This window comes from Enterococcus sp. AZ080 (genome assembly GCF_051714945.1).
Lineage (GTDB): Bacteria > Bacillota > Bacilli > Lactobacillales > Enterococcaceae > Enterococcus_B > Enterococcus_B pernyi.
In genome coordinates, this window is the sequence record NZ_JBIOSV010000001.1 from 2414357 (window position 1) to 2472027 (window position 57671).

52 protein-coding genes (1 of these 52 cut by a window edge) are annotated in these 57671 nt (G+C 39.0%); 10 read left to right on the plus strand and 42 right to left on the minus strand.

Translation table 11 applies throughout. The features are described 5' to 3' along the window. The 3 genes from IGK01_RS11510 to IGK01_RS11520 all read left to right on the plus strand — a co-directional run. On the plus strand, positions 1 to 199 hold the 3' end of the coding sequence (locus IGK01_RS11510) for a TrkH family potassium uptake protein (RefSeq protein WP_010736633.1). Its footprint begins 1202 nt before the window's first position; the window shows 199 of its 1401 coding nt (coding positions 1203–1401); its start codon lies off the left edge, out of view; its stop codon occupies positions 197 to 199. Positions 200 to 398: 199 nt separating this feature from the next. Continuing rightward, the gene (locus tag IGK01_RS11515) at positions 399 to 1751 is read left to right on the plus strand and encodes a MurT ligase domain-containing protein (protein WP_438840778.1); all 1353 of its coding nucleotides are present in this window, start codon (positions 399 to 401) and stop codon (positions 1749 to 1751) included. Next, a complete protein-coding gene (locus tag IGK01_RS11520; RefSeq protein ID WP_010736635.1) occupies positions 1744 to 2445 on the plus strand; it encodes a type 1 glutamine amidotransferase in 702 nt (233 codons plus the stop codon). Before IGK01_RS11515 ends, IGK01_RS11520 begins: the two co-directional genes overlap by 8 nt. An 87-nt stretch (positions 2446 to 2532) precedes the next feature. Here IGK01_RS11520 and IGK01_RS11525 read toward each other — a convergent pair whose 3' ends face one another. The 24 genes from IGK01_RS11525 to IGK01_RS11640 all read right to left on the minus strand — a co-directional run bounded on the left by IGK01_RS11525 (position 2533) and on the right by IGK01_RS11640 (position 32887). Continuing rightward, a complete protein-coding gene (locus IGK01_RS11525) occupies positions 2533 to 3684 on the minus strand; it encodes a mannitol-1-phosphate 5-dehydrogenase (protein WP_023520280.1) in 1152 nt (383 codons plus the stop codon). Positions 3685 to 3697: 13 nt separating this feature from the next. After that, on the minus strand, positions 3698 to 4135 hold the full coding sequence (locus IGK01_RS11530; protein WP_019723779.1) for a PTS sugar transporter subunit IIA: 438 nt from the start codon (positions 4133 to 4135) through the stop codon (positions 3698 to 3700). A 12-nt stretch (positions 4136 to 4147) separates the two neighbouring features. Next, positions 4148 to 5920, minus strand: a complete 1773-nt coding sequence (locus tag IGK01_RS11535; protein WP_023520281.1) for a PTS mannitol-specific transporter subunit IIBC — start codon at positions 5918 to 5920, stop codon at positions 4148 to 4150. A gap of 256 nt (positions 5921 to 6176) precedes the next feature. Next, positions 6177 to 7193 carry a hypothetical protein gene (locus IGK01_RS11540; protein ID WP_137072815.1) on the minus strand — a complete coding sequence of 339 codons (1017 nt, stop codon included), beginning with the start codon at positions 7191 to 7193 and terminating at the stop codon, positions 6177 to 6179. Between the two features lie 60 nt (positions 7194 to 7253). Next, positions 7254 to 7781 carry a hypothetical protein gene (locus IGK01_RS11545; RefSeq protein WP_010736640.1) on the minus strand — a complete coding sequence of 176 codons (528 nt, stop codon included), beginning with the start codon at positions 7779 to 7781 and terminating at the stop codon, positions 7254 to 7256. Continuing rightward, entirely contained in the window at positions 7778 to 9703 is a 1926-nt protein-coding gene (locus tag IGK01_RS11550) for a peptidoglycan amidohydrolase family protein (RefSeq protein ID WP_153830072.1), read from the minus strand. Before IGK01_RS11550 ends, IGK01_RS11545 begins: the two co-directional genes overlap by 4 nt. After that, complete coding sequence (locus tag IGK01_RS11555) at positions 9700 to 12102, minus strand: VirB4-like conjugal transfer ATPase, CD1110 family (protein ID WP_349520669.1); 2403 nt, start codon at positions 12100 to 12102, stop codon at positions 9700 to 9702. Before IGK01_RS11555 ends, IGK01_RS11550 begins: the two co-directional genes overlap by 4 nt. Then, a complete protein-coding gene (locus IGK01_RS11560) occupies positions 12086 to 12469 on the minus strand; it encodes a PrgI family protein (RefSeq protein WP_023520286.1) in 384 nt (127 codons plus the stop codon). Before IGK01_RS11560 ends, IGK01_RS11555 begins: the two co-directional genes overlap by 17 nt. 21 nt (positions 12470 to 12490) lie before the next feature. Continuing rightward, positions 12491 to 13324: a hypothetical protein gene (locus IGK01_RS11565; RefSeq protein WP_010736644.1), complete on the minus strand. Its 834-nt coding sequence runs from the start codon at positions 13322 to 13324 to the stop codon at positions 12491 to 12493. Positions 13325 to 13337: 13 nt separating this feature from the next. Continuing rightward, the gene (locus tag IGK01_RS11570) at positions 13338 to 13541 is read right to left on the minus strand and encodes a hypothetical protein (RefSeq protein WP_010736645.1); all 204 of its coding nucleotides are present in this window, start codon (positions 13539 to 13541) and stop codon (positions 13338 to 13340) included. A gap of 10 nt (positions 13542 to 13551) precedes the next feature. Then, complete coding sequence (locus tag IGK01_RS11575; protein ID WP_224434241.1) at positions 13552 to 15192, minus strand: immunoglobulin-like domain-containing protein; 1641 nt, start codon at positions 15190 to 15192, stop codon at positions 13552 to 13554. Next, positions 15185 to 18307: a SpaA isopeptide-forming pilin-related protein gene (locus IGK01_RS11580; protein WP_438748650.1), complete on the minus strand. Its 3123-nt coding sequence runs from the start codon at positions 18305 to 18307 to the stop codon at positions 15185 to 15187. The genes IGK01_RS11575 and IGK01_RS11580 overlap by 8 nt, the downstream gene beginning before the upstream one ends. A gap of 156 nt (positions 18308 to 18463) precedes the next feature. Beyond that, positions 18464 to 18907, minus strand: a complete 444-nt coding sequence (locus IGK01_RS11585) for a PTS sugar transporter subunit IIA (protein WP_409173600.1) — start codon at positions 18905 to 18907, stop codon at positions 18464 to 18466. Positions 18908 to 18922: 15 nt separating this feature from the next. Continuing rightward, the gene (locus tag IGK01_RS11590; RefSeq protein ID WP_409173601.1) at positions 18923 to 20953 is read right to left on the minus strand and encodes a BglG family transcription antiterminator; all 2031 of its coding nucleotides are present in this window, start codon (positions 20951 to 20953) and stop codon (positions 18923 to 18925) included. Position 20954: 1 nt separating this feature from the next. Then, on the minus strand, positions 20955 to 22562 hold the full coding sequence (locus IGK01_RS11595; RefSeq protein WP_232508854.1) for a PTS transporter subunit EIIC: 1608 nt from the start codon (positions 22560 to 22562) through the stop codon (positions 20955 to 20957). A 242-nt stretch (positions 22563 to 22804) separates the two neighbouring features. Then, complete coding sequence (gene rbsU, locus IGK01_RS11600; RefSeq protein ID WP_010736651.1) at positions 22805 to 23692, minus strand: ribose/proton symporter RbsU; 888 nt, start codon at positions 23690 to 23692, stop codon at positions 22805 to 22807. A gap of 17 nt (positions 23693 to 23709) precedes the next feature. Continuing rightward, positions 23710 to 24105, minus strand: a complete 396-nt coding sequence (rbsD, locus tag IGK01_RS11605) for a D-ribose pyranase (RefSeq protein ID WP_010736652.1) — start codon at positions 24103 to 24105, stop codon at positions 23710 to 23712. Between the two features lie 22 nt (positions 24106 to 24127). Further along, positions 24128 to 25036, minus strand: a complete 909-nt coding sequence (gene rbsK, locus IGK01_RS11610; protein WP_023520292.1) for a ribokinase — start codon at positions 25034 to 25036, stop codon at positions 24128 to 24130. Between the two features lie 277 nt (positions 25037 to 25313). After that, positions 25314 to 26267, minus strand: a complete 954-nt coding sequence (manA, locus tag IGK01_RS11615) for a mannose-6-phosphate isomerase, class I (protein WP_023520293.1) — start codon at positions 26265 to 26267, stop codon at positions 25314 to 25316. Positions 26268 to 26312: 45 nt separating this feature from the next. Beyond that, on the minus strand, positions 26313 to 27332 hold the full coding sequence (locus IGK01_RS11620) for a serine hydrolase domain-containing protein (protein WP_023520294.1): 1020 nt from the start codon (positions 27330 to 27332) through the stop codon (positions 26313 to 26315). Between the two features lie 194 nt (positions 27333 to 27526). Beyond that, the gene (locus tag IGK01_RS11625; RefSeq protein ID WP_023520295.1) at positions 27527 to 28381 is read right to left on the minus strand and encodes a VOC family protein; all 855 of its coding nucleotides are present in this window, start codon (positions 28379 to 28381) and stop codon (positions 27527 to 27529) included. Positions 28382 to 28625: 244 nt separating this feature from the next. Then, on the minus strand, positions 28626 to 30503 hold the full coding sequence (locus IGK01_RS11630) for an ABC transporter ATP-binding protein (protein WP_010736657.1): 1878 nt from the start codon (positions 30501 to 30503) through the stop codon (positions 28626 to 28628). Next, positions 30500 to 32227 carry an ABC transporter ATP-binding protein gene (locus tag IGK01_RS11635; RefSeq protein ID WP_409173602.1) on the minus strand — a complete coding sequence of 576 codons (1728 nt, stop codon included), beginning with the start codon at positions 32225 to 32227 and terminating at the stop codon, positions 30500 to 30502. Before IGK01_RS11635 ends, IGK01_RS11630 begins: the two co-directional genes overlap by 4 nt. 15 nt (positions 32228 to 32242) lie before the next feature. Beyond that, positions 32243 to 32887, minus strand: coding sequence for a TetR/AcrR family transcriptional regulator (locus IGK01_RS11640; RefSeq protein ID WP_010736659.1), 645 nt, complete (start codon positions 32885 to 32887; stop codon positions 32243 to 32245). Between the two features lie 193 nt (positions 32888 to 33080). Between IGK01_RS11640 and IGK01_RS11645 the strand changes: the two genes are divergently transcribed. Together IGK01_RS11645 and IGK01_RS11650 are read left to right on the plus strand one after the other, a co-directional pair. Next, complete coding sequence (locus IGK01_RS11645) at positions 33081 to 33389, plus strand: rhodanese-like domain-containing protein (protein WP_153830068.1); 309 nt, start codon at positions 33081 to 33083, stop codon at positions 33387 to 33389. Between the two features lie 117 nt (positions 33390 to 33506). Continuing rightward, positions 33507 to 34127: an NAD(P)H-dependent oxidoreductase gene (locus tag IGK01_RS11650; protein ID WP_010736661.1), complete on the plus strand. Its 621-nt coding sequence runs from the start codon at positions 33507 to 33509 to the stop codon at positions 34125 to 34127. Positions 34128 to 34257: 130 nt separating this feature from the next. Here IGK01_RS11650 and IGK01_RS11655 read toward each other — a convergent pair whose 3' ends face one another. From IGK01_RS11655 to IGK01_RS11665, 3 genes are all read right to left on the minus strand, one after another. Next, positions 34258 to 34554 (minus strand): bacteriocin immunity protein, encoded by a 297-nt coding sequence (locus IGK01_RS11655; RefSeq protein ID WP_062806192.1) that lies wholly within the window; start codon positions 34552 to 34554, stop codon positions 34258 to 34260. Positions 34555 to 34929: 375 nt separating this feature from the next. Next, positions 34930 to 35091 carry a hypothetical protein gene (locus tag IGK01_RS11660; RefSeq protein WP_010736663.1) on the minus strand — a complete coding sequence of 54 codons (162 nt, stop codon included), beginning with the start codon at positions 35089 to 35091 and terminating at the stop codon, positions 34930 to 34932. 11 nt (positions 35092 to 35102) lie between these two features. Continuing rightward, positions 35103 to 36122 carry a lactonase family protein gene (locus IGK01_RS11665; protein WP_010736664.1) on the minus strand — a complete coding sequence of 340 codons (1020 nt, stop codon included), beginning with the start codon at positions 36120 to 36122 and terminating at the stop codon, positions 35103 to 35105. A 136-nt stretch (positions 36123 to 36258) separates the two neighbouring features. Here IGK01_RS11665 and IGK01_RS11670 point away from each other — a divergent pair, with 136 nt between their 5' ends. After that, positions 36259 to 36621, plus strand: a complete 363-nt coding sequence (locus IGK01_RS11670; RefSeq protein WP_023520301.1) for a PTS glucitol/sorbitol transporter subunit IIA — start codon at positions 36259 to 36261, stop codon at positions 36619 to 36621. Then, positions 36621 to 37778 carry an AI-2E family transporter gene (locus tag IGK01_RS11675; protein WP_023520302.1) on the plus strand — a complete coding sequence of 386 codons (1158 nt, stop codon included), beginning with the start codon at positions 36621 to 36623 and terminating at the stop codon, positions 37776 to 37778. The genes IGK01_RS11670 and IGK01_RS11675 overlap by 1 nt, the downstream gene beginning before the upstream one ends. Before the next feature lie 59 nt (positions 37779 to 37837). Here the strand turns inward: IGK01_RS11675 and IGK01_RS11680 are convergent, their stop codons facing one another. The 9 genes from IGK01_RS11680 to arfA all read right to left on the minus strand — a co-directional run bounded on the left by IGK01_RS11680 (position 37838) and on the right by arfA (position 48326). Then, a complete protein-coding gene (locus IGK01_RS11680; protein WP_224434244.1) occupies positions 37838 to 38269 on the minus strand; it encodes a hypothetical protein in 432 nt (143 codons plus the stop codon). Between the two features lie 95 nt (positions 38270 to 38364). Next, entirely contained in the window at positions 38365 to 40221 is a 1857-nt protein-coding gene (locus tag IGK01_RS11685; protein ID WP_023520304.1) for an LTA synthase family protein, read from the minus strand. Positions 40222 to 40475: 254 nt separating this feature from the next. Further along, a complete protein-coding gene (locus IGK01_RS11690) occupies positions 40476 to 41441 on the minus strand; it encodes a glycoside hydrolase family 43 protein (protein ID WP_438840779.1) in 966 nt (321 codons plus the stop codon). Continuing rightward, complete coding sequence (locus tag IGK01_RS11695) at positions 41438 to 42970, minus strand: alpha-N-arabinofuranosidase (RefSeq protein WP_438840780.1); 1533 nt, start codon at positions 42968 to 42970, stop codon at positions 41438 to 41440. Before IGK01_RS11695 ends, IGK01_RS11690 begins: the two co-directional genes overlap by 4 nt. Next, positions 42967 to 43542 carry a DUF624 domain-containing protein gene (locus IGK01_RS11700; protein WP_023520307.1) on the minus strand — a complete coding sequence of 192 codons (576 nt, stop codon included), beginning with the start codon at positions 43540 to 43542 and terminating at the stop codon, positions 42967 to 42969. Before IGK01_RS11700 ends, IGK01_RS11695 begins: the two co-directional genes overlap by 4 nt. 4 nt (positions 43543 to 43546) lie before the next feature. Further along, positions 43547 to 44410 carry a carbohydrate ABC transporter permease gene (locus tag IGK01_RS11705; RefSeq protein WP_438840781.1) on the minus strand — a complete coding sequence of 288 codons (864 nt, stop codon included), beginning with the start codon at positions 44408 to 44410 and terminating at the stop codon, positions 43547 to 43549. A gap of 14 nt (positions 44411 to 44424) precedes the next feature. Continuing rightward, the gene (locus IGK01_RS11710) at positions 44425 to 45321 is read right to left on the minus strand and encodes a carbohydrate ABC transporter permease (protein ID WP_010736673.1); all 897 of its coding nucleotides are present in this window, start codon (positions 45319 to 45321) and stop codon (positions 44425 to 44427) included. A gap of 214 nt (positions 45322 to 45535) precedes the next feature. After that, positions 45536 to 46807: an ABC transporter substrate-binding protein gene (locus IGK01_RS11715; RefSeq protein WP_010736674.1), complete on the minus strand. Its 1272-nt coding sequence runs from the start codon at positions 46805 to 46807 to the stop codon at positions 45536 to 45538. 13 nt (positions 46808 to 46820) lie between these two features. Further along, complete coding sequence (gene arfA / locus IGK01_RS11720) at positions 46821 to 48326, minus strand: arabinosylfuranosidase ArfA (protein ID WP_409173604.1); 1506 nt, start codon at positions 48324 to 48326, stop codon at positions 46821 to 46823. A 203-nt stretch (positions 48327 to 48529) separates the two neighbouring features. Here arfA and IGK01_RS11725 point away from each other — a divergent pair, with 203 nt between their 5' ends. Continuing rightward, positions 48530 to 49420 carry an ArsR/SmtB family transcription factor gene (locus IGK01_RS11725; protein WP_019723205.1) on the plus strand — a complete coding sequence of 297 codons (891 nt, stop codon included), beginning with the start codon at positions 48530 to 48532 and terminating at the stop codon, positions 49418 to 49420. A 654-nt stretch (positions 49421 to 50074) separates the two neighbouring features. After that, positions 50075 to 50413, plus strand: coding sequence for a RidA family protein (locus IGK01_RS11730; RefSeq protein ID WP_023520310.1), 339 nt, complete (start codon positions 50075 to 50077; stop codon positions 50411 to 50413). A 266-nt stretch (positions 50414 to 50679) separates the two neighbouring features. On the opposite strand, the gene nadE is transcribed toward IGK01_RS11730, so the two are convergent. The 3 genes from nadE to IGK01_RS11745 form a co-directional block, all read right to left on the minus strand. Continuing rightward, positions 50680 to 51507, minus strand: a complete 828-nt coding sequence (gene nadE, locus IGK01_RS11735) for an ammonia-dependent NAD(+) synthetase (RefSeq protein ID WP_438840782.1) — start codon at positions 51505 to 51507, stop codon at positions 50680 to 50682. Between the two features lie 12 nt (positions 51508 to 51519). Next, positions 51520 to 52992, minus strand: coding sequence for a nicotinate phosphoribosyltransferase (locus IGK01_RS11740; RefSeq protein WP_010736679.1), 1473 nt, complete (start codon positions 52990 to 52992; stop codon positions 51520 to 51522). 467 nt (positions 52993 to 53459) lie between these two features. Next, the gene (locus tag IGK01_RS11745; protein WP_023520312.1) at positions 53460 to 53819 is read right to left on the minus strand and encodes a DUF1827 family protein; all 360 of its coding nucleotides are present in this window, start codon (positions 53817 to 53819) and stop codon (positions 53460 to 53462) included. 191 nt (positions 53820 to 54010) lie between these two features. On the opposite strand from IGK01_RS11745, the gene IGK01_RS11750 reads away from it, so the two are divergent. Next, positions 54011 to 54763 (plus strand): MerR family transcriptional regulator, encoded by a 753-nt coding sequence (locus IGK01_RS11750; RefSeq protein WP_010736681.1) that lies wholly within the window; start codon positions 54011 to 54013, stop codon positions 54761 to 54763. Between the two features lie 43 nt (positions 54764 to 54806). Here the strand turns inward: IGK01_RS11750 and IGK01_RS11755 are convergent, their stop codons facing one another. From IGK01_RS11755 to IGK01_RS11765, 3 genes are all read right to left on the minus strand, one after another. Further along, on the minus strand, positions 54807 to 55730 hold the full coding sequence (locus IGK01_RS11755) for a LacI family DNA-binding transcriptional regulator (protein WP_023520313.1): 924 nt from the start codon (positions 55728 to 55730) through the stop codon (positions 54807 to 54809). Positions 55731 to 55746: 16 nt separating this feature from the next. Next, complete coding sequence (locus IGK01_RS11760) at positions 55747 to 56019, minus strand: hypothetical protein (RefSeq protein WP_010736683.1); 273 nt, start codon at positions 56017 to 56019, stop codon at positions 55747 to 55749. Positions 56020 to 56091: 72 nt separating this feature from the next. Then, complete coding sequence (locus tag IGK01_RS11765; RefSeq protein ID WP_409173605.1) at positions 56092 to 57501, minus strand: PTS sugar transporter subunit IIC; 1410 nt, start codon at positions 57499 to 57501, stop codon at positions 56092 to 56094. Between the last annotated feature and the right edge of the window lie 170 nt (positions 57502 to 57671).

Genomic DNA, 57671 nt, shown 5'->3' on the forward strand with positions numbered 1-57671 from the left:
GGAAGTGACTTCTGCTTTTGGGACAACGGGGTTATCGCTAGGAATTACCGGTGATCTATCAACAGTCGGTAAAATCACGATCGGTGCGTTGATGTTTATTGGACGTATCGGGATGTTGTATACATTAATGTTATTTGTGCCAAAAGAAACACGAGATTTAGGTTATGAATATCCTACTGAGAAAATCATTATCGGGTAAGCTAGTCTATCGTTACCATAAAAAAACGATATGTAAGAAGCAAGGAAGCGATCGTTTTTCGTTTTCTTGCTTCTTTCGTTTTTGTTTTGCGAACAGTATAAACTTTTGTAAAATAAGACAAAGCAATTTAACCTTTTTTTCAACATATGGTATGATTAGTTGAATTTATTTGTAATTATGACGTTTTGGAGGTTACATAATGGGAATACGCAGTCAATTTGCGATTGCAGTTGGTAAAACCGCACAATGGGGACTAAAAACCTTTTTTAAAGGAGGATCAAGTTTACCTGGTAAACTTGCTTTATCGATCGATCCTCATATTTTAGATACATTAGCAAAAGACTATCAAGTCGTCGTCGTAACTGGAACAAATGGAAAAACATTGACGACCGCTTTGACCGTCAATATCTTACGACAACAATTTGATGAAGTCTTGACGAACCCTACTGGCGCCAACATGGTCCAAGGAATCGTTTCGACTTTTTTACAAGCAAAAGCCGGAAAAGGCCAAAAGAAATTTGCGGTGTTAGAAATCGATGAAGCCAGTCTAAGTAGAGTGACTGAATACATCAAACCTGAACTATTTTTGTTTACAAACATTTTCCGTGACCAAATGGACCGTTACGGTGAAATCTACACCACGTATAAAATGATCGTTGACGGTGCCGCAAAATCGCCAGATGCTACGATCATCAGTAATGGCGATTCACCGATCTTCAATTCAGTTGAGACCGTCAACCCTAGAAGATATTATGGATTTGATCACGAAGAAGACCATGAACAGATGGCCCACTACAATACAGATGGCGTGTTGTGTCCGAAATGTCATCACATCTTGCACTACAAAATGATCACTTATGCAAACTTAGGTAAATACTATTGTCCAAATTGTGACTTTAAACGTCCAGAACTGGATTATCGTTTGACAGAAATGAAACGAATGGACAACAAATCAGCTGATTTCGTCATTGATGGCAATGAATATGGCATCGAAGTTGGTGGCATGTACAATGTCTATAATGCTTTAGCAGCTACTGCGGTGGCTGAATATTATGGTGTTGTTTCTGAAAAAATCAGACAAGGCTTAGGGTATGACGAAAAAGTATTTGGTCGTCAAGAAGACATCGAAATCGATGGCAAGTCCTGTACCTTAGTCCTAGTCAAAAATCCTGTAGGGATCAACCAAGTCATCGACATGATGGGACATGCGCCGTATCCATTTTCACTAGTAGCCCTCTTGAATGCGAACTACGCAGATGGAATCGATGTGAGTTGGATCTGGGACGGAGAATTTGAACGCTTTGCAGATATGGAAATCCCTGCTGTGATTGCTGGTGGCGATCGCCACACAGATATGGCACTACGTTTGAAAGTAGCGGGTATCGCTGAAGATAAATTGACACAATCAAAAGAATTGACTGATGTCATTGAGAAAATCAAGCAACTACCGACGGATCATGTCTATATTTTAGCGACCTATACAGCTGTCTTACAATTACGAAAAGAATTAGCGAGTCAAGGCTTTATCAAAGGAGGCATGAATCGTGGCTAACTACGAATTACGCATTGCCCATCTCTATGGGAATCTGATGAATACTTATGGTGACAATGGCAATCTCTTGATGCTCCAATATATCGCCAAAAAAATGGGGGTCACTTCTCATACTGAGATCGTCAGCATCCATGAACCCTTTGAGGCAGATAAATATGACTTAGTTTTCTTTGGAGGTGGTCAAGATTTTGAACAAATGATCATTTCAAAAGATATTCAAGAAAAGAAAGAATCATTGACTAATTACATTGAAAATGATGGTGTCGTACTTGCGATTTGTGGCGGTTACCAACTACTTGGTCATTATTATATGGGCGCAAACGGTGAAAAAATCCAAGGAATCGGTGCGTTGGATCATTACACCTTAAGCCAAGAGAATAATCGCTTCATTGGTGACATCGTGATCCACAACGAAGAGTTCAACGAAACCTATTATGGATTTGAAAATCATAATGGTCGAACATTTCTTGGCGAAGGCGAACGCCCGCTGGGAAAAATCGTCAAAGGTCAAGGGAATAATGGGGAAGATCAATCAGAAGGTGTCATTTACCGCAACGTTTACGGCTCCTATTTCCATGGTCCGATCTTAGCACGTAATGAACATCTAGCGGAGCGTCTCGTTCGCTTAGCATTAGAGAAACGTTATGGAAAAGAGCTTGATCTACCAACAGTTGCCGCAGCTCCAATCAAGTAAACAGCGAAAAACCTCTAAAAATATCTAAGATATTTTTAGAGGTTTTTTTTACAATCCACTTGTTTATTCCATTGATCGTATCAAGAATCAAGCTACTTGTTTCGCATAACGCATCACATTTTGCTTGATGTTACTGATTGTTGTCGGATCATGGATACCTGTGACTTCTTGGATCAACTGATCCATATTTTCTCGCACTTTCATCTCTTGCAGTTCACGACTTTGCTCATCTTCAGGATCATAGTAGTTGAAAATGATCCCCATCGTAGCTGTCAAATGTGGACAAGTCAAATTGTATTCTTGCAATTCACGAACCGGACGAGTAAAGCGTTCTTGATAGCCTAACTTCCGTAAAGGCGTTCGAGCTACCCGAGTGATGGCATCTGAGATATATTTATTTTGGAAACGTTGGATGATTTTCTCAATATAGGCTTCATGTTGTTTATTATCAAAGCCCCATTTTGCTTCCAGTAAACTTCCTGTTTCTTGTAGTACTGATTTTAGTTGGGCAACGACTAACGAATCTTGCATTGCCTCATCGATCGTTGCATATCCCAATAATGCACCGGTGTAAGCTACAGTCGCATGCCCTGTGTTCACACTAAATAGTTTTCGTTCAATATATGGTTCCAAATCTTTGACGTATAGTACGCCATTTAACGAAATCTCTTTATTTTTTCGTTGCGTATCATCAATGACCCATTCTTTAAAAGGTTCCACTTGCACAAACAAAGGATCTTCATGTTGTTGCATCGGCACGATGCGATCCACTGCTGCATTCGGAAATCCGATGGACTGATCTGCAAAGTGGGTATCTGACAGATATTTATAGACTTCCATTTTTAGATGCTCAGAGCCACCAATCATATTTTCACAAGCGATGATGTCTAGCGGTTGCTGATTGCCCTCTTGTTCTCTTTGCTCGATCCCTTTTGCAATCAGTTCAGCAATGAATGGTAAAATATTGGGACCGATCGCTGTGGTCACAAGATCTGCTTGTGCTATTTCTTTGATCACTTGTTCAGGCTGTTTTTGGTTGTTCAATCCGCGAACGCGTTCAACGACAAGTTGTTTTTTCGATTCGTCAGCTAGTTCGATCGTATACCGGCTTTTTTCATTTAATGAATCGATGATCTGTTCGTTGACATCAACAAAAGTGATGTCAAACCCATTCTCAGCTAAAACTTCTCCAATAAATCCTCTGCCGATATTTCCGGCACCAAAGTGTACTGCTCTCATTCGTCTTCTCTCCTTAGGCAATTGCTAGATTGTGTGTGACTTCTTCTTTACTCAGTGCATCTGCTAATTGGACAACATTGTCCATGTCGCTACAATAAAGAGCGATTTGTTGCACTAATTGCAGATGTTCTTCTCCTACGCCAGCGATACCAAACAAGACTGTCGCAATCTTTTCTTCTTGTTCAGTCCCGAAATTGACACCATCTGGCACTTGGATCACACAGATCCCTGATTTTTTTACGAATGCTTTGGCTTCATCTGTTCCATGAGGGATCGCGATAAAATTCCCCATATAAACGGATAACATCGCATCACGTTCCACCATTGCGTCAATGTAGGGTTCTTCGACACAACCGGCTTCCACTAATTTTCTTCCACAGTATCGGATGGCCTCTTCCTTTGTTGCAAAAGCCTTATTCAACTCGATCATATCAAATGCTAATTCAGACATTTTATTTCCTCCTTATGCTACTTTTTTCAAATAGTGAGCAATCGTTTCATATTTTTGTGGACTGACCATCGTCGCCACTGAAAAATGAAGTGAATGCGGTGCCACTGAACGTGCTTCCTCAGACAAGGATTCTCTTGAAACGATCAGTGTATTCGGTTGCTCCGTCAACTCATCAATATTGATTTTTTTCAGAGGGATCTCCAATTGGTTTTTCTTCAAAATATCTTTCAATAAGGACAATCCCATTGTCGCTGATCCTGCACGATCGTCATGAACAAGTAAAATCTCTTTGATATCTTTTAATTCAGATAAATCCAAATCATCTGTTGGAGTAGTAGAGAGTGGTTGGCTTGGCTGTGTTTCTTCCTTACTTCCTAATGCTTGGATGATTTCATCATACTTTGGTGAATTTAAGAAGTTTTCTACTGCAACAAAATGAGCATGTGGCGCTTTTTGTTTTGCTCGTTCCTGCAACTCAACTTGAGTCACGATCAATACGTCTGCTTCATCAGATAATTGACTAACGGCTTGATTCGTCACGAGTTGAGGTAAGTGATGCTCTTGGACTTTTTTTCTTAACAAGGAAGCACCCATCGCACTTGACCCCATTCCAGCATCACAGGCAAAAATGATTTTTTTGATCGCTGATAAAGCTGGTTGTCCCTGACTAGTAGTTCCAGTTCCTTTCGCTTGTTGTTTCGCTTGACGAGTCGCTTCCACTGATTTTTCAAAATCTTCACTTGTTTCTTTCGCATCAGCTTTTAGAATGACTGCAGAGATCCCAAAAGAAACGGCTGTTGCAGCGACGATCCCTAAAATAACTGGTAAGTAAGCACTCAATGGTGCCATTGCTAAAATGGCAATGATCGAACCCGGTGAAGCTGGCGCACGTAAGCCTGCATCCATTAATTGGAAAACGAAACTACCTGTCATCCCACCAAAAATCACTGATAAGAATAATAACGGTTTCATCATTACGTATGGGAAATAGATTTCATGGATTCCACCTAAGAAATGGATGATCATTGCACCCGGTGCAGATGATTTTGCCGCGCCTTTGCCAAATAGTGTGAAAGCTAACAATACACCTAGACCTGGTCCAGGATTAGCTTCCAACAAGAACAGGATCGATTGACCGGCTGTAGCCACTTGTTCTGTTCCTAAAGGAGTCAAAATGCCATGGTTGATCGCATTATTCAAAAACAAGATTTTCGCTGGTTCGATAAAAATACTCGTCAATGGAATCAAATTTGCATTTAAAATTGCTTCAACACCTGTTGCCATCGCTTGCGTCAGTGTATCCACCACTGGACCAATTGCAGAAAAGCCGATCAATGCTAACGCAAAACCGATTAATCCTGCAGAAAAATTGTTGACCAACATCTCAAACCCTGATTTGATATGTTTTTGAAACACTTGATCGAATTTCTTGATGGCAAAGCCACCTAATGGACCCATGATCATGGCACCTAACATCATCGGAATATCTGTCCCAACGATCACACCCATCGTCGCAATTGCTCCGACGACTGAACCACGATCACCACCGATGACTTTCCCTCCGGTGTAGCCGATCAATAAAGGAATTAAATACGTCAACATTGGGCCGACCATCGTAGCAAACGCTTCGTTTGGTAAATAGCCATCTGGAATAAATAATGCTGTCAAAACACCCCAAGCAATCAACGCACCGATATTCGGCATCACCATACTAGATAAGGTACTTCCTAACTTTTGTACTTTTGCTTTGAATGAAATTTTATTTTTTGGTATCGTCTCTTCCACTTCAATCGCTCCTTTATCTCTTTCTTTAACCAAATTGTATCCGCTTACCATTTAGATAAATAGTCGGATTTTGTCACAATCATTTGTGCCAAAACATGGAGTGATCCAAATGAGTGATTTGATGAAAGACTTCTGGTACTAATTAGAGACGCTGATACAATTATTTTCTTCATTTAAGGGAGCATTTTATCTGTAGATACCTACGAAAAGGCACATCCTCGTGATCTTTTGGACTCTTTTTTACAAAGTAAGGTTTTTATTCCATTGACTCTCCTAATCGAGCCAACCGTTCTTCCCAAAGCATTAGATTTTCAGACATATCGGCTGACGCCTCATAGAACGTAATGAAATCTAAAATAATCGTTCCTTGCTCTATGTATGCCGCCATCACCGCTTTTAATTCTTCCGTTTGGATTTGTTCAAATGCTTCTTTCGCTTTGTTCATTTCTTTTTCTTTCAACCAATCAAGACTTTTTTCAAAATAAAACTGATCCAGTGCTAACGTGATCTCCTGATGTTTCAAGTGGCGATTCAACACAACGGCTTCTTGTACTTGTTCCAGCTCCAAATAAGCAATCGCTAACTTGGTTTGGCGCTTTTCCGTCAATTGTTCCACGTGGGTCGCAATCACTTTTTTCCAATCGTTTTGATAAAAAGCCAGATCAAAGGTGGCATTTCCTGTTGGCTTTTGCTCATTCAACTTCTCTACCCAAGAAAATTCCTGTTCTTCCACTAAGTGATCGATCAATTGCTGATACTGAGTGGGATATTCTTCCGCAGCTTCTTCATATGCGCCTGCTTCTACTAATGACTGCCATGAACTTTTCTGATTTTCTTCGGTTGTCGCTTGCTCATTATTCGTTCTTTGTTCAACAAACAAACCGACACCTTGAATCACAACAAAAACGATTACTCCACTAAGAAGTAATCGCTTGATGATTTTTTTCCAATTGATTTGTAACAACTGATTTTTTTTCAGTGTGTTGCTTGAATGAGAGAACTGACTCTTCTCTTTTGTATTGGCTATTTCTTGCTCCCAGTGTTGACTTAAGATCTCTTCAATCTCCTCTGTCAAAGGAAATTGAAGCACTTTTTCTATCATCATTTCTCCCTTACGATCATAAATACGTATGCGACATTGTCCTTGTGTGTTTGCCAGCAAGACTCGTCGATTTTCAGTTTCTAAATCTTCCAAAGCCTGAAACAAATCCAACTGAGTCTCTTCTACTTGTAAGTGATGGATCTGATCGATGATTACAGTTTCTTTCGCCATACGTTGTCACTCCCCTCATTCATTTTTGTTGCGTCCATTTGTAAGGTCTTCCTTACTCAATCATTGTATTTCCATAAAAGAAGACAGCTGTTCGAGATCATCCAAGACATAGCGATGATTTTTAGTGTCATAGAGATAAGTCAGTTTGACACCCTCACGATGGCGAATATCTTTTTTTACAACTCCGCCTTCTTCATTCAATAAAGACGTCGTAAAATCAACCAAACAGAGGACTTCAACCATTTCCTCGTTCGTTTGTTTAAAATAATGCTCGCTTTTGAGCCAGCGACTGAAGCCAAAACGCTGTGGACTATGCGTTTTTTTACCTTGTTCTGTTTTTACTTTATCTTTCATCTTGTTAGAAAGAGCATCAACATATGCAGAGTAATTGTCGCCGACTGTTTCAAACGTATAATAAGCTTGTAAAAATTCTCTGACTTGTGCTTCCGAAAGTTGTCTGGATTTTTTTTCAGAGGCTTGTCTTTTTTCTTGTGAACGAAAGACAAGTGACCTACCAACACTAAAAGTCATGCTACCAAACAGAAAGAAAGCTAGAATGAGACAAAGGAAGCGGGATTTTGCATTCATTTTTTTTCTCCCAACAATCGATAGAAATAAACAGGCGCCAGCTGGAAATCACCTGCATAGCCTTCAAATGGAGTGATGACGATATCGCCTTCTTGACCATACCCTCGTGCAGTAGCAGGTGTGCAATGAAGGATCGTTTTACCACCATCATCTAAAAATAGCCCTGTATGGCCGTAACTACCTAAAGAGTGTCCTTTCTTCCCCCACACAAACAAGTCACCGGCTCTGACATCTTCTCGACTGATTGGCATCAGGAAAGTCCCTTCCAAAGAATACAATGTCTCAGTGCTACCTAGTGGCACAGGCAAGCCAACACTTCTCATCGCCCACAGAACAAAAGAAGAGCAATCATGATAAGGAAAGGTGCCTCGTTCAAAGCCTTGTGAGTACTGAACGTTTTGACGATACAATGTTCTGGCTTGTGTCAACACCTCTTGACCCACTGTGTGATTCGATTGCCAGAGTAAGCTCATCTCTTTACTGCCACCTAGTTGTACAAATAATTCTTTGATCGTCGGTACCCAGTATTGGTTTAATCCCAGGGGATCATTACTTGCACCTACAGGACAATACACACTTCCGAGTTGCTCGACTGTCAGCAGTCTTTGGTTCACGATCAATTGGTTTAGTGTTCGAGCGGTGGCGGCAATCCCTTCTTCAAGTGTGGCGTAGGAAAGCAACTCATTTTCTCGCATCAAGCCACCTGGATTGTTCTTTTCTCGAATTCCTTCGCTCGTCCCCCAAGCAGTTTCGTGGATCATGATGGCTGCTAGAACAATGGGGGAGATATTATTCTTTTTAGCTTCTTGGATAATCGTTTCTGCATGGTCACTAAATGCGTGACAATGCAGTAAAATCACTTCTCGAAATTTCTGTCCATTAAATGTAACGTCCGTTTCAATGGGATCAAGCTGTGTCTCATTGTTATCGACTACATTGGGGAGATAAAAAGCTGGATTGACGATTTCACCTTTTTTCTGGTAAGACAGATGCAGTTCCTCTTGTTTTACTCTCCCGATCTCTGTCCCCACCGATACCATCTGTCCTTCAGTAGCTGTTAGATCTACATCATGATAAGTAATGGTTTGATCGTTCATTGTGATGGTTACGTTCTCTCGGTCTCTTGTAATTTCTCCAGCGATCACAGCGACTATGCTTTCTTTCGGTTCTGTCTGGATGAGCAGTCCTTCAAGTAAGCTTTTTTCTTGATTTGTTACGTAATAACCAAAGCGTTGTTTTATGCGTAAAGAGTCTGTTTCTTTCAATGGATTGCTTAATTCAGTCAAACTTGCATAAAGACCAATTTCTGCTAACAGCTGTCTGCGTTCTTTCCACTCCGGCGTCCAAGTGATCACTTGCGACAATGATCGTGATGTTAATTTGATTTGACCTTCGTTACTGTCTACTTGCCACATCTGTTCATGCAATCCTTGGATCGTTTCTTTGAGAACATCTGGATTTCCTAATTGGTCTTCACCATAAGCCATGTCTAAATAAATCAGCACCTCTTCAATATCAGACCTGATCACGACTTCATTTGCAGCCACTACTCGTTCATTTACTAGAATCAAACTCTTAGTTGAGTTTAATTCTAGTGTCAATTCCACATCCAATTCGGTTAAATATTTCCATACCTTCGTCAATTCAAGCTCATTGATTTTGATCGTGGCAGACGAAACGAAGCCGATCATACTGAAAAAGAGAAAAAATATGAGAATGCTAACACCAACAAGTAGGTAAAGGCTGACTTTGCTACTGATCGAAGTTTTATTTCCAAGTAAAGAGAAATCAACTATTTTTGTCTGATATGCAAGCATGACTCTGCGAGGATCTTTCGTTTTCCTACGCAGAAAATGTCTGTTACTCCTTCGTTTATTTCGTGATTTCACGGTCTCTTCAATGCCTACATCGTTTTTTTTCATGGCGATACATCCTGTCGTAATCTGTGGCGTTCGACAGGATCAGTGGTGATCAACTCATAAAGTTTTGTTGTTGGATCAACAGTGTTGGAAAAAGGGACAATGGCATTGCCTGCCCGTATCAATCCTGCGCCTTTGATTGGATTGAGTAATTGTCTTTGTTGCTGATACGAAAGATTGAATAAGGAAGACAGCTCATCTAAATCACTTTTCGCTTGTTTCAACATAATGATAAATTCCGTATTACTTAACATTCGGCGTGCTTTATCTGATAATAATAAGGTTTCGACATTTTGGGTAATACCAGTGGCAATCGCACCCCATTTACGGATTCGGCTCCATAGTTCAAAAAAATAATTTTCACAGTAAGGATCATTTAACAGGAGTTGCATTTCATCAATATAGATCCAAGTAGTGATGCCTCTGTCTCGATTGCGAACGACCCGATTCCACACTTGTTCCAAAACAACCATCATCCCAAAAGTTTTCAATTGATTCCCTAGTTGTTTCGTATTGTAAATCACAAAACGTTTATTTAAAGAAACATTAGTTGGTTTAGAAAACATCGAAAGTGAACCATCGATATATAACTCTAAGTCTAACGCCAATGTCTGCGCCTCTTTTTCCGGTTGTTCTTTTAAAAGCGGAAACCAATCTTCCGCCAATGTCGGCGCTGATTTTTCTGAGATTTTTTGAAAATTGAAATACGTCAATCGCGTGACACGATCAATGATCGATCGTTGTGCCGAATTTAACCCAGTTGGCCCACCGATCAAGGCTTCACAAGCAGTTAACAGAAAGTCAGATTTCAATTTTACTGGATCTGCCTCTCCTCTCAAGTCTTCTGAAATATCTAGTAAGTTGATGAAGGTATTGGTATTAGGGGCGATATTGATGATTTGAGCATCAAAATCATTGCCGATGATCGTATCTTCATCTTCCGGATCAATCGAAATGACTTCATCTTCGGGATTTTTAAGTAACGTCGTGATTTCTTCATATTTTTTGGCTACACCTTTGCCTGAACCAGAGCTACCTAAAATCATGCCACTCGGCGTGTTTAGTTGCTTACGATCGATCCTTACACTATTTTTGGTCATTTCATTTTTCCCGTAATATTTGCCATCTATATGATTAAGATCTTGCGCTGAAAATGGAATAAAAATCGCTGTACTTTCTGTCGTCAACGTCCGTTGTTGTTCGATCCAATTTTTTCCTAAAGGTAAGACCGAATTGAATCCTTCATCTTGTAGATAGTCTAATGCATTGAAATGACAACGATTTTTACGCCCAACATGTTGGACTTGTTCCGCAATATCAGCAAGTTTTTCTTTGGTCTGAGATCGGAAATAAACGAGGAAGGTAACAAAATATAATTTTTGACCGGTTTTGACTAGATCGTCTAATAAAGCTTCGGCTTCTTTGATACTATTGGTCAATTCATACGGAATATTTGAATAAGGATCATAGCCTTTTTGTGTCGCTTTTCTTTCAGCAGTTGTTTTGTCCCCTTCCATATAAGCTTTTTTAATTTGAACCAACTGATTTGCTTTTTCAGAATCCACTGGTTCAATGTGGATCGATAAACACAACTCTTCGCCAATATCCATTAATTCTAAGATCAATCTATCTGAAAGTTTGGTGGGGTAATCTTTCAAATATAGGACTTGGGCATACTCTGAGCCAATTTCGATATAGTCTTTTGCTTTAAAGCTGAAACTTGCAGGGGTAACAACTGCTTTTGTCGACAAACGGCTATAAACTAAATCTGTATAATTGAACTGGAACCATTCATTAGGTTTGATCAATTCATGGAGCAGTTGCAACCGTTCTTTGCCAGAAAGTGTTTGACTACTTGATTCGATTTCCGAAAGACTATGACTAAGTTGTTGTTCGATACGTGTCAAGGAATGCTTGGCTTGGTCATAATCAGTAGACTGCGTGCTGAAGGTCAATAGATTTTGTTTGCTAAAATTCGTTCCTCCTTCTGTCATGGTTCGCCGCAGCATTTCATTCAATTCTCGACGGTAGATGTCCTGACTCTCCCCTGTTTCTTTATAGAACAATTGCTTTTCCAGTTCCTTTTGTTCCATTCGCTTTTTTTTCAAGGTAATCGTTAGATGCGTTCGTTCATCACAACTATCTAGTAAAGTACAATACCCTTGAAAAATAGCTTGTTGGTCTTCTACAGGTGCAATTTGGTAATTGACATCTGAAAACTGGATACTTTTTGAATAATATCCGGAAGCAAGTTCACAAATTCCACTTTCGTACATTTTTTCATAACGAATCTTCCTTTGTGCATGTTTGGCTGGTGCTGATTTTCGTTCTTTTTTTCCTCTTTTTTTCTTTTGCTTGTGTAATAGTTTGGTTAAGGAAGACTTTTTAATTCCCTTGTTCACTTCGATATTTCTCTGTTTTACTGTTTTTCCTCGTTGAAATCCCTTCATGATCTTCCTCCAAACGAGCATTTTGATATGGATAGTGCTTTGTTGCGATAAGATGGCGCCAACGGATAAGGAGATATTTTTCTAAAGGTAACTGATTTTTTTTGATCCAACCCACCGATAAAATCGGACTAGTAAAAAACATCAATACAATTCCTAGATCATCAATTGAATAGCCCCAAATAAAATGATTAAGTAGGCCGACCGGTAAAATCACGATTAAAGCCAATGCAATAACGATAACCTGTCTTAAAGAGAAGCCAAAAAAGATCTTCTCTTGATACTCTTTGATTTCTTTTCTGATCACGACTTCAATCGCCATTTTTCACACTCCTTTTCCCACTCAGGCCGCAACGATGATCGCTTTCGACCATTTCATGGTGTAAAACAAACACATGGATAGCGCCAAGCAATTACCGACGATCGCACTGATCACTGCAATCATCCCCTGCGTCTCATCAAATGAAAAAATAGTACTCACTAGTAGTGGATAGATATTCAACACGATAAAAAGCAATACACCTTGTAAAGATGCCGCACCAAATAGTTTTAAAAAATTCTTTCCGACATGCCCGATTTCTGTATTCACTAAAGCGACAATCGGTAAAGGTGAGATACTCAAATAAAGATACATTTCCAAAAAGCGTAAAAAGATCAGCACTTGAGCAAGGACGCTAACAATGATCGATAGAATCAAGGGAACGAGTAAGATCATCAACAACACCATTTTTTCAAAAAAACCTAGCTGATCGATCTGCTCCATCACGTTGAAGATATCCATTGTCTGATCCGTCACACCTCGAATCTCCAATTGATTGATTCCTTGACTAACAAAAATACCTACATCCATAATGGCATTGAGGAAAACCATCAAGTGGCGTAAAAGCAGTACGGTCAATCCGATTTTGATAAACAATGGCAAAAAAAGATCCAGTCCACCAAACTCTGACTGCTTGCCATATAGTCGATGTGCGAGTTGTTGAAATTCGATCAACAATAGAAAACCTAATAGGGAATAAGCAATAGGTTTGACGACACTTTCCATGATCGTCACACTGTAACGATAGATTTCCGGCAGATAATGTTCGAGGTTTTGTAAAAGACTATTTTTATGATTCGTCGATAAACTTAATTGTTCTGCAATCGTTTGTAGCAAAAATTCGATCGCACCGTCCATTCTTTTTCGCTCCTCACATTGAAATATTCGTGATCCACGCACCAGCAGCTAAAATCACTGCACCCCCAACGATTTGAAAAATGGCATGTTGCATCCCTGGCCCATTATGCTCTTTGATTGCAACGCCTAATTGGATAATGCCCCAAACGGTCAGTAAGCTTCCTGCAGTAATCACCCCGTTGGAAAATAAAGACATTGCTTGATTGAAATAATCCATTTATTTCTCCTTATTCGCTCAATTTCTCTGGCATTTCTGGATTGTTGTCTTGAATAATGACATGAAAAGATACTGTCGTTTCTGTAAATGTATCTTTGACCGTCAAATAAACAGGATAGCTTCCAGGTGTATCCCAAGCGATTTCTTCTATGATCTCAACATCTTCTATTCCAATACTCTCTTCACGATCCGAAACGGAGATCCCTGCTAATAAATCTGGCTTTTCTTCGCCTACAATGATTCTCTTATCCTCTATCCCAGAAAATACAGGTGGTTCATTGATTACTTGGATGCTCCCAAAGGTTTTGGTGATCTCTCCATGTGTATCTTGGACTTGAAGAGGAAAACGATAGGTATTTAATCGGGAAGTGTCGATTTTCTCCCAAAAAGGCAGATCGATTGCCACATGTAATTGCTCAACCGGATCTTCACGATCTGCAAGAACTAGTTTTGCTAGATAGCTTTCTTTATTCAGTTCACTAAATACAGGAAGAGTCATATGCGTATTTGTAATCGTCGGCGCTTCATTTGTTAAGTGAACACGGATCGTACGCTCTGCCGCTCTTTTGCCATACCGATCAACGACATTCCCAATTCTTACGAAGTAGTTTCCTGGTACATATGGGACAAGATCGGATGCCAAGATATTGTCTGAAGTAAGGTTGATCGCACCATCTTCTTGATCATTTGCGGAGAAATAATCAAATAAAGAGAATGATTGATCAACAGGTAAAACGAGCTGGTTCGGCCCCGCGATTATTGGTGCTTCATTGGTGATCCTCATATTACTTATCAGCTTGGTACTTGCTCCAAATTGATCAGTCACAGAATAAATCACTTCATAACTGCCTTCTTGTTCTGTTTGGAGTGTGGTTTGTACTTGAACTTCTGAGGTCAATTCACCATCTTCTTCATCATGAGCAGAAATGCCCGCTAATAAGTCAATACTTGAACCAATCGTGATGTGGTGACTTTGTCTTACTTGCTGAATGATCGGAGAGTGATTAAACAGAAAGGTGACTGTCGCAACACTCACTTTCCCTTTTGAATCAATTGCTGTGATCTGCATCACTTGGTAGCCAGATTCATTAGGATCGACGGGCGTATAATGGATCACTGGAACGGGATCACTTCCTTGAACAACAGTAAAATAGGTAAAGGGATCAATTGCTGTTCCTCTTGGTAAGATCTGCAATGGAGCATTTGCATGGACGTAAGGACCTTGCCAATGATTATCGCTCTCTGGAATTGCTGAAATATTGGATAGAGTACCTTTTTGTTCGTTTTCTTCGAAGCGATTCGTGAGATTGCTTCTTGATTCTGTATTTTCCCGATTTTGAGAGACTGTTGTGGCTTCAAGGTAAGCGATTCTCAGCTGATTGGTTTCATCCTTGATCATTGCTTCCGTGGGAAGATCCAGTGGTTTTCTAAATTGAGAAGCAAACTCAAACAAATGAGAAGAATTGTTTTCTTTTTTGAAATAGCTCTCCTCTGGTGTCTCCATGCTGATTGCCTGTTTCATTTTGCTTGAAGTAGGGCCAGCTGTTGATGGATCTTCTGTTTGTTGTGTTTTACAGCCGCTGACGAACAAAACAACTGAACAACTGAATATGAACAAGCCAAATCTCATGTATTTTTTCCTTTTAGTCATTCAAACCACCCTTTTTTTGTTGATAGATCAAAAGACCACTCACTCCTAGAAATAAACTACCTAGCCCTACTAGAGAAACAGAAGTACGACTATTTGTTTTAGGTAAATCACGAGTATTTTCCTGCTTTTTCGTTTCTTCTTTTTCCCCTTCTTTTGGTGTATTGAAATGAACAGTCTGTTCTTGATTCGTCAAATCATCTTCACGTGCTACCTCATTTTCTTGCTCAGACTCGTAGTATAAAATGTGAGTGGCAGTCAACTGCTCCTTGTCTTTTAGCGTATTGGCTTTCAGCTCAAGAAAAACTTCAAATTGATCTTCTTTACTCTTTGCTGTGTAGGTTGAGATTGCTTCGTTGATGAGTTCTCCGGTGTCACCTTTTCGGTACTGGGTCACTACGGTATACACATGACCGACTTCAATGGCTGCTCCTTTGATCCAGACTACGTCTTTCAATTGATTGTCTTTGGTTGGATCAAGCTCCTTACTTCCGTCGATTGCTGTGAACAAACTCGTCAATGCTAATTTTTCGCGTTCGTTATAGGCTTCTAATACGATCAACTCACCATCTTTTTCAATAGTTACTGAAAAATCTAAAGGTTCTTCTAAAGGTAAATACCCTTCCAATGGTTTTCCTTCAATAAATTGATAGGTCCCATAGGGCAAATCGCTTACTTCGATTTTTCCCTCATCATCCGTGAGATATTCTTCAATAAATTGAAGGATATCCCCGCCATTTTCTGCTTTTTCTACCTGATATAAACCAAATGGTACTTGCACCAAAGGTTGTTCATTCAAGCGATCTCGTTTGATCAATTCAATGGATTGTCTTGCTAAACGGTTAGGGACTTCTAAGCGAATCAATGCACTATGATTTTCTGCTGTTACACTGAAAATCAATGGTTCTTCTAACGGGAGATAGCCTTCTGGCGCTTTGACTTCATGAAGCTCATAGCGATCCACGCCCCAAGGTAAGCTCTCTGTTGTCACTAATTCCCCTTTTTGATTCGTTTCAAAAATCTCAGTTTTTTCTGTATCATTCGGACGTGTCATTGCTACAAATGCCCCTTGTCCATCATTCGCCCAAGTATCAAAAATCTTGAATTGTGCGCCAGCATAGGGAATTTGTTGTCCTGTTTCTTGATCGATCTTGATGAGATGTACGCGTGATTCGATGATTTCATCTTCTAATAAAAAGAAATGTGTGTAGCCTTCCTCACTGATCGTCACTTCAAATGGTTCAATGATCAAATAGCCATCCGTTCCTTTAGTTTCAGCGATCGTATACGTGTCATAGGGTAAATCGATAAATTTAAAGTAGCCGTTTTTTTCAGTGACTTGGACATATTCTTTTCCTGTGGTATGAGCGGTGGCTGTTAGTTCGATTCCTTCGAGTGGTGGTTTATGATTCGTTTGATTGGATGTTAATGCGTGTAAAATTTCGAAGATAGAAGTGGGGATAAGAGGTTTTGAACCAAATTTATATCCTTCGACATGTCCCTTGATGACGCGATCAGTGACTGTTTTGCTATGAACAGCCACCGTTTCATTTTGTCCTGCGTAAGTCAAATGTATAGGATAGATGGTCGGATCTAAGTTATATCCTTTCGGTGGAATGGTCTCTTGTAAATAATAGGTTCCTAGTTTTAACCCTTTTAGCTCAGCTGATGCACTTCCATTAACCTCTTCCATCGTCAATTCCGCCACTGTTTCTCCGTCTTTGTCCGTTAATTTATAGACAGCTCCGATCAATTGGGCACCTCCTTGAGGCTGATTGCCTGTTTCTGCATCTTCTTTGATGACCTTCAAATTAGCTGTCTGTTCTTGATTAGCTAATGTGATACTCGTCAATTCATTCACTTTGACAGTGACAGTCTGGGGCGTTGGATTTAAAACGTAGCCTTCTGGCGCTTTGATTTCTTGAATCGTAACGACCGTATCAACGAGTAGATCATGCCAAATAGCAACACCATCAGAATCTGTCGTCAATTCTTTTATCTGTCCATCCGCAGTCGTGAAACAAAAAATGGCGCCTACTAATGGTTGTTTTGTTTGTTGATCGACTTTGCGGATACCTGCATGTCCATATTTTTGCACGCGTAACTGAAAGGAGGTTCTTGTCAGCTGTGGCACTCTACCGACTACCATGTTTTGTGTATAAGGATGTTGGTACACGACGATTGCTCCTTGATAACTACTGGGGATATGATAATCAAATGCGATTTCACTTGTCGCCGGTGCTTCTTTCGATGCAGTGACTGTTACTTGATTACCTTGCTTTTCAATGGTTACTCCATTGATTTGTTGAACAGGCGATGAGCTATAATTTGAAAATGCTCCTGTTGTGTCGGTCAATATTTGGCTTTCGCCGGCTTTTATATCCAATATTTGTCCATCAAAACTCGGTTGGGTATAGAACCGTTCCACTTGTTCCATCACTGTTCGTTTGAATGTTTGGTAATCGTTCATTGTCAAAACACCAGTAATACTGGTGGGGGTGATTCCTTGTTGCTCCCAAGCAAGGAGTTGCGTCATCAATTCTTTTTCCATCGTGTAGTTTGTCGCAATCACCCCATAGTATTTAATCAAAGAAATTTTCTTCAATAATTCTGTGTTTTGAATACTTGAAGTATACCCGCTATTTTCTCCAATATTCAGCGCTACTCCTTGTTCCAGACAAAGCGCAATCTCTCCCTTCACTCGCTTGCCGTACCAACCAATTTCTCTGCCACCATTAGATAGATGGATATCGATATGAGGGATATGGATCGCTGGATCAACAACGACACTTTCATTTGCAAATGGATCAGCCAATCTTGGAGAATATTCATGGATCGCCGCTTCAATATAATTCGTCGAACCAATAGTAATCAATTTCCCAGTGGCCCTTTGGACTAATTGATAGTTTTTTTTGAAATTTGTCCAGCTATTATCCTGTGGGATTGATTGTTCAGCTGTACGTAAAGTTTGATTGGGATCAGATGCAGTGATTTGTTGATACATGGGTAGGTCAGGCAATGTTTCTGCCGAGACTGGTCTCACTTTCATTTGAAAAAAAATAGTGATTAAAATAATGATTGGTAGAATCAAAAATAGTGATTCAGAGGATTTCTTCATTCTTTGGCTCCTTTCATTAGTGGAATAGATCAACTGGGAACATGTGCCCTTCTCGTCGTACCTCCTTCACTATATAATTACGATTTTGGCGAGATTCTCCCAAAAAAATAGAAAAAAAAACGACCAATCAATTGATTGGTCGTTGCGTATTTTACGTCAAAACTCCTCAGCTTGTTGTAAGATTTGTTGGATTTCCTCTACTGTTTGAGCATCGCTCAATGCCATCACTTGATCGACATCGGAACAAAAAAAGGCGAGTTCTTGTAAACTTGTTAGTTGTTGGTTTTCTCGCATGATCACTGCAAATAAAATCGTTGCGATTTTCTTTTCTTCGTCGATACCAAAGTCAACGCCATCAGGTACTTGGAACAAAAAAATACCTTCTTCAACAATCTGTTCATCTTTTGCTTTTCCATGAGGAAGTGCCACAAAGTTGCCGATATAGACACTTGCTGCTTCTTGGCGAGCAACCATCGCATCGGTATATTCCTTTTGGATCACTCCTTTTTCAAGAAGTTGTTCCCCAATCTGCTGAATGGCTTCTTTCCAGCTACCAAACTGTTGGTTCAACCAAATATGTTCAGATGGAATCTCAAGCATCAATAGAGCCCCCCTTTATTTTTTTATTTCATCGATCAAAATTTTAGATAACAACTGATAGATGATTGCCTCATTTCCTGATCGAAAAATCTCAGTATTCAAATCATTCATGATCAATGCACCACTTATTTTCCCAAGTAACTTTCCAGTAGCTTCATCAATTGGAGACGGGGCTAACATCACTAACATTCTTGATAAATCAACTTTCGTTTTGTCCATTCCTTCGATTTCCAATACTTGCTTCAATTGAAAAATACAGAAGAAGGGTTCTGTGACCTCAGAACTAGAAGTATGGAAAAGCCCCATGTTGGTATGAGGTAAACCGATCGGTGCTTGTTGATATCTTTTCATTAAACGCTGATAGACTTTTTCTTTATCTTGGACCAACCCTGTAGGTAAATAGTCGAAAATATCCTTCAACGTAGCTTCTACTGTTTCTGGATTGTCTAATTCTTGAATGAAGAAGTGCTGAAGTAATCGATTGATTTTGCTCATCATCAACACCGTTTCTTCATAAGTATCTTCGATAACAGAAGGTTGATCAGCTAACCGGATATGTTCCGTTCGATGGGCTGTCAAACGAGCAAATTCTGCTTTTAATTGTTTGATTTCTTCCTCAAGAAGTAATGGTGAAACTAATAGATATTTCCCCTCATAGCCACTTAAGATCGAAGTAGAAATGACGAGATCATACTCTTCTTCTAAATTGATTTTCTTTAGATCAGCAATTCGATAAAAATGGATATGTTGAACAAATGGGAAGTACCTCTTTAGTTTTAACTCAAGCATACTTGTCGAAGCTAATCCACTAGGGGAAAAACCAGCGATTTTGATCGTGCTGTCCTTTGGTGTTTTTTCTAACGAGTTCGCAAAGTGGAGAACCATATAAGCAATTTCTTCTTCGGATAGTTTCTTTTCTTGAAAAATCTGCTCGATTCCTTGACGGATGGCTTGAGCAATCTCTTGATATTGAACCATGATTTTTTCTAAAATTGGATTAGTCAATTGTTCTTCTTGAAGTACCGCTCGAGAGAATACTCCTGATAAATGGGTCAACAACATTTTGTAGAGTGTTTCATCTTGGTAGAATGGATTATTTGTTGCTTCACTCACTACTTGGATCAACTGTTTCACAAGATAAGCGAGTTGCGTATCAAATGTTTCTTCAAAGAAATCCTGATCGAAGGAATTCGAGAAGTCATTTAATAGACTAGCAAAAAAGACGATCTCATTGACTGGATAAAGTTGTTGCGTTTCCTTAGCGATTTTAGAAAATAAAGCTTTGGCGATACGTAATAACTCTTTGTTCACTAGTCCAGTGTAGGTTTCATTCGTCAGCACGTGATTTTTTTTGACACGGTCGATCGTAATGCTGAGTATCAAAACTAAATGTTCCAGTTTCCGGTCACTTAATTCTTTCTTTTGCTGGATCAATTCTTCTCGTACCACTTGACGCGCCAGTAATAAACTATCTGTCGTGATAAATTGAAAAAAGAAATTCGTTGTCGTATCAAATTCCAGCAAGTGAAATATTTCATACGCATTAATCTCCAACTCTAAGATATTCGCGATCAGCAATCTTCGGTATTTTTCCGGTCCAGTGATTTCATAACCACGGTTACGAGTGATAGATAATGGTAGCTGTTTCATACTGGTTTCGAGTTGCTTGATATCAGCATAAAAAGTCGTATTACTAATCAAATACTTTTCTAAAAAATAACTTAAAGACAATGGTTCTTTCGTGAGTAACAGCTCTAATAAAATTGCATGTTGCCTTTCAGTTGTCGATAATTCCATCTCTTTTTCGTTCAGTAGTTGGCGCAGTTGTGTCATTGTTTCAGGTGTCGCTTCAATCATAAATGATCCGCGGGTTATTTTTTTCAGCGAAGCATTTACTTCCTTGAGCGATCGTTCTAATTGCTCCAACTCGCGGTATACAGTCCGTTTGCTGACACGTAAAACATTGACCATTTTTTGTATAGAAACGGGTGCTGGACTATTGATGAGTTCTGTCAATAATTCTTTTTCCCTTGGTGACAAATACATCTTAGTCCACTTCCTTTACTAATGATAGATAGGCTTTGGTACTGACAAAATGATCAATGATCAACAAATGCTCCACTTGTTGTTCCAGTTGATACGTCTTTGCCATTCTTTCATTCGCAAGATATACCACTTCTTTTTCGGGTACTAGGTCTTCAACGGCTGTTTTTTCTACAGATAGATCGACCTGATATTCCTTGGCTAGCTTCATTAAAATCGTCATCCCCATCGTTTGTGAGCCTCGTCGATTTCCTTGGTATAAAAACACAACTCTGGTTCTAGGTTGTTTAACTTCTTGTTGCTTTTTGATCTGAGGTTCACTGTTTATTTCATGAAGTTGCTGCTTGATCAATGGTAGATACGACTCAACTTCTAAAAAATGTTCGACAGCAATGATCTGACTCTCTTTGGCTTTTTCTTGTGCTAAAGATTGAAAGGCACTTTGTACGATCACCAATTGTTTCTGATGATTCTTCAGACTATAAATAGAGGTATAGCTTATAGGTATATCTATCCCTTGCGCATGCAGTTTTTTCTTCAAAATGGCTGCGCCCATTGCACTAGAACCCATCCCGGCATCGCAAGCAAAGATGATTTGGTTGACCGCTTCATGATTCATCAGTTGGCTCCTTTCTGGGAGGATCGATTCCACAGGTTTCGTTTTTCTCAATAACAGTATGGCACAAATAAACGTAGCAAGCGCACTGAGAATAATACCTAAAATGACACCTGCTAATTGTGAAGGTGGTGTATTCCCTAAAATAATCACCAATGAACCTGGTGAAACCGGAGCATTCAACCCACTAGCAAACAGTTGGAACACAAACGTTCCTGTTGCTCCTCCAATCATAACGGCAAAAAAAAGCGCAGGTTGCATCAAGACAAAAGGAAAATAAATCTCATGGATTCCTCCGACAGCTTGGATCATCAATGCTCCACCTGCTTTGACACTTTTTTCTCGATCAGCAGCAAACAAGAATGCACTTAAAATCCCTATTCCTGGCCCAGGATTGGCTTCCATCAAAAATAAGATCGAATGCCCCGCATGTTGTGTCATCTCCATTCCTAAAGGTGTCAAGATGCCGTGATTGATGACATTATTCAAAAATAAGACCTTTAACGGTTCCAACACTAAACTGACCACTGGTAACAAATGTTGTTCAATGAGCCAATAAACAAAGCGTCCAACATAAGACAAACTACCTTCAACAATTGGTTGGATGACCAGTATGCCTAACAGACAGACAACCCCACCGATTAGACCGATCATCAAGTTATTCAGCAACATCTCATAGCCAGGTTTGATTTTCGGCGCCAACCAACGATCCACCCAGTGAAAAATACCTCCCGTGATCAAACCGATGATCATCGCTCCGAATAGTTGTGGAAGATCAGAAACTACTATCATACCGATGACAGCAATCCCACCTGCTACAGCTGCTTTTTGATCAAAAATCTTTGCTCCAGAGTAACTGATCAAAATAGGCAATAACAGATAAATCAGCCAATCACTGACATGTGCAAGCGTTTGATGCAAATCACCTGATACGATATTTGATACAATCGATAACAAACCCCAAGCAATAAAAATACTTAGATTTGGCATGATCATTTGTTTGAAATAATGTAGTAATTGACGAAACCAGGTTAATTTCGCCACTGCATTAGCAGGAAGCGCATTCAAATTCTCCCCCACGTTGATCACCTGCCCTTTCTACTTCAGCAGACTGCGCTTATGCTTTTTTCAGATAGCTCTATTCTAACAGTTTCCGTTATCTATTTTCCACAAAAAAATTGGGCAAGTAACCGTAGTTACTTCCCAATTTTTTAAAATAACGCTTCTAACAAAATATCTTATATCAAAACAGTCATCGTTGCGGCAGCTAAGATAAGGACCAAGCCAATGATCGTGACAGTCATTTCTTTTTTCGTTTTCTTTTGACCTAAGAACCAGATACCAGTCAAGGTTGCTAGAACAACAGAAGTTTGCGATAGGATGAAGCCCGTTGCCAAACCATTCATATTTGGTTGTGCAGAAATCAAATAGGTCAATGCAGCAAAGGCAAAAAAGAAGCCAGAAAAAATTTGTTTATAAGAAACAACTTCCGTAAATGCTGATTTTTCATGCCCTTTCATACTTAATACAGCGGTGTAGATGATCGCCACTAAGACCATCCCCATTGCTTGTGGCAAGAAAGCGTGCATTCCGTCGATGGTTGTTGCTTGAGGTGCTGCGGAATATGCCCAATACCCAATCTCTCCGACTGCTAATAATAAAACCGCTTTTTTCAGTAGACTGCTATTTTCTTTGGTTTTTTTCTCAGTCCAAACAGTCATCCATGCGCCTAAAATAATCAAGATCAATGCTAATCCACCAAGAATCTTCGCTGTCGTTCCTGGCCAATTGCCTAGCGCAAAAACACCCCATAATGAAGCCCCAAGTAATTGAAAAGCTGTGGTGATAGGCATTGCACGTGACGAGCCAATCAGTGTGAAAGATTGAAAAGTAATGATTTGAGCAGTCGCCCAGCCTACACCGGAAAGAATAGAAAAGACAAGATCCATTCCAGATGGCAGTGCTATGCCATTGATCAGGGCAAAAATAAGTGCGAATATCAAAGTTCCTATTGTTGATCCTAAAATCTGGTTCACAGGACGTCCACCGATCTTCGAAGCAATCGTTGGATAAAGTCCCCAACCTAGTAATGGTCCTAATCCGATCAATAATGCTGTTGCATTCATTTATTACATCTCCTTTTTTAGAATACGACGCCACTTTCTAACAAGATATTCGCATAAGGAGTCATCTCACCTGTGCGAATAAATGCGTGACAATTGTTTAACTCGGTTTTCATTTCACTATGCGGAATAAACGTGATCGGTGTCTCCGGCATTTCTTTTTGGATTTCTAGAAGGATGTCAGGATTCTCTTTTTTGATTTCCTCTGCTAGATAAATACGTTGCACCTCTAATTCTGACAACACATTGCGTAAGACTTCCATAAAGCTAGGAACCCCTTGCGTGACTGCTAAATCGATTTTTTCAGTGGTCATAGGTACAGGCATTCCTGCATCTCCAATACTCAATTTATCAAAATGTCCCATTTGTGCAATCACTCGTGAGATATCAGAATTGATTACTTTCGTTTTTTTCATTATTTGTTCATCCTTTCCTCAATCAGATTAATTCATGTTTATACGGAATAGAAGGCTGTGCACCAAAACGTTGAACAGTCACAGAAGAGGCTTTATTACCATAGCGGATTGCTTCTTCTAGGTTACTGAAGTCTTTGGCTAATACACTGCTCATCGCGCCAATAAAGGTATCCCCAGCAGCCGTTGTATCTACTGCATGGACTTTAAAAGCTGGTACGATCCCACTAGCGCCGTCAGCAATATCATAATAAGCGCCTTTACTTCCGATCGTGATGATCACCGCTTCAATACCTAATCCATGAAAGACTTGTGCCGCCTCTTTTAGACTTTTTTCATCGGTAATAGTAATGCCTGTTAAGATCTCCGTTTCTGTTTCATTTGGAATGATCATATCCGTTACTGCTAATAACTCGTCAGGAACATTTTCTAGCGCCGGTGCCGGATTCAAGATCGTTTTCACGCCAGCTTCTCGAGCGATTTTGAATGCTTCGATCGTCGGTTCTATAGCGCTTTCAAACTGAGCAATAATAAAATCACTTTTTTGGATGATTGTTTTATTTTCTTGTACTTGTGCTACGGTAAACGCATTGTTTGCACCAGCATGGATCATGATACTATTTTCACCTTGGTCATCAACAATGATATACGCTTGTCCAGTCGCTTGATTTTCTAATGTCGCTACACCAGATAAATCAATTTCTTCTTGTTCAAGTAATTCTGTCATCGTTTTTCCTGCTTCGTCTTTACCCACGCCACCAATAAAGTAAGTTTTTGCCTCCGAACGTCTAGCAGCAACCGCTTGGTTGGCTCCCTTTCCTCCACCAGCTGAAAAAGTTTCTTTCGTATGGATCGTTTCTCCAGGTTTTGGCATATAAGTCACACGGATGGTTCGATCTAAATTGATGCTTCCGATAACTGTAACAGTATTCATCGTTTTCCCTCTCCTTTAACAAGAAAATCATTTTAACGTTCTATTAAAACGTTTTAACTCTACGAGAAGAATATAACATATTTTGTAAGTGATTTCAACAAGCAACTTTTCATCGATAAAACTAACTGTAATTGGTACCTTCTTTGTTCTTATATCACTAGATCAGTGATAGCTCATCACTGATCTAAAAAAAAGCGCCAACCAAAAATAGCAAGTCCATTTTCGGTTGGTACGCTTTATTGTTATCGCTGAACCTAGCAACGACAGTTTTATCTTATTATTTTTTTCCTGGCTCAGAAGCGATGATCGAAAGTTCTCCTTGAACTTTCCACTCCGTGATATCGCTTGGTAAGATCGCACTTGTTCCTTTTTCTAGTGAGTAGGTTTGGTTACCTATCACCAATTCTCCCGCACCATCAATAACTGTCATCAATGTATACGGTGCTTGTTTTTTAAAGGATGTGATCCCTTTGATGTCCCACTCGTAGACGTTGAAAAATTCTGTTTCTACGTAAGTGACGATCGAAGAGTTCCCTTGACGGATCTCTTTGATCTGTAATTCAGGAGCTTTTGCTGGTACTGTTGTTACGTCGACTGATTGTTGGATGTGTAATTCCCGAGTGTTTCCTTGGTCGTCTTTGCGATCATAATCATAAACACGATAAGTTGTGTCTGAACTTTGTTGTGTTTCTAAAATCATGATCCCTTTACCAATTGCATGGATCGTTCCACTTGGTACGTAGAAAAAATCACCTTTTTTGACAGGAACTTTTTTCAATAAGTCATCCCAGCGACTATCTTGGATCATTTCGGCTAATTCTTCACGTGTTTTTGCATGATGACCATAGATGATCTCTGCACCTGGTTCGGCATCAATGATGTACCAGCACTCTGTTTTTCCTAGCTCTCCTTCATGTGCCATACCATAAGCATCATCTGGATGGACTTGAACAGATAGATCATCTTCTGCATCTAAGATTTTGATCAATAACGGAAAAACTGGTTCTGTTGGATGGCCGAATAATTCTTTATGTTCTTTCCATAGATCATCTAGTTTCCAGCCTTTGAATGGGCCATTTTCAACGACACTCACGCCATGAGGATGCGCACTGATTGCCCAATCTTCCCCAATTTTATCATTTGGGATATCAAAGCCAAAAACAGTACGTAAGCGACTGCCTCCCCAGATTTTTTCTTGAAAAACAGGTTTTAAAAATAATGGTTCTTGCATACGTCAAACTCCTCTCAATTTTCAATTGCTATTATAGCATTATTTTCAGTGTAACGCTTTCTCTTGTAAATAAATTTCAATGATTTCATCCCGACATTTTAGATATTCTTCCCGATGATCGTTTGGATGTAGGCGATTGGACAGAAAAATGAAGGCTTCTTGATCGATTGGGTCGATCAATAGAAATGTCCCTGTATAGCCTGTATGGAATAGTAATGGATGGCCATCCTTTTTATCTTGTTTTAAATCCCATCCGAGTGAGCGACCACCTTTACCAGTTGGCGTATGATCAGCCAATAAGGAACGGATGGTTGTCTCTTCCAAAAAATGACCAGAATCTAACTTTCCGTATTGCAGATACATCCGGACAAACTTCTCACAATCCGCAAGATCAATAAATAGACCAGCATTACCTGCATGTTCTGCTAACACTCGTGCTTTTGGATCATGGGTCAAGCCATGGATCACCTCACCAGAAGGAAGTTGTTCAGTCGGAACGATCCGTTCTGAAGGACGTGGTAAGAATAAGCTATTCATCATTCCTAACGGTGCTAGTACTTGCTCTTCAAAAAGCTCGACCGCCTCTTCCTGGAAAATCTCCTCTAGCATCAATCCTAAAAGAATCGTGCCTGCATCCGTATAGCGAACTTCGATTCCTAATTGATCGCCTGGTTGAAGTTTCAAATAAGCTTCAATCAATTCTGTTTGTGATAGACGATCTCGATCAGGAATAAATGTCTGGATGTCTGAGGTATGTGTCAATAAGTGGCGAATCGTGATCGTTTGATTCTCAAAAGTCGGCAAGTACGTATGCAAAGGTTCATCTAATTCAACTTTCCCGTCTTCGATCAATCGCAAGACCAGACTTGTCGTTGCAATCACTTTTGTCAGGGAGGCTGCATCAAAGAGCAAATCTTCGGTCATTGGTCTGATTATAGGAATGATCTGCGCATCACCTGCGATCACTTTTTTAATCTGATCCCCTTTCATAAAAGCAGCGACGACCCCTGGATAATATCCCTCATTCATTTTTTTTAGTATATATTCTTTCGTTTTAGCGTACATAGTTTCTCCTTATTTATCTCTGGATATGCTTGTTTGCTCCCCAAGCATAATTCTTTCTTCCATAAGAATCAATTGTTTTTCTCATTTATCCCAGTATTCAGTGGCTGACATAAAAAAGCAGGAAACTTTCAGCATCAGCTGAATTTTTCCTGCTTTTTCCAACGGACGAGCAATCGACTGATCCTAGCCACTGTTCATTGGATAACATTAGTTGCTTTTGTTTCGTCCACGAACCACCATTCGATGCCAATTGCATCATACAAAGTCAAAACTTTTTGTTTTTTGTCAATGTAAAAATCGATCGTTTCTGTGTTCAAATGTGCAATCAGACGTTGCATACTCTCTGGGTCAACAACAAATTTCAAAAAGTCTAATCCTAAGATTTCATCAGTCGGTAAGGCAATCACTGGACTCTCAGCTTGAGTCAGTCCTACATGAAAATCACCTTTATTCAAGATAAATTCTTTTTCTTCCTCTTTATGCACAGTCAGACCTAAAAGCTCTGATAAAAATTCTCGTTCCTTTTCCATATCTAGTACATTTAGGTGGACTTTTTGGAAATAAGTACCAGCAGATAATTTCTTAAAGCGTTCATTTGATTGTCTTAATAGTGCTTCTTGGTCTAATTGTTCCACCGCTTGTTCTTGTGAAGTATGAGTCTCTTCATGATAGATCTCTAACATATTGCCTTCAGGATCTTTCAATAAAATACCGATTCTGCCATCACTTTCCAGTGCTTCTTCGATCGTTTGATTCGTTTGGCGAATGCGATACAGCACATCTGCCATTTCTTCTAATGTTGGAATGATCAAAGAAAAGCGATTGAGCTTTTTGATTTCCCCAAAGTGATCATTTGCTCGTGGACTTTCCTCTAATAATAACATCTCGCTGTCATTTTCTACTGTACCGAAAATCGCTAATTCATTTTCTTCTCTCTTTAAATCGAAACCAATCGTGTCTCTATAAAACTCGATCATTTTATCACGGTCTTTTACACGTATCGCAATACTTTTCAAATAAGTAGTAGACCCCAAATCAAAAACTTTCATAATTTCTTGCTCCCCTCTACGTTAAGCTTTATTTTAACGATGCTTCTCTTTTCTTTCAAGCAATATCTTATTTTTTGTTGAATTAATTCTCAGATTGTCTTATTTTTTAGCTAATTATCAGAATGGGAAGGGAAAATCATTCTATATGTAAGAAAAGCGGCGAATCTTTGATAAAACTTTTTTATCTTTTTAAACGCCGCTTTCCCATAATCCTATAAAGATTATTATAACTTATTTTATCTTATTATGAAGCTTCTTCTGTAAACTGACTATTATACAGATCAGCATAGAACCCATCTTTTTCCATGAGTGTATCATGGTTTCCTGTTTCAACGATCGATCCTTGGTTCATCACGATAATATTATCCGCATCACGAATCGTTGATAATCGATGCGCAACTACAAAACTTGTACGATTTTTCAATAAACGGTTCATCGCTTTTTGAATCAAAATCTCCGTACGAGTATCGACACTTGAGGTTGCTTCATCCAAGATCAAGACATCTGGATTTGCTAAGAATGCTCGGGCAATCGTAATCAATTGACGTTGACCTTGTGAGATATTGCTTGCATCTTCATTTAAGATCGTATCATACCCGTCAGGTAATTTGCGGACAAATTCATCGACATGGGCAGCTTTCGCAGCTTCGATCACTTGTTCATCCGTTGCATCATCATTTCCATACTTGATATTGTCATAGATCGTTCCAGTAAATAACCATGTATCTTGTAGTACCATTGAAAATTGCGCACGTAATACATCACGAGAAACATCTCTCGTATCGACACCGTCATACCGAATGCTTCCGCCTGAAACATCATAAAAACGTTCCAATAGATTGATCAAAGTCGTTTTACCAGCCCCCGTCGGACCAACAATAGCGACCATTTCACCTGGCTTCACATCCAAATTGAAATCTTTCATCAATAAGTGATCTGGCGTATAACCAAACTGCACATTTTCAAAACGAACTTTGTACGGTGTATTTTCTTCGACTGGTAAACCAGATTTTTCATTTGTCATCTCTTCTTCATCTAGGACTTCAAAGACACGTTCAGCCGAAGCTACTGTTGATTGGATCGTATTCATCAAGCTTGCCAATTGTGTGATCGGTTGAGAAAATTGTGTCGTATATTGCAAGAATGCTTGTACATCCCCTAATGCCATATTCCCATTGGCTACTTTGATCCCACCAAGCACAGCCACAAAAACGTACCCTAGATTTTTAACAAAATTCATCAATGGCATGATGATTGCAGAAATAAACTGTGCTTTCCAACCAGAGGCATATAAATTTTGGTTTTCAATCTCAAAAACTGCTTGGTCTTTTGCTGTATGGTTGAACGTTTGGACGATCGTATGTCCAGCATAGGTTTCTTCGACTTGGTTGTTCAATAATCCTAAACTCTTTTGTTGATCCGCAAAGAAAACTTGTGATTTCGGTGCAATGATCATCACGATGATCAAGCTCAATGGAATCATCAACAACGCCACTAATGTCAGTTGCCAGCTGATGGATAGCATCATAACGATGACCCCGATCAGTGTGACCGCACTTGTGACAAATTGAGTCAAGTTTTGTTGTAACGTGCTGGCGATATTATCCATGTCGTTGATTGCTCGAGACATGATATCCCCATTCGTATGTGTATCATAATAAGAGATCGGCACACGATTCATTTTTGTCTCTAAATCATGTCTTAACTCATATACCGTACGTTGTGACACGCGAGTCATAATGAACTGTTGCAAGAAGTTGAACACGGCAGAAATCAAGTACATGACAATCACTGTCGCAATGATTTGACCAATTTTGTCAAAATCAATTGGGAATTTCGTGACTTGTTGCCCTTCTTGCATTTGTCTTGCGCCAAGCATCACACCGTTAAAAATTTCTGTGGTTGCTTTCCCTAATACTTTTGGTGTCTGGATTTGGAAGACGACAGCTGCAATCGCTAAGACAAATACAGCAATGATCGCTACTAAACGCTTAGACATATAGCCGAATAACCGGCGAACAGTGCCCCAAAAGTTTTTTGGTTTTTCTCCTTTAGCACCAATGTTACGTCCTGGTCCCCCACCCATTGGTCCTTGAGGAGGTCGATTGTTTCCTTTACTCATGCTAAATCCTCCTCTCTCAATTGTGAGTTGACGATTTCTTTGTATGTTTCATTTGTTGCTAGTAATTCTTTATGCGTTCCTTTTCCAACAAGTTTTCCTTCATCTAATACTAAGATCGTATCTGCATCCATGACGGTACTTACTCGTTGCGCCACTAAAACGGTGATACTTTCTGTCATATTTTCTTTTAGTGCTTGACGGAGTTTCGCATCTGTTTTAAAGTCTAGTGCTGAGAATGAATCATCAAAGACATAGATGTCGGCTTCTTTTACTAAGGCACGCGCAATGGCTAATCGCTGTCTTTGTCCACCAGAGAAATTTCCGCCGCCTTGTTCGACATGACTATCTAAACCATCTTCCATTTCAGAAACAAAGTCTTTTGCTTGGGCGATCTCTAATGCTTTCCAAATCATCTCATCTGTTGCGTCTTCTTTCCCATATTGCATATTCTCACGAATCGTTCCAGAAAAAAGGACAGCTTTTTGGGGAACAAATCCCATCAATTCACGCAAGTTATATTGCGTCATATCAGTGATGCTCGTTCCGTTAATCGCGATCTCACCCGATTCAATATCATACAAACGTGGGATCAGATTTACTAAAGTCGTTTTTCCTGAACCTGTACCACCAATGATAGCTACGATATCGCCAGATGACGCTTCAAAGTTGATATCTTCCAACGCTAGTTTTTCTGCGCCGTGGTAACGGTAATTCACCTGTTCGAATGACAAACTTGCGTCTTTTCCAGCTAAAGCAACCGTTTCTGGTTGTTCTGGATCAACGATACCCGCGTCTTCTTCTAGTACTTCATTGATCCGATCAGCCGAAGCTTGGGCACGAGGAACCATGATAAAGATTGCTGATAGCATCATGAAACTAATCAAAATTTGCATCGCATAAGTCATGAAGGCAATCAGATTTCCGACCTCTAATGTCATATTCGCTATGTAGTGCCCACCAAACCATGTGATCGCTACGTTCGTCCCACTCATGATCAACGTCATCAATGGCATCATCAATGCAACAATCGTGTTGACTTTGATTGCCGTATTTGTATAATCCTTATTCGCTAAATCAAAACGATTTTCTTCAAAACGTGTTTTGTCAAACGCCCTGATGACACGTACACCGGTTAATCCTTCACGAAAAACAAGGTTTAAGCGGTCCGTTTTCTTTTGCATGCTCTTGAATAGAGGAACAGCAAAATACATAATACCACCGATCAAAATGATCATGACAGGAATCACGACTAAGAAAATTCTTGTCAGTTGATGGTCCTTTTGATAAGCAAGGATACTTGCCCCAACAAGAGTGATCGGTGCATTGATCATCATCCGTAAAAACATTTGCATCACCAATTGGATCTGCGTCACATCATTCGTTGTACGAGTGATCAATGAAGCTGTTCCATACTTGTCGAATTTGTCTTTCGTCAAATTTTCGGCTTTTTGATAGACTTCTGTTCGTAATTGTTTTCCTAACTTTTGAGATTCTCGTGTAGCAAAAAACGTATTGGCAATGGCGGCTAAAATACTGATCAAAGAAAATCCGATCATGACAAATCCCGTCTGCCAAATATAGTCGACGTCACCTTTTGCTACGCCTTTGTCAATAATATTAGATGTTAACGTTGGCAAATACAGATCTGCTAACACTTGAATAATCATAAAGACCGTTGCAGCGATTGCTGAGGTCAATGAAATTCGTTTGACAATTTTTAGCATTCGTTCCCCTTCTTTCTATTTATAAGCGCCATCTTTTATCCATGACAGTTTTAGATTGAATTCTGCAATGGCTTGTTCAACAGAATACTCCTCAGAGGTTGAAAATGATTTATAGGCATGAGCAATCGTTGTAAACAGTGTACTCATGACTAACTGAAACAATAATTCCATTTCATGGTCATCTTTTACTCTAAGATTGGAACGATCAATCAAACCAATCAACTCTTTGGACGCTTTTTTATGATTTTTATGTGGTGATGGACGATGTCCTTGTGGATGCGGCACGACTTTTCGTGAGGCACGGTAATCCATGTGCATAAAAAGATGTTTATAAAACGCGGCATTTTCACCTTCTAGAATATCTCGAATCATTTTCCCAAAATAAAGTTCAAAACCGATAAATAAGTCTCCATTCGATTCTTTGATTAGTTGGATCATATTTTTTGTACTATCGCTACGAACGGTTTCAAAATAATAAAAATAAAGATCTTCTTTATCTTCAAAATATTGATAAAAACTACCTCTAGAGATCCCCGCAAGTTTCACGATTTGTGCAATCGAAGCTTCATTCAATGGTACTCTTGAAAATTCGACCCTGGCAGCTTCTAAAAGTCTTTGCTGTTTTTCTTCAGGTAGATGAAAAAAAGTCTGTGTCGGCATCGTTGATTCCTCCCTACATAAAAATGACACACCGTCATATGACACCTTGTCATTATAACACCATCTGATTGTTTTGCAAGTCATTTACATTTTTTTTCATAATTATTAAAAAAAGAATAAATCGAGTAAAAAGATTTGTTTCTTCTATTCTATACATCTAAAATAGGATCATTATATAAAAAGGATGAACGCCATGATCAAATCAATAACCGTCCACGAACTCTATTTCGTCTATCAAAAGAAGGATGTTGTAATTCTAGATGTCCGAAAAACGAATGAGTATATAAAAAAACACCTAAGTCATTCGATATCCATCCCTATTACCAGTTTGCCAGCCCAATTAAATAATCTCGATACAAAAAAACAGTACTACATTGTCGGAGTATCTAACCATTCAGCACAAGAAATCACTAGTTACCTAATAGAAAACGGATTGCAAGCAACTTATGTGATCGACAACATGAAGTTATTTGAAAGTCGTGAATTAACTAGTCCTCTTTGATCGTACTGGAAAATAACTTACTTTTTATCAGTAAAAATACTTGATAGCCTTTTCTGTTTCAAGTAAACTGGTATTGTTAGCAGTAAAGTTAACAATTACGACTAAAGGAGAGAGATTATGGCATCAGTATTAGTAATCAAAGGACATCCACTAACTGCACAAGAATCACGTTCAGTTAACGCATTAACTAGTTTTTTAACTAGCTACAAAGAAAATCATCCAAACGACGAGGTAACTGTTTTAGACCTTTATCGTGATGATATCCCAGAAATTGATGAAGAATTGCTTTCTGGATGGGAAGCGCTTCGTGCAGGTGCAGATTTCTCTAGTCTATCTGAAAACCAACAACAAAAAATTGCTCGTTTCAACGAATTGACAGAGCAATTCCTAGCAGCAGATAAAATCGTTATTGCCAATGCTTTATGGAATTTGAACATTCCTACAAAATTAAAAGCTTGGTTTGATACAGTCAATGTTGCTGGTAAAACTTTCAAGTATACTGAAAATGGTCCTGTTGGCTTAGTTACTGGTAAAAAAGCACTACACATCCAATCAAATGGCGGAATCTACAATGGACAAGATTTTGCTTCTCAATATGTAAAAGCAATCTTGAACTTTGTCGGCATCGATCAAGTCGACCAATTATTTATCGAGGGGATCGACTATACACCTGATCGTGCAGAAGAATTGATGCAAGCTGCCTTAGATAAAGCAACTGCATTCGGTAAAGACTTCTAGTCACTATTAGGTAAATCTTTCTCTTAAAATGTTGAGAAAAGAAAAAGGATTTCATGAACATTCACAATAAATGTTCATGAAATCCTTTTTTATTTGTTGCAAAGTGGCTGATTTGCGATGCTAAAATTCATTAATAACCATATCTAATACTAGAAATAGCCATCAGTTCACGTAGCTTTTCGGATTGATGCTCGTTGAGAGAGGCGCCATCTTTTTTCAATGCATTAGATATATCTAAGTTCATACGGCTTAGAATGAACGGCACTGATGCTCCATCATTTTGTAATTTTTCTAGATAAGCGTGTAAAACCTCTCTAAGCGATTCATTTCCAAGGTCTAACGCTAAATCAGCTATCAATTCATTAATGATTGTTTCTGCTGTTTTGCGTCGATCGTTTCCACCAGAAAACCATCTTAGATGACTCATTCACTGTTGCTCCTTCTCTTAATTTCAAGGAATATTACTATAGTCTTACGCAAACTAAACCTTGGTTGAAATCAGATGTTATTAAAAGAAAGAGTTCAAAAAACATCTATTTGTTTTTTGAACTCTTTCTTGAACCAACTAAATAGGCAATGGAGAATCCGAAGAACATACCTAAAGTAATCCACCATTTGAATGGACGATTTAATAGATAGGATAAGCCCCAGTTTAAAAGTAGTGACAAAAGAAACGCACCAAAAATCATTTTCAACTCTTTCATGCGTCTCCCATTTTTATCGAACTAAACAGCTTTGGCATGCTAGCGTGTTAGTTCAAGATAAGATAGAAATCATTTTACTCTCGGCTATATTTCCTTCTTTAATTTTCAACATTACGAACATAGTCATCAAAATACTGGATCAAATCACTTTTGATCTTTTGGTATTCTTCTTCACTATACTCTTTGTCTTCGATTTTTCCTTGAAAAAACGGAATCTCTAATTCTTCGCGTAAACGGTCTAATACTTCTTCTTTATTCATGTCACTACTCCTTAATCAAAGTAAACACAGACACACTCAGGTGCATAGATGTCTTTTTGGATCAATGTCAATTCTCCAGTTGTAGCATCACGTTTGTACAAGGTAAGATTATCCGTATTCTGGTTGGCAGATACCACGTAATCATTTTCTGGATCTAAGGCGAAATCTCTTGGGAAATCTCCTTCAGTTGAGATTGTCTGTACGTGTTCTAAATGTGAACCTTCTTCATTCACAGCGAATACAGCAATCGAATTATGTCCCCGATTTGATGCGTAGACAAAACGTCCATCGTTTGAAATACGGATGGCAGCCCCACCATTTTCTTCGGTGAATCCTTCAGGCAATGTGCTGATTTTTTGCACTTCTTTGAATTCGCCTGTTGTTTCATCATAGGAAAGAACACGAACTGTACTATCTAACTCACCAAACAAATAGACGAATTGATTATTAGGATGAAAAACTAAATGACGTGGGCCGGTTCCTGGCTCTACTTCTAATACAGCTTTTACAGCTAATTTCCCATTTTCATCGACATCATATGTGTACACACGATCAGTTCCTAGATCACAGACAGCTAATCGTTGGTCAGGTGTTAAGTCTGTGTAATGGACATGGGCATGATCTTGGTTTTTGTGTGGACCAGTCGGTTCTTGATGAAAGACTGCATCTGTCGCCTCTAAACTACCGTCTTCAGTGATACGATAAACATTGACTTCTCCTTTATGATAATTTGCGCCATAAACCAGTTGGCGTTGCTCATCGACTGTCACGTAACACAAAGGTGCGCCGGCTTCTGTTACCGCATTCAAAAAATTATATGAATGATCGTATGCACCGACTCCACCTAACCCATCGACACTTGTTACTGTGTAAAGATTACCTGCATCGCTTTTTGCCACATACGTTGGGCTATTTTCTTTTGTCACTAACGTTAGATTCTCTAAAGTGCCTTTATCTGTATCTAATTCGATTTGATAAATTCCTTCACTTTTTCGTCTTGTATATGTTCCTAGAATGATTTTTTTTATCATTTTGATCCTCCTCAAATTAAGAATTCTAATTTATTCTATCATACATCCATTCATGTCGTTAATCAAAGAGAATATGTTATACTGTTTTTGTAACCATAGAATCATTGATTTTTTAGGAGTAAAGGAGAGAAATGAGATGACTCAAGCAACGATAACAGAAATTGGCACGTCAGCAATCAATTCAGAGGAACCTATGCTGATTTTATTCGATCAGTCGGCAACATCCGCGTTGCGTGACTATACGATCATTCAAGAATTTAGTACAAAAGAGAATTTTTCACTTAATCAAGGTGATCAAATTTCTTTTGATCATCAAGAATATACCATCGAACATGTTGGTCCGTTGGCCAATGAAAACTTAACAACGGTTGGTCATGTGACTCTGGTTTTTGAACAACCACCAGCAGGTGACAGAATCGTCAATGGAATCTATTTGTCCCCTTATCAACTACCAGAAATCACTGTCGGCACGACCATCGACTATAAGCAGGTGAACTAATGGAAGAGGATAAAAAAAGAAAAATCAAACCTGTTTCATGGTTTTGGCGTTGGTTTTTGAATAATCAAGTAGTCACGGCTTTATTAGTCGTTCTTTTGGTCTTACTGATCGTTTTCTTATTTACGAAAGTCTCTTATCTTTTTGAGCCCATTTGGCAGTTTCTAGCGATCGTTAGTTTACCGATCATTCTATCAGGTATCTTATATTACCTGATGAATCCTGTCGTCGATTATTTTGAAAAGAAAAATATTCCAAGGCTCTATAGTATCATCGGTTTATTTATACTTGTTGTCGCTTTGATCGTCTGGGGAAGTGTAGTGATCATCCCGAAAATCCAAGAACAAACCGTCAGCTTTGTCAGCAATTTTCCACAATACGTCGAGACCATCGATGACAAATTAACCGAGATTTTTCGTGATCCACTATTCAGTCAATTTAGAGAGCAACTGGAAAATACAGGCGATCAGTTTATGAATTCTGCTGGCGATATTTTACAGAATCTATCAAAAAGCACCGTTCAAAGCTTAGGGAGTTTTGTTGGCGCTGTAGCTACGATCGTTGTTGCCGTATTGACGATGCCGTTTATTTTATTTTATCTGTTGAAAGATGGAAAACAATTAGCACCTTATTTGGTCAAGTTCTTACCCACTCGTATGAGAGTGCCTACGTTAAAAGTCTTAGGTGAGATGAACAGCCAAGTCTCTTCTTATATTCGTGGACAGCTGACTGTGGCTTTCGCAGTTGCGGTGATGTTCATGATCGGATTTGCAATCATCGGGTTAGATTATGCTGTCACTTTAGGGATCATTGCCGGTTTCTTGAACTTGATCCCTTACTTAGGTTCATTTTTAGCGATGATCCCTGCGGTATTTTTAGCCATCGTTGCAGGACCGATCATGTTGGTCAAAGTATTGATCGTTTTCGCCTTAGAGCAAACCATCGAAGGCCGTTTGATCTCGCCACTTGTACTTGGCAATCAGTTGTCGATCCATCCAGTGACGATTTTACTTGTCCTATTAACATCCGGAAAATTATTTGGTGTGGTCGGTGTGATTTTAGGGATACCTGTCTATGCCGCAGCGAAAGTATTGATTTCTCACATTTTTGAATGGTACACTACGATTTCTTCCCTTTATGAAGAAAAGCAACAAGAATAAATGAAAAGCCGAGATGATCGAGAATAGGAACCCTATTTTCAGTCGTCTCGGCTTTTTGATTATTTCATCAATAAGTTAGTCATTTTTTGGATTGCTGCGGAAATATCATCTGTCGCTTGGTCTTGTTTTGCTTCTGACGCATCAAATTGTTCAGCGTTGATGCCTTTTTCTGGTTGGATGCTTTGAGTCATTTCTTCACAACCAGCTACATAATTTTTGTAGGCTTTTTCAAAGTTCTTATGGATACCCATTACTTTGGCTGGTGGACGCAACGTACTGATTTTCTTTAGCATATTGCGATATTTTTCAGTACCTTGGTCAAATAGCTCAACCGTCTCAACAAGCTCGGATCGCGTTAGTTCAGCTGTTTTCTTTTGATCGATTGCTTCTCTGATTTTTTCATATTTTGGGTGCATCGTTTCGCCGATTGCTTCTGTTTCTTTCACGATTTTATCGACTGTCTGCACGTAATAACCGAGATTCGGTAACATAGGTTTTCCTACTTTCTTCTTTTTCTTTCTCTATTTTACCTGTTTATTCTAGTAGAAAACAAGTCATTACATCAATAAAATGTTATTTTTATCGTTTATTTTTCATAAAATCCTGCATCCAAACTATATTGTTCTCCTGAAACTAGATCATATTGGATCAAGCGATACGCCTCGTATACTTCCTCTTGCGCCTGATTCAACTGAGCTTCTTTTCCCCATTGGCCATTTTGAAAATACAGTTCTCGTTCGAACGCGGGAATAGCCGACTCCATTTCAAGCAGTAATTGATAAAAACCAGTGGTCTTTTGATTCGTTTGTTCTAAAAGATTCGCTGCAAAATAAAAAGGGCTAGTGACAGCATCATTGGTTTCACCTTTCTCTAACTCACCTGCTGTATCGAACATGAGAAACTCTGTCTGATGTAAGGCTTGTTTCTCATTTTTATTTTTGATCTCGTCCGAATAGATCCCCGGTAAATGATCTCCCCAAAAAACGACTAGTGTTCTTCTTGGCGTATCTTTCAGCGCTTCAGTGAATGCTTTCAATGCTTGACTACTATAGGCAATATCTTGCAAATAATTGTTGAGTGTATCTGTTCCAGTATCATCTTCTGTTGTAGCCGAAAAATCTAATTGCGAATACTTGCCTGCATAAGGCATATGGGTCTGCATCGTGACCAAATGGACAAACTGAGGCGTTTGCTCATCTTTTAATAAGTCTAAAATTTCTTTATAGGCAGACTCATCTGAAATATATGGATTATTATCAATGGTATCAGTGTAAGTCATATTTCCCTCGCTGATAAACGAATCAAACCCTAGCGTCTGATAGACATCTTCACGTTTATACATCGATGTATTATAAGGATGGATCGCCGTTGTTCGGTAGTTTTGTGCATTGAGCGTGGAAACAAGCGATGGTAATTGATCCAGCTTGGGAACGAGCATCGTATATGGTGTGGTCATTTGACCATTGAATAGCGCCATGGATAGACCCGTTAAGGCTTCAAACTCAATATTTGCTGTTCCACCACCATAATTTTGCGAAAGCATTCGGCCACTATAGGTTTGATTTGCCACTTCACGATAGTCAGCTAAGGGATCACCGGTCACCGTGACACCATTTAGATGACTTGGATCAGAAAAGCTTTCACTCATCACATAAATGATATTTGGCTGCTCATCACTTGCTGTTTGATTTTTTTCGTCTGCGATTGCTTGATATTTTTCAGTGATTTCATTGATTTTTTCTTTTGAATAACCTTCTGGTCGTTCCATCGGTTCAACTTTTAGATTGTACAAAAAGCCACCAATAAATCCTGTATTATAATAATTCATTTTTTGACTATAAGGAATCCACAAAGCCGTTTGATTATAAGCTTTACGCAACAAATTATTGGGATTATTGAAGTTACTAAAATAACCCATCATTGCAACGGTCATGATTAAAGTCAAGATACGATAGATTTGGAATGTTCGATCTTTTTTGAAACTACGGACAATTGCCCAGACCACTCCACCAAAGGCAAGGATCGCTAGTAGAATCAACCCAATAAAAATCGGTGTTCCGGTCATGTCTTTGAGTAAATTGAACTCTGTGATCATCTTTAAGTCATCTGGATAGATTGGTTCTTGACGATAGCTCATTTTCAAGTAATTTGCAAAACCTAATATACCGATACTTACGAGATAAAAAAGCAGACCAAATAAGTAAGAACCCGCGAAAGCGACCATAAATAAAAAGACAGTAAGTAATACGAAACAAGCAAGTAAAAATTTTTCTGTGTGCCATGAAAAAGCAAATTTCAAGGCTAAATCAACTGAAAGATTATTCTGGCACCATTGTAAATACAAATTACTTATAAGTATCACTAAGACTGTTACTACCCCCAGAGTAGTGATTCGTAGAATTTTTTGTTGTTTGGTTGAAAACTTATCTAAATGTTTGTTCAAGAGAGCGCTCCTTCACTTTTTCTAAACTACTTTAACGCCTATTTTATTCTAGTCGCTTCACAAATGAAAGTAAAGTTCAAAAAACAAGTAGTCTGAACGACCAATTTTATAAAAAAATAAATAGAAAACAAAAGGAATGAAACTGTGTCTTAGTCTCTCCAGCTCGCAAAGAATAAGCGGTAATAGCCACAATTTTGAACAACAAATTGTGGCTATTACCGCTTATTTCTTGAAGGGCTTTATTGAAATGATGCTCAAATATCAGCCGAATACGCAACTGGTTCACCAAAAACTGGGAATCCCTCTGTGTCCCACGAAAATACTTGTGCGTTGGCATGACGATTGGGATTGTTCAGAGGATCGATTCCTTCATTTTTTTCTGGTCGTGCATGGTAAACTAATACATCTTCTTTGCCATCTTCTGAGAGAGTAAAGGAGTTATGTCCCGGTCCAAACTGCTTATTTTTCTCCGAAGAGACAAAGACAGGTTCAGGATTTTTATGCCAAGAATAACCGTCAAGTAGATCCGCTGACTCTTCTGCCCACAGCAAACCCATTGCATAATTTTCATCCGTGGCACTCCCCGAGTAAGTGATGAATATTTTCCCGTTACGAACCAGTACGGCTGGTCCTTCATTGACTGCAAATCCTTGCTTTTCCCAAGAAAATTCTGGGATGGCTAATAATAGTTGTTTTCCGGTCAGTGTCCAAGGATTTGCCATTTCTGATAAATAGAGATTGGAGTTTCCCGGAATACGCGGGTCTAATTGCGCCCAAACATAATACAACTTTCCTTGATGTGTAAAAGTCGTGCCGTCTAAACTAAACGTGTCTGTAGCAGTGATGATTTGCCCTTTTTCTTCCCAATCAGTATTCATTGGGTCAATGGACGTGTTTTCAAGAACGAACATCCGATGGTGATGATCCCGATCACGAATCTCTGCATGATCACTGGCTGCAAAATAGATATACCACTTTCCTTGGATATAATGGATTTCTGGTGCCCAGATCAACTGACTCATGGGTCCAGTTTTAGGTGCATGCCAAACCAGTAACTTTTCTGCATGCTTCAAGCCATCGATCGTTTTCGCACGTCTCAATTCGATGGACTGATAACCAGGTAGAGAACCCGTCAAATAATAGTAGCCGTCCGTATGTTTGTAGATCCAAGGATCGGCTCGTTCAAGGACGATTGGATTAGCATAAGTTGTTTTTTTCATAAAGGTTCCTCACATTTTTTTAGTCTGATGACATTCCAAGAATATGCTTCAAGCACCATATGGATCGTGTTCTTTTCATTTACATCGATTACTTGTTCTATCGGCTGGATCGTATTCGGAGCGTCTTTCGTATTTTTATCTAGTAAATGATCACTTTTTACGACTAGTTGGACTGCTTTAGTCTCCAGCTCAAAATCATGCGTTGTCGTAATGGACACTTTCTCTTCTGTGCGATTCACTAGAAACAGTACGATTTCTTGCTCATTTTCGACAACTACGCTATCAATGATCGGCACTTCTTTTCCAGTATCACATTCATATGTGGGACAAAACGTTTGTTGATCTAATACAGTGCCTTTCGCATATTTTGCCAGATGTTGCATCACATAATAGGTCGGATTTACCCATGCGATCCCATTTTTCTCTGTTAGGATAAGCGGGATGGTATTGACTAAAAGCGATTGGCAAGCAATTTTGACACGATCTGCATGCCGTAAAATCGCAAGACCTAACGTGCCGAACAGTAATGTATCTTCCATGGTGAACTGGCACCAATCGATTGGTGACCCCTCTTGGAATTTTTGATAGGTTTGTTCTGGTTGGCTATGAACATTCCATTCATCAAAAGCTAAGTACATCGTCTTGTCACTGCGTAGATAGCCTTTCACATAGTCACACGTCGCAATGATCTCTTCGATTTGTCGATCAAACCGTTCCGCTTTAGCTAAGTAAGTTTTGGTATCTGCTCGCTCATTTTTTGGAGGTTTAGTCAAATCTTTTTCGTCATATTTATCGATGTAATTATGCAAAGCAATATAATCAACGTTTTCATATGCTTCTTCTAAAGCGATTCGGTCCCATTCAGGATAAGACGCTAAGCGTGGCGTCGAACTACCGACTAAAATCGTTTCGATCGATTCATCGACTAATTTCATCGCTTTGGCAGATTCATTGGCTAACCTGCCATACTCATAGGCACTTTTTGCGCCAATTTGCCAAGGACCGTCTAACTCATTTCCTAAGCACCAAAGTTTCACGTTAAAAGGTTGCTCTTGTCCGTTTTGTTTGCGTAACTCACTCCAAGAGGTTCCTTGAGGAAAATTACAATACTCTACTAGATTACGCGCATCATCGATTCCTTTTGTGCCTAGATTCACCGTCATGATTGGCTCCGCTTCTACCATGTCTAACCATTTGAAAAATTCATGTAGCCCGAATGTATTTGGTTCGATTCCTTGCCATGCAAGATCGATTTTTTTTGGACGCTCGGTGACTGGACCAATCGTATCTTGCCAGTCATATCCTGAAGTAAAATTCCCTCCAGGATAACGGATCACCCCTAAAGACAGTTCTTTTACATAAGAAAGCACGTCCTGTCGAAAGCCATTCTTATCCGCGGTCGGATGTTCTGGTTCAAATATTCCGTTATACACGACACTTCCCATATGTTCAACAAAAGAACCGAAGAGTCGTGGACTGATAGCTCCTTTAGAAAATCCTTGACGTACCTTTAATTCAACTTTTTTCATTGCCACACTCCTTTCCTATTTATGTTTCCCACTAAATGATTGATCAACCACCAAACCCCACCTGCTAATACAAAAATAATCGGCGGAAACATAAACACAAGCACAAGAAAAACTAATAATATGCCACAACATACAAGATTCTTCAAAAAGTTGGTCAACACCCACAACGTACTTTCTTGAAAAAGTTCCTTTCCGGAAAGAGCGTCATTTTGGGCAAGAGAACTACACCAAGAAAGTAAAAACATCGTAAAAACCAACATTGTTACATACCCACAAATCACTAACCAAATAGCAGATTCTTGCAAAATAAGATTCATCGCAAAATAACTGATGATGGTCACGCAACTCATCACTAATTGAAGGAAAAACTTACGCTTAAAGCCCTGAAAAAAGGAATAGCAAACATGCCCTGATTCGCCATTCTTCCATTTATTCAACGCTGTAAAGACCCCTGTTGTGGCTGGTACTACTGTGACTAAAGGCAAAGAAACGACGACCCATAAAATCCCTAATAAGATATGATCGGAAATTTGGATCAATTGACCATACCATTTTGTTTCGACTAATTTCATCTTCTCACTCTTTCATGCCAGACATTGCAGTTCCTTGTACAAAGTATTTTTGAGCAAAAATATAAATGATCAACAATGGCAACATCGAAATAACTGTTCCTGCCATCACCGGTCCATAAAATGATATATTTTGTCCGGTGAATAAAGCTAATCCTGCAGGTAACGTCCGCATTTTCGAACTTGTTGTCAAAATCAGTGGATACAATAAATCATTCCAACTGTTCATCAACGTAAAGATTGCTAGTGATAGAAGTGTTGGCTTGCTCAAAGGCAACATGATCTTCAAGAAAATCTTGAACTCACCTAACCCGTCAATACGTGCGGCTTCTTCCAATGAATCTGGTAAAGTCACAAAAAACGACCGCATCATAAATATCCCAAAAGCAGTAGTCATCCGAGGAATGATCAATCCGGCATACGTATCTAACATACCTAAAAAGTTTGCTTGGATGAACAGTGGGATCATGAAGACTTGAAATGGGATCATCATCGTTAACAAAACAAAGTAAAACAACACCGATTTCCCTTTGAAGCGCATCCGAGCAAAAGCATACCCTGCAAGAGAATCAAAGAAAACAGAAGTGATCACTGTCCCACCTGCAAAGATCACTGTGTTTTTGATGTACTCTAACAACGGAATAGTCGTCCAAACCTTGATATAATTCTCAAAGGTATATTCATCTGCAAAAATTCTCGGGGGAAAAGAAATAATGTCTTTTTCATATTTGAACGAGGAAATGATCAACCATAGAAAAGGAAAAGCGATAATCAATAATACGAGTAACATTCCGACGACACGCAACCATTTCTTTCCATCAAACTTTTTCCGACGATTCGTTGAAACTGCTGTATAACTTTCCGAAAGCATATTATTACTCCCCCCTATTTCATCTGTTTTTCTTTTCTTGACATATATAAATTGGTCGAAATTGCCAGCACAGCTACAATGACAAACAGTACTGAAGATAATGCGGAAGCATAGCCTAACTCATATGGAGCGGTGAAGCCGCGACTATAAATGTATTGGACAGCTGTTTCCGTTTTGAATTGTGGTCCGCCGTTCGTTGCCACATATACTTGGTCAAACACTTGCATGGAACCAATCAGGTTGGTCAAGATACAAAAACCAAGAGATGGGACGATCTGCGGTAACGTGATATTAAAGAATTGTTGACGATTGGTTGCTCCATCCATTTGCGCTGATTCGTAAAGCGAAGGGGAGATTCCTTGAATAGCAGTGATCAGGATCGTCATCGTGACACCGAAATTTTTCCAAACCGTCATCAGCGCAACTGTTGGCATTGCTAATGTTGGATCACGGAAAAATTGTGGAATCGGCAAACCTACTTGTGAGAAAAGGTAAGGGATAGCCCCAACGTTTGGGTCAAGCAACATTGAAAAGATGATTGCAATGGATGTTAAGGAACAAATAACAGGGATATAAAAAGTTGAGCGACAAAAGCGATTGAAACGAGTATTCTTTGACAAGATCACCGCAGCTAATAAACCAACGATAATCTGTGTTGGTGTTTCAAGTAAGGTAAAATACAACGTATGGAAAAGTGAATTGACCGCACGTTCATCCCCAAAGATCCGCAAAAAATTATCCATGCCTACGAACTCTCTTGAAGTAAAAAAGATGTTCAAATCAGTAAAACTGATCGCAAATGTACCAATCAGTGGCACCACTGTGAATAACAGTAGAATCAAAAAGGATGGCACTAAAAACAAATAAGCCGCTCGATCCGGTCGGTTCCAGTATCTGGTGAATGCTTTCATTTCGTCTATTCCCCCTCTTTCTTATTCGATGGATTCCTTGATGAACAGTTCAAGCGATGAAAAATCAGCCCAAGAAAGGAAAGAAGTTTTTCTCGAAAAAGGAAAGCGAAAGCAATAAATATGTTTTTGCAATTTATAGGACTTTCGCCTTATCCTCTAGGAGATTCCTTCTATTTCTTTCGTTGTTTTGATTTCATTGTGAACTGTTACTCGATTATTCCTTCAATAGATCATTGATCTGATCATCTGCATCATTCATGAGTTGCTCTGGATCTTCACCAGCCAACAATTTTTCGATCAATGGATTAATGATGTCATTATTGATTGCTGCGATTTTCGTGAATCCTGGTAGATAAGGTTCAGCATATTCCATTTGTTTGGATAGTTCCGATACGATAGGATCATTCTTCACTTCTTCATCTTCTGCGACAGATGATAAGTAGGCAGGGAAGCCATTTTCAATACTCCATTTTTTACCGATTTCACTTGTGTTCCAGTATTTTAGGAATTCATAGATTGCCTCTTTTTTGTCACTATCTGTACTTGCTGGGATTGCATAACCAACACCATCTAAAATCGCTGTTTTTTCACCGTCCGCACTTGCTTGCGGTAATGTCGTTACACCATAATCGATTTCGTTTGCTTTCAAGCCGTTATTCAACCACGGTCCGTTGATGATGATCGATAATTGTCCAGCGTTCATCAAATTATCCATTTCTGCTCCTGAAATCGATTCTGGTCCTGCTTTATCGACATGGATCATTTTTTGGATGGCTGTTAGTGTTTCAAGATTTTCTGGTGAAGCAAACTCAGATTTTGTATAGTCATCGCTGACAAGTTTTCCTCCATTTGCCTTCATCCAGTTATAAAGTGGTGCAGTACCGTCTTTATTGAAGACAAAACCTGAGACATTTTTACTACTATCGGTCAGTTGTGGAGCCATCTCTGTTAATTCTGTCCAAGTAGTTGGTGGTGTTGTTTCATCCAAGCCAGCTTGTTTGAATAATTCTTTGTTCCAATACATATACATCCCTTGTACTTGCATCGGAATAAAGTATTGCTGATCATCCACCATTCCTAGATCTACCGCAGTATCTTTGAAATCTCCTTTATCCACACCGTCATATTCCCAGAAATCATCTACAGGCTGCACAGCCCCATTCTCCACATATTGAGCAAAATCAGCGTAGTTCAGTGCAACAAAATCTGGCGCTTTTCTCGAAGAAATAGCCGTTGGTAATTTTTCATTCAAATTAGCCCATGTCATCACATCCATCTCAATCGTGATGTTTTTGTCATTATTCTTATTAAAATCATTGACGATCTCTTGTAAGATCTCTCCGTCAGAAGCTGTAAACCCATTCCAAAAAGAGAGTGTGACTTCTCCGTCATTTTTACTTTGAGAAGAAGCACCACCGCCACAAGCACCTAATATTCCAGTCGCAGCTAACAACAATGAACCAATCATCAATTTTTTTCCTCGCATCTCTATCTCCTCCTTATTTGTTCGGGGTCAAGCTTGTACGGATCACATTCCAAGATAACGGTTTCAATTTGCAATTCAACTGATTTTCTTTATGTTCGTAGGCTTTTGAAGACACAGGTTTGATTTGCTCATTTCCTGCTTGATTGACCGCTTTGATTTCATAGCCAGACATCTCTGAAAAATCAATGACTTCCTTAATCTTTAAGTCAGAAAATTGTAGATCTAAACTCATCTCTTCTTCTCCACGATTCACTGCAAAGATCACCAACTCATTTTTTTCTTCATTCAGCACCGCGATACTTTCTAAATATGGAACTGTATCAAATTCACTCGTTGCATACGTATCGACAGTGATTTCAGGTCGTAAAGCAATACCTTGCCCTAAAGTCGCGACTTGCATAAATGGATAATAGATTGTTTGACGCCATGCTTCACCGTCTTCTTCTGTCATGATCGGAGCAATTACGTTGACTAGCTGCGCCAGACAAGCAATTTTTACTCGATCAGAATGTTTTAACAAAGTGATCAATAAACAGCCCAATACTAAAGCATCCTCAAAATTATAGTGATCTTCTAATAAAGGTGGGGCCACTTGCCATGGCTTGACTGTTTGATCATGTTCTGTCGAATGATACCAAATATTCCATTCATCAAAAGATAGATTGATTTGTTTCTTGCTGTGTTTTTTCGCCTTGATTGCATCACACATCGCAACAACACCAGAGATGAACTGATCCATATCGACTGAACGAGCTAAATAATTTTTCAAATCATTTGTTTGATTGCCATAATACTGATGCAATGAAAGATAATCGATTTGTTCATAGGCTTGATCCAATACAGTCAATTCCCACTCACCGAACGTCGGCATTTTACTATTCGAGCTACCACATAAAACGACTTCGATCGATTCATCGACAAGTTTCATTGCTTTTGCTGTTTCTTCTGCCAGCCGTCCATACTCCGCTGCTGTCTTATGACCGATTTGCCAAGGACCATCCATTTCATTGCCTAAACACCACGTCTTGATCGCAAAAGGTTCGGTTTGTCCATTTGCTATTCTTTGATCACTCCAATAAGTACCACTAGGATAATTGCAATATTCTACTAGATTTCTTGCAGCATCTAAGCCACGTGTTCCAAGATTGACAGCCATATTGATCTCAGCGCCCACTTCTTGACACCACGCAGCAAATTCATGCACACCCACTTGATTTGTTTCTAAAGATCGCCAAGCAAGGTCTAATCTTTTCGGCCGCTCCGTTATAGGCCCCACACTATCTTCCCAATTGAACCCAGAAACAAAATTCCCACCTGGATACCGGATCAATGGTACCGATAATTCTTTGACTAGCTCCATAACGTCTTGGCGAAATCCCTTATCATTTGCAGTCGGATGATCTGGTTGATAGATCCCTCCATACACTGCACGTCCCATATGCTCAATAAACGAGCCATACAAACGACGATCGATTTCCCCTATCTTTTGCACACGACTAACTGACATTACAGCTTCCATATGTCCCCTCCTTTAATTTATACATGAATCATATCTTTCTTTGAAAGCGTTGTCAATAATAATATTATTAAATATAAAAATATTTTTACATTATAATTAACATAAATGTTAATTATATATATTAGTTTTATGATATTAACCTATAAATTAATATTTATGTTAATATATAGTTAAACAAAAACCTAAATAAGAGGTGAAAAATCATGCAACTCCAAATCAATGAAGAATCGTTACCTGTTTATGAAGCTTTAGCTAGTAAAACAAGGATAAAAATCATCCAGTTACTTTCAAAAAACAAAATGAATATCAAAGAGCTTGCCCAAGCACTCGGTATCAGTAGCGCGATTACAACAATGCATGTAAAAAAACTTGAAGAAGCAAATATCATCAAATCTGAAAAAATAGGCCAAAAAAAAATTTCCAGCTTACGTGTCGATAAAATCAACATCACGTTTCCAGAAAAAATCTTCAATGCCTTTGATACGAAAGAAACATCGATCCCTATCGGTCATTATACCCGCTATTCGATTGAGCCGACATGCGGTCTGGCAACGATCCATGACTTTATCGGCAAAGTCGATGAACCACGTTATTTTGCCGATCCACGACGAATGGATGCTCGGATTCTGTGGTTTACAAGCGGATTTGTTGAATATCAAACACCAAACTTTTTAAACGAAGAAGATACCTTGGAAATGTTGGAATTGTCCGTTGAACTATCTTCCGAGTTTCCCTTTTCGAACGACAATTGGCCATCGGATATCACTTTCAGCCTAAACGGTGTGGAATTAGGTAACTGGACAAGCCCAGGAGATTTCGCAGACATTCGTGGAAAACATACCCCGGACTGGTATCCAGATAATCTAAACCAATACGGACTATTGAAAACAATCCGTATCACTAAACATTTGACCAATATCAACGGCGAACCATTATCTGAAATCACGATCAATGACATCCCAAGAAACGAAGACGTCTGGACCTTCCGCATCGAAGTCAAAGAAGACGCCAAAAACGTCGGTGGCTGCACCCTATTCGGCAAAGGCTTCGGCAACTACGACCAAGATATCAAGATGAAGGTGTATTATAGTTAAGGTTGTGAAAGAAGCGGTCAGCACTGAGTAATAAGACAGAATCATCGAAAATGGCTTTTTCATTTTTGATGGTTTTGACTTATTATTGAAGTGTTGCTTCTTGAACACCGTTTATCTAGGTTGTGAAAAAAGCGGTTTGACCTGAGCAGTAAGATGAGAAATCAGAAAATAGCTTTCCATATTTTTTGATTTTTCAGCTTAATGTTGAAGGTCAGCTTTTTGAACACCGTTTATCATAGGTTGTGAAAAAAGCGGTTTGACCTGAGCAGTAAGATGAGAAATCAGAAAATAGCTTTCCATATTTTTTGATTTTTCAGCTTAATGTTGAAGGTCAGCTTTTTGAACACCGTTTATCATAGGTTGTGAAAAAAGCGGTTTGACCTGAGCAGTAAGATGAGAAATCAGAAAATAGCTTTCCATATTTTTTGATTTTTCAGCTTAATGTTGAAGGTCAGCTTTTTGAACACCGTTTATCTAAGTTGTGAGAAAGCCGTTTAGCTCCAAGTAGTAAGGCAGAACTTGAGAAAATAGCTTCTCATATTTTTTCAAGTTTTGACTTACTATTGAAGGAGCTGGCTTTCGAACACTGTTTATCTAGGTTGTGAAAGAAGCGGTCAGCACCGAATAATAATATCAATGAAAAGGAGTAATTTTATGGCTATCTATTCAAATAGTGTTATGACAGATTCACCTTTATTATTTATTTCCGGACAGACACCTCAAAAAGAGGATTACATTCCCGATGGTATCGATGAGCAAATACAAATCGTTGTTGAAAAAATAAATTCCATCATTATGGATAACGAAGCGAGTACCCAAAATATTGTCAAAATGAACGTGTATTTAACTGATGCTTCCTTTTTAGGATCACTTAGGACGACACTTATAAAACTATATGGAGAAAATAAACCAGCAATGACAGTAGTAATAGTAGCTGGATTGATTGATCCAAGATTCAAAGTAGAAATAGATGCTATTGTCGCTATCAAATGATTTTCTTAAGGAACATCGATTTGTTTCAGACTGTCAAAGAGTGTCAATCAAGTATAGCCGATCCTATTTTGTTTCTTTCAATACTGACTCTTCCAATGTGGAAAACTTATTTTTTAAGCCTTCTTTTCTATGAGAATGAAGCAAAGCAATAAAAATCTTCACCTTAAAAATACACTGGAGAACAAAACGCGAATACAAACAAAAATAAACCGTTAATCCCTTGATCAACAAAGGATTAACGGTTCATTTGATTCGTTTATTTCACTTTATTTCCAAAAATCATCAAAGATCGAAATTGGCAAATGACGTTTATGCTGTGTTTTATTCCACCATTGCTCGATTTTTTGTTGTGCATCTACTGGAATTTCTTTCCCTTCCAAATAGTCGTCGATCTCATCATATGTGACACCTAATGCGACTTCATCGGCAATCATCGGCTTGCCTTCTTCAAGGTCAGCTGTTGGCACTTTGGTATAGAGATGTTTTGGCGCGTCTAAAGCCTTCAACAATGCTTTTCCTTGGCGTTTATTCAAGCGGAACAATGGCAAAATATCTGCCCCACCGTCTCCATATTTTGTAAAGAAACCAGTAATATTTTCAGCTGCGTGGTCGGTTCCGATCACAGCCCCTGCGCGTTGTCCAGCAACCGCATATTGTGTGATCATTCGTTGGCGCGCTTTGATATTTCCTTTATTGAAATCACTGATTTCCACACCTGCTTCAATCAATGCTTGCGTTTGCGCATCGACAGCGGGTTTGATATTTACACGTAATTGGACGTCTGGTTGGATAAAGTCTAACGCCGCTTTGGCATCTTCTTCATCTGCCTGTTCTCCATATGGCAAACGTACACCGATAAACTGGTAACTATCATCTTTCGTTTCTTCCCGCATTTCTTCCATTGCCAATTGTGCTAAACGTCCGGCTAAAGTAGAATCTTGTCCTCCACTGATACCTAAAACCAAGGTTTTTAAGAAGGGATTCTTTTTCAAATATTCTTTCATGAAATCGATACTCACACGAATTTCATTTTGAGGATCGATGACTGATTTCACGCCTAATTCTTCGATGATTGCTTGTTGTAAATGATTCATCTTCCATTCCTCCTATAGTTCACTCGTTAATTGTGTGACGCTTTTTTTCATTCGTTCCATGATTGCCATCTTATGATTCCAGCAATCTGTTGATAGATCCACAGGATATTTTTGCGGATTCAAATCACGTTTGTATTCTTCCCAAAGAGAATCTAAGTTTCCTCTGGTATACTCTTTGATTTCTTCTAATGTCGGTAAGTCATAGACTCTCGTTCCTTCAACAAAAATATCTTGTAAAATTGGCCGAGCTGTAAAATCACGAACAGTTTTATTGATAAAGGTATGTGTCGGGTGGAACATGAAGATCTCTTCTTCTTGTCGAGGATCTTCGTCCCATAGTGTCACATAATCGCCTTCTGATTTCCCATCAAAGTTACGAGTGATACGCCATACTTGTTTTTTACCTGGTGTAGTAACTTTTTCTGCATTGCTAGACAATTTGATCGTATCGATCATTTCACCTTGTTCATTTTCGATGGATACCAGTTTGAAGACTGCACCTAAAGCCGGTTGGTCATAGGCGGTGATCAACTTTGTTCCCACGCCCCAAACATCGATTTTTGCTTTTTGCATTTTTAAGTTTAAAATCGTCGCTTCATCTAAATCATTTGAGGCATAGATTTTTGCTTCTGTAAAACCAGCGGAATCTAATTGTTCTCTGACCCGTTTCGAAATATACGCCATATCACCACTATCGATACGTACGCCTTGGAAATTGATCTTGTTGCCAAGTTCTTTTGCCACACGGATCGCACTAGGAACACCCGATTTCAAGGTATCGTAAGTATCCACTAGAAAAACACAATCTTTATGTGTCTTTGCATACGCCATAAATGCTTCATAGTCATTCCCATAACTTTGAACAAGTGAATGAGCGTGGGTACCGCTTGCTGGAATCCCGAAAATTTTCCCTGCACGAACATTGCTCGTTGCATCTGCTCCACCAATATAAGCAGCACGAGTACCCCAAACCGCAGCATCCAATTCTTGCGCACGGCGTGTACCAAACTCCAATAATGGATCGTCACCGATCACTGATTTGATACGAGCCGCTTTCGTCGCGATCAACGTTTGAAAATTCACCATATTCAATAAGGCTGTTTCTACTAATTGACAATGGGCTAATGGGCCTTCCACTTGGATCAATGGCTCATTCGCAAAAACAAGTTCTCCTTCACGAGCGGAACGGACAGTCGCTTTGAATTTGAATTCACGTAAATACGTCAAAAAGCCTTCCGGATAAACAGCCATTTCGCGAAGATACGCAATATCTGTATCAGTAAATGTCAAGTTTTCTAAATAATCCACTAATCGTTCTAACCCTGCAAAAACAGCATAACCATGATTGAATGGCATCTCGCGGAAGTAACATTCAAAAACTGCATGTTTATCTGCTCTATCTAGTTCCCAGTAAGTCTGCATCATGTTGATCTGGTAAAGATCCGTATGTAGCGTCAAACTGTCATCTGAGTAAGTTGTCGTCATCTTTTTTATTGCTCCTCTTAGCCAATTTTCATTTCTTATCCATTATAACAAAAAAATACCCTAGTAAAAGAAATCTTGTTTTATTTTGTACAAAGTAAAGAAATAAGATAGGAGATTGTGAGAAAGCCGGGCAGCTCCGAGTAGTAAGGTAGAACTTGCAAAAATAGCTCCTCATATTTTTTGATTTTTCAGCTTAATGTTGAAGGTCAGCTTCTTGAACACCGTTTATCCAGGTTGTGAAAGAAGCGCTCAGCACTGAGTAATAAGACAGGAAAATCAAAAATGGCTTTTTCATTTTGGATTTTCTTGGCTTATTATTGAAGTGTTGCTTCTTGAACACCGTTTATCTAGGTTGTAAAAAAACGCCTAAATCCCAAAGATCAAACTATCTTGGAATTTAGGCGCTTTACTTCCTATCGCTTATTCAATTTAGGATCATCCATAACTTTCTTGCTGTATTGATCGAGCTATGCAATCGTTGCGATGGCTTGTTCTACAATGACGATATCCTTATTCGGCCGTTTGAACTGAACACCCGCTTCTTCTAATTCTTGCTTGACACCTACATGGATATTGACCGCTGATCGTTCTGTTTTCAACACTTTTTTGATTGCATAATCAATTTCCTGTTTAGTGATTTTCTTTTTTGTATTGATCATCACTAATTGGACTTGATTATAGGTATCGATCAACAAAATCTGTGTACGATCTAAAGAAAATAGTTTATAAAATCGAATAGCAGAATTTCTAAAAAAGAAATCAACGATTTTTGGATAAAAAGTTTTGATATTCAAGTTGCTCGTAATCGGAGTTTCAATCAGTTTCATACTTTTCCTCTTTTCTTAATTTTTTTACTCAATAAAATAAATCGCTTTCATAAAGACGATAAAAAAACAATTTGATTTCCCTCTCTTCGTTTAATAGTATAACATATAATCAATTAGATAAAAAAGATGATTTTTCACTTGACCTTCTCGTTACGTCAAGGATTATGCTAGTTTTGTCAGGAGGGAAAACAATGGAATACACAATTAAGAAAATGGCACAGCTCTCAGGCGTAAGTAGTCGTACACTACGTTTTTACGATGAAATTGATTTACTCAAACCCAAACGGATCAATTCAGCTGGTTATCGTATCTATGGTTCTCAAGAAATCGATCGTCTACAACAAATTTTATTTTATCGATCCTTAGATTTTCCACTGAACCAAATTCGCGAATTATTAGATGATCCTACCTTTGATCATCAACATGCACTCATCGAACATCAGAGAAAACTACTAGAGAAACGAGCAGAAATTGATACTCTCCTGGCAACCGTCCAACAAACATTAGCACAATTCAAAGGAGGAAAAAAGATGACTGACCAAGAAAAATTTGAAGGATTAAAAAAACAAAAAATAACTGAAAATGAAACAAACTATGGCACAGAGATCCGTGAAAAATACGGAGAAGAAACGATTGATAAAGCAAACGAACAATGGCAAAACCTTTCCCAAGAAAAATACCAAGAAATGCAAGAAGTTGAGCAACAATTACTAACGAATTTAACGTCTTATCTGTCTGACCAATCAAATCAGGCACTTGCAAAAGAAATTTTTGATGCACATAAAAAATGGCTATTATTTAGTTGGCCCACGTATCAAGCAGAAGCCCACAAAGGATTAGGTATGCTGTATATCTCAGATGAACGTTTTACTGAATACTATGATTCTCGCTGTGGTAAAGGCGCCGCTATAGCATTGAATGAGATCATTCAAGCTCATGCATAAATAAAAAAAGACAAATCCACAAAAAGGATTTGTCTTTTTTATTTCACGGACGTTGAATAAAAGTATACGGAATCTTTACTTGTTCGACTGTATCATTCAAAAACAAACGAAAAGCGGTTTCACCACATTGTTTCAAATGGTGATCAATTGTTGAAAAATTTAATAATTCACTGATCAGCATATTTTCCCTACCAACAATTGGTATTTTTTGTTTTTTGTAGCTTTGCAGGATTCCCGCTGCTACTGTGTCTGAATTCGTGAAAATGCCATCAATTCCTCGTTCCTTAAAAAATTCCCCTGCCATTTCCCCATGCTCGGTATCAATACACTGCCAGTAGACATCAGCTTCATTAAAGTCAGGAAAAATCTCTTTACACAGTTTTAATGTGATTTTCGAATTGTAACTCATTCGACCGGTTCTTCCTAAGGTGACACCTAAACGTTTGACACCTTGATCTTTTAAAAAGGATAAGCCATCAGTAATCGATTGTTTGCGATCAATATAGACACTCATTACTTCCAAGTCTTCGATCTTTTCGCAAAAGACGATAGGGCCATAGCGTTGATAATCAAGCAACAACTCTAAGGGATTTGCTCTTGATGTAATGATCAATCCGTCAAATGCTTTCGCCGCAAACTCTTCTAAATATTGTTGTTCCCGTTTTATTTGGTAGTTTGTTGGCAACAACGTCACTTTATAGCCCTCACTAAAAGCGACTTCAATGATTCCACTGAGCAACTGATCAAAATATGGGTGATTTGTGTAAGGTAAAATGACACCAATATTTTTAGTTTTTCCAGAACTTAGTTGTCTGGCATTGGCATTCGGTACATAATTTAATTCTTTGATCACTTTCAAGATCTCTGTTCGTTTCGCTTCATCGACATAAGGATGTTGATTGATGACACGGGATACCGTCGAAACAGAATATCCTGTTCGTTTGGCTATATCTCGGATGTTTGCCATGACTACTGTTCGCCACCTATACAAAAAGATTTTCTTGTAGATAGTCTACCACAGCAGGTCCACATTCGAAAAATTGATACAATGTTCCTTGGTCATAGAAACTGATTCGTTGACCACCCCAATAATTATCCTTGGTCAAACCAGAAATATCTGCTAAATTGATTTTTTTGATCACCGATCGATTAAGGCCTTGAAAACTAGACAACACGAGCATGGAATCTTTAAACTCAACAAATGCGTAAAAACATTGATTCTTGGTGCCTTGCGTTGCTTTGATATAGGTATTCATAAGAAGCCCTCCTTTATTTATGCTTTGAGTATACGGTATGAAACGCGTCTCATAGCAAGGAGTTTGCTTCTTTTATTCTTCTGGTTCACCTAGATTAGGATCTAAACGGTTTGCAGCCAAGATAAATGGTGCCCAAATCAAAGCAGCGACTAAGAGATTGACGATCGTCAAGACAATGGCACGCCAGTCACCTGCGGTTGCTAAGAACCCACTGATAATCGTTGGCATGACCCAAATCACATTTACCACCACTGGGCGAACAAGGCCTGCCATTGTCGCAAAGTAAGCAATGGTTGCCGTTACAAGTGGTGCGACGATGAATGGGATCATCAACAATGGATTCAATACGACTGGTAGACCAAACATCACTGGTTCATTGATATTGAACAAACCAGGAGCAATCCCTAGCTTACCAACTGTTTTATAATCGGCACGTTTTGATAAAAATAAAATCATGACGATCAATACCAACGTTACGCCGGCACCACCAGGCCATACGAATGCTTCAAATGAACCTGCTACCCATTTGAAGGGGATTGGCTCATTATTTTGAAAGGCATTGGTATTTTCGACCATCGCTGTACCATAAAGTGTCTGTAACACTGGTGACATGATATTTGTTCCATGTAATCCAAAGAACCAAAGCACATGAACAAGTAACACGATAATAAACACTGCGCCATACCCTTGCGATAAATTCATCAAAGGTTTTTGAATCGCTTCAGAGATCCAGTCAATCAATGGTACTCCTGCTGTTTGTCGGAAGATATAATTGATCGTTCCCACAACATATAAAGAAACAACTGCAGGAATGATTGCGGCAAAAGCACGTGCAACTGCTGGTGGCACTGATTCTGGCATTCTGATAATAATTTTTTTACGCATCAATAGTGCAAAAATGATAACAGAAATAAAACCAAAGATCATAGCTGTAAAAAGACCAGAACCACCCATGTATTTCCCAAAGTTGAAATAACCCCATGCGCCCATCGAAAGCGTCTGTCCACCACCATCAGTACCATCAGCAATCACGCCGCCTGCGGTAGTGATCATGTCCATAGCATCTTGTGACAATTTTTCTGGCAACGTCAAAACAGCTGTGGCAGCATCAGGTAATCCAATAATAAATGCAACTAAAGATACAATACTTCCTGATACAGGGTCCACTTCATATGCCTTTGCCAAATTTGCGCCTAGTGACAATGCGAATACGACTGCCATAATCGCTAACGTCCCATTCCAAATCAGGCCATTGACACCAATTACTGGTGTAAAAAAAGTCGTAATGGCATTCCCTTCACCTAGATACGTGTTAGGAAAATCACGCATAAACGCATTCAATAGCACCGCAATTGCCCCAGCCATCGTTGCCGGCATGGTTCCAATAAACGCATCACGTAAAGCAACCAGATGCTTTTCCGAACCAATCTTCGTGGCAACTGGCAAGATATATCTCTCCATCCATTCCATCAATTTATTCATTTTCATCCTCCTACAATTCGATCTTCCATCATTATGAATGCGTATACATTATAATGATATCACAAATATAGCATAACTTTGTGAACTTCGCTAGCGAAAGAGTGAAAGAAATGTTAAAGGAAATAAATTTTCTTCCATAGATTGAATCGATGAAATAATAATACAACAAT

Bases quoted from the DNA above. Each gene is read 5' to 3' on its own strand.
- arfA (WP_409173604.1), bottom strand. From the start codon at position 48,326: ATGGAAGCTGTAATGTCAGTTAGTCGTGTGCAAAAGATAGGGGAAATC.
- IGK01_RS11525 (WP_023520280.1), bottom strand. From the start codon at position 3,684: ATGAGAGCAGTACACTTTGGTGCCGGAAATATCGGCAGAGGATTTATT.
- IGK01_RS11590 (WP_409173601.1), bottom strand. From the start codon at position 20,953: ATGTATTTGTCACCAAGGGAAAAAGAATTATTGACAGAACTCATCAAT.
- IGK01_RS11670 (WP_023520301.1), top strand. From the start codon at position 36,259: ATGACTCAAGCAACGATAACAGAAATTGGCACGTCAGCAATCAATTCA.
- IGK01_RS11675 (WP_023520302.1), top strand. From the start codon at position 36,621: ATGGAAGAGGATAAAAAAAGAAAAATCAAACCTGTTTCATGGTTTTGG.
- IGK01_RS11660 (WP_010736663.1), bottom strand. From the start codon at position 35,091: ATGAATAAAGAAGAAGTATTAGACCGTTTACGCGAAGAATTAGAGATT.
- IGK01_RS11765 (WP_409173605.1), bottom strand. From the start codon at position 57,501: ATGAATAAATTGATGGAATGGATGGAGAGATATATCTTGCCAGTTGCC.
- IGK01_RS11655 (WP_062806192.1), bottom strand. From the start codon at position 34,554: ATGAGTCATCTAAGATGGTTTTCTGGTGGAAACGATCGACGCAAAACA.
- IGK01_RS11595 (WP_232508854.1), bottom strand. From the start codon at position 22,562: ATGATCATGCCAAATCTAAGTATTTTTATTGCTTGGGGTTTGTTATCG.
- IGK01_RS11630 (WP_010736657.1), bottom strand. From the start codon at position 30,503: ATGAGTAAAGGAAACAATCGACCTCCTCAAGGACCAATGGGTGGGGGA.
- manA (WP_023520293.1), bottom strand. From the start codon at position 26,267: ATGCAAGAACCATTATTTTTAAAACCTGTTTTTCAAGAAAAAATCTGG.
- IGK01_RS11530 (WP_019723779.1), bottom strand. From the start codon at position 4,135: ATGTCTGAATTAGCATTTGATATGATCGAGTTGAATAAGGCTTTTGCA.
- IGK01_RS11730 (WP_023520310.1), top strand. From the start codon at position 50,075: ATGGCTATCTATTCAAATAGTGTTATGACAGATTCACCTTTATTATTT.
- IGK01_RS11705 (WP_438840781.1), bottom strand. From the start codon at position 44,410: ATGCTTTCGGAAAGTTATACAGCAGTTTCAACGAATCGTCGGAAAAAG.
- IGK01_RS11695 (WP_438840780.1), bottom strand. From the start codon at position 42,970: ATGAAAAAAGTTGAATTAAAGGTACGTCAAGGATTTTCTAAAGGAGCT.
- IGK01_RS11575 (WP_224434241.1), bottom strand. From the start codon at position 15,192: ATGACTAAAAGGAAAAAATACATGAGATTTGGCTTGTTCATATTCAGT.
- IGK01_RS11550 (WP_153830072.1), bottom strand. From the start codon at position 9,703: ATGAAAAAAAACGATGTAGGCATTGAAGAGACCGTGAAATCACGAAAT.
- IGK01_RS11540 (WP_137072815.1), bottom strand. From the start codon at position 7,193: ATGGCGAAAGAAACTGTAATCATCGATCAGATCCATCACTTACAAGTA.
- IGK01_RS11585 (WP_409173600.1), bottom strand. From the start codon at position 18,907: ATGCTTGAGATTCCATCTGAACATATTTGGTTGAACCAACAGTTTGGT.
- IGK01_RS11650 (WP_010736661.1), top strand. From the start codon at position 33,507: ATGGCATCAGTATTAGTAATCAAAGGACATCCACTAACTGCACAAGAA.
- IGK01_RS11700 (WP_023520307.1), bottom strand. From the start codon at position 43,542: ATGAAATTAGTCGAAACAAAATGGTATGGTCAATTGATCCAAATTTCC.
- IGK01_RS11690 (WP_438840779.1), bottom strand. From the start codon at position 41,441: ATGAAAAAAACAACTTATGCTAATCCAATCGTCCTTGAACGAGCCGAT.
- IGK01_RS11665 (WP_010736664.1), bottom strand. From the start codon at position 36,122: ATGATAAAAAAAATCATTCTAGGAACATATACAAGACGAAAAAGTGAA.
- IGK01_RS11715 (WP_010736674.1), bottom strand. From the start codon at position 46,807: ATGCGAGGAAAAAAATTGATGATTGGTTCATTGTTGTTAGCTGCGACT.
- IGK01_RS11725 (WP_019723205.1), top strand. From the start codon at position 48,530: ATGCAACTCCAAATCAATGAAGAATCGTTACCTGTTTATGAAGCTTTA.
- IGK01_RS11570 (WP_010736645.1), bottom strand. From the start codon at position 13,541: ATGGATTATTTCAATCAAGCAATGTCTTTATTTTCCAACGGGGTGATT.
- IGK01_RS11580 (WP_438748650.1), bottom strand. From the start codon at position 18,307: ATGAAGAAATCCTCTGAATCACTATTTTTGATTCTACCAATCATTATT.
- IGK01_RS11640 (WP_010736659.1), bottom strand. From the start codon at position 32,887: ATGCCGACACAGACTTTTTTTCATCTACCTGAAGAAAAACAGCAAAGA.
- IGK01_RS11645 (WP_153830068.1), top strand. From the start codon at position 33,081: ATGATCAAATCAATAACCGTCCACGAACTCTATTTCGTCTATCAAAAG.
- IGK01_RS11545 (WP_010736640.1), bottom strand. From the start codon at position 7,781: ATGAATGCAAAATCCCGCTTCCTTTGTCTCATTCTAGCTTTCTTTCTG.
- IGK01_RS11755 (WP_023520313.1), bottom strand. From the start codon at position 55,730: ATGGCAAACATCCGAGATATAGCCAAACGAACAGGATATTCTGTTTCG.
- nadE (WP_438840782.1), bottom strand. From the start codon at position 51,507: ATGAATCATTTACAACAAGCAATCATCGAAGAATTAGGCGTGAAATCA.
- IGK01_RS11750 (WP_010736681.1), top strand. From the start codon at position 54,011: ATGGAATACACAATTAAGAAAATGGCACAGCTCTCAGGCGTAAGTAGT.
- IGK01_RS11620 (WP_023520294.1), bottom strand. From the start codon at position 27,332: ATGTACGCTAAAACGAAAGAATATATACTAAAAAAAATGAATGAGGGA.
- IGK01_RS11745 (WP_023520312.1), bottom strand. From the start codon at position 53,819: ATGAAACTGATTGAAACTCCGATTACGAGCAACTTGAATATCAAAACT.
- IGK01_RS11565 (WP_010736644.1), bottom strand. From the start codon at position 13,324: ATGGACGGTGCGATCGAATTTTTGCTACAAACGATTGCAGAACAATTA.
- IGK01_RS11515 (WP_438840778.1), top strand. From the start codon at position 399: ATGGGAATACGCAGTCAATTTGCGATTGCAGTTGGTAAAACCGCACAA.
- rbsU (WP_010736651.1), bottom strand. From the start codon at position 23,692: ATGAATGCAACAGCATTATTGATCGGATTAGGACCATTACTAGGTTGG.
- IGK01_RS11760 (WP_010736683.1), bottom strand. From the start codon at position 56,019: ATGAATACCTATATCAAAGCAACGCAAGGCACCAAGAATCAATGTTTT.
- IGK01_RS11625 (WP_023520295.1), bottom strand. From the start codon at position 28,381: ATGAAAGTTTTTGATTTGGGGTCTACTACTTATTTGAAAAGTATTGCG.
- IGK01_RS11680 (WP_224434244.1), bottom strand. From the start codon at position 38,269: ATGTTACCGAATCTCGGTTATTACGTGCAGACAGTCGATAAAATCGTG.
- IGK01_RS11710 (WP_010736673.1), bottom strand. From the start codon at position 45,321: ATGAAAGCATTCACCAGATACTGGAACCGACCGGATCGAGCGGCTTAT.
- rbsD (WP_010736652.1), bottom strand. From the start codon at position 24,105: ATGAAAAAAACGAAAGTAATCAATTCTGATATCTCACGAGTGATTGCA.
- IGK01_RS11740 (WP_010736679.1), bottom strand. From the start codon at position 52,992: ATGACGACAACTTACTCAGATGACAGTTTGACGCTACATACGGATCTT.
- rbsK (WP_023520292.1), bottom strand. From the start codon at position 25,036: ATGAATACTGTTACAGTTATCGGAAGCATCAATTTAGATCGAACCATC.
- IGK01_RS11635 (WP_409173602.1), bottom strand. From the start codon at position 32,227: ATGCTAAAAATTGTCAAACGAATTTCATTGACCTCAGCAATCGCTGCA.
- IGK01_RS11560 (WP_023520286.1), bottom strand. From the start codon at position 12,469: ATGGCGATTGAAGTCGTGATCAGAAAAGAAATCAAAGAGTATCAAGAG.